At 69.7% G+C, this 50,194-nt stretch carries 80 protein-coding genes and 1 tRNA gene (1 of these 81 cut by a window edge); 13 read left to right on the top strand and 68 right to left on the bottom strand.

Annotated features, from left to right (window positions below):
* The 3 genes from J7E97_RS08125 to J7E97_RS08115 form a co-directional block, all read right to left on the bottom strand.
* Nucleotides 1-1,639: the 5' portion of an SGNH/GDSL hydrolase family protein gene (locus J7E97_RS08125; RefSeq protein WP_215023894.1), read on the bottom strand. Its footprint begins 1,010 nt before the window's first position; 1,639 of the gene's 2,649 nt are visible here — the first part of the coding sequence; the start codon lies at nt 1,637-1,639; its stop codon lies off the left edge, out of view.
* A gap of 17 nt (nt 1,640-1,656) precedes the next feature.
* Nucleotides 1,657-2,040: a hypothetical protein gene (locus J7E97_RS08120; RefSeq protein ID WP_215023892.1), complete on the bottom strand. Its 384-nt coding sequence runs from the start codon at nt 2,038-2,040 to the stop codon at nt 1,657-1,659.
* A gap of 414 nt (nt 2,041-2,454) precedes the next feature.
* Nucleotides 2,455-2,901 carry a hypothetical protein gene (locus J7E97_RS08115; RefSeq protein WP_215023890.1) on the bottom strand — a complete coding sequence of 149 codons (447 nt, stop codon included), beginning with the start codon at nt 2,899-2,901 and terminating at the stop codon, nt 2,455-2,457.
* Between the two features lie 199 nt (nt 2,902-3,100).
* Here J7E97_RS08115 and J7E97_RS08110 point away from each other — a divergent pair, with 199 nt between their 5' ends.
* Nucleotides 3,101-3,298: a hypothetical protein gene (locus tag J7E97_RS08110; protein ID WP_215023888.1), complete on the top strand. Its 198-nt coding sequence runs from the start codon at nt 3,101-3,103 to the stop codon at nt 3,296-3,298.
* A 1-nt stretch (nt 3,299) separates the two neighbouring features.
* Here the strand turns inward: J7E97_RS08110 and J7E97_RS08105 are convergent, their stop codons facing one another.
* The 18 genes from J7E97_RS08105 to J7E97_RS08020 form a co-directional block, all read right to left on the bottom strand.
* Nucleotides 3,300-3,488 (bottom strand): hypothetical protein, encoded by a 189-nt coding sequence (locus J7E97_RS08105; RefSeq protein ID WP_215023886.1) that lies wholly within the window; start codon nt 3,486-3,488, stop codon nt 3,300-3,302.
* 10 nt (nt 3,489-3,498) lie between these two features.
* Nucleotides 3,499-3,993, bottom strand: a complete 495-nt coding sequence (locus J7E97_RS08100; RefSeq protein ID WP_215023884.1) for a hypothetical protein — start codon at nt 3,991-3,993, stop codon at nt 3,499-3,501.
* Nucleotides 3,993-4,385, bottom strand: coding sequence for a hypothetical protein (locus J7E97_RS08095; RefSeq protein WP_215023882.1), 393 nt, complete (start codon nt 4,383-4,385; stop codon nt 3,993-3,995). The genes J7E97_RS08100 and J7E97_RS08095 overlap by 1 nt, the downstream gene beginning before the upstream one ends.
* Nucleotides 4,386-4,586: 201 nt before the next feature.
* Complete coding sequence (locus J7E97_RS08090) at nt 4,587-6,620, bottom strand: hypothetical protein (protein ID WP_215023880.1); 2,034 nt, start codon at nt 6,618-6,620, stop codon at nt 4,587-4,589.
* A 5-nt stretch (nt 6,621-6,625) separates the two neighbouring features.
* On the bottom strand, nt 6,626-7,909 hold the full coding sequence (locus J7E97_RS08085; protein ID WP_215023878.1) for a hypothetical protein: 1,284 nt from the start codon (nt 7,907-7,909) through the stop codon (nt 6,626-6,628).
* A gap of 19 nt (nt 7,910-7,928) precedes the next feature.
* Nucleotides 7,929-8,126, bottom strand: coding sequence for a hypothetical protein (locus J7E97_RS08080; protein ID WP_215023876.1), 198 nt, complete (start codon nt 8,124-8,126; stop codon nt 7,929-7,931).
* Entirely contained in the window at nt 8,123-8,428 is a 306-nt protein-coding gene (locus J7E97_RS08075) for a hypothetical protein (protein ID WP_215023874.1), read from the bottom strand. The genes J7E97_RS08080 and J7E97_RS08075 overlap by 4 nt, the downstream gene beginning before the upstream one ends.
* Before the next feature lie 61 nt (nt 8,429-8,489).
* Nucleotides 8,490-9,044, bottom strand: a complete 555-nt coding sequence (locus tag J7E97_RS08070; protein WP_215023872.1) for an NUMOD4 motif-containing HNH endonuclease — start codon at nt 9,042-9,044, stop codon at nt 8,490-8,492.
* A gap of 75 nt (nt 9,045-9,119) precedes the next feature.
* Nucleotides 9,120-9,638: a hypothetical protein gene (locus J7E97_RS08065; RefSeq protein ID WP_215023870.1), complete on the bottom strand. Its 519-nt coding sequence runs from the start codon at nt 9,636-9,638 to the stop codon at nt 9,120-9,122.
* On the bottom strand, nt 9,638-9,871 hold the full coding sequence (locus J7E97_RS08060) for a hypothetical protein (protein ID WP_215023868.1): 234 nt from the start codon (nt 9,869-9,871) through the stop codon (nt 9,638-9,640). The genes J7E97_RS08065 and J7E97_RS08060 overlap by 1 nt, the downstream gene beginning before the upstream one ends.
* A gap of 41 nt (nt 9,872-9,912) precedes the next feature.
* Nucleotides 9,913-10,125, bottom strand: a complete 213-nt coding sequence (locus J7E97_RS08055; RefSeq protein ID WP_215023866.1) for a hypothetical protein — start codon at nt 10,123-10,125, stop codon at nt 9,913-9,915.
* 18 nt (nt 10,126-10,143) lie between these two features.
* Nucleotides 10,144-10,329 carry a hypothetical protein gene (locus J7E97_RS08050; protein ID WP_215023864.1) on the bottom strand — a complete coding sequence of 62 codons (186 nt, stop codon included), beginning with the start codon at nt 10,327-10,329 and terminating at the stop codon, nt 10,144-10,146.
* 178 nt (nt 10,330-10,507) lie between these two features.
* The gene (locus tag J7E97_RS08045; RefSeq protein WP_215023862.1) at nt 10,508-10,807 is read right to left on the bottom strand and encodes a hypothetical protein; all 300 of its coding nucleotides are present in this window, start codon (nt 10,805-10,807) and stop codon (nt 10,508-10,510) included.
* An 18-nt stretch (nt 10,808-10,825) separates the two neighbouring features.
* Complete coding sequence (locus tag J7E97_RS08040; RefSeq protein ID WP_215023860.1) at nt 10,826-11,227, bottom strand: RNase adapter RapZ; 402 nt, start codon at nt 11,225-11,227, stop codon at nt 10,826-10,828.
* Nucleotides 11,227-11,436: a hypothetical protein gene (locus J7E97_RS08035; protein ID WP_215023858.1), complete on the bottom strand. Its 210-nt coding sequence runs from the start codon at nt 11,434-11,436 to the stop codon at nt 11,227-11,229. The genes J7E97_RS08040 and J7E97_RS08035 overlap by 1 nt, the downstream gene beginning before the upstream one ends.
* A gap of 31 nt (nt 11,437-11,467) precedes the next feature.
* A complete protein-coding gene (locus J7E97_RS08030; protein WP_215023856.1) occupies nt 11,468-11,635 on the bottom strand; it encodes a hypothetical protein in 168 nt (55 codons plus the stop codon).
* Nucleotides 11,635-12,138, bottom strand: a complete 504-nt coding sequence (locus J7E97_RS08025; protein ID WP_215023855.1) for a hypothetical protein — start codon at nt 12,136-12,138, stop codon at nt 11,635-11,637. Before J7E97_RS08025 ends, J7E97_RS08030 begins: the two co-directional genes overlap by 1 nt.
* Nucleotides 12,135-12,614 carry a hypothetical protein gene (locus J7E97_RS08020; protein WP_215023853.1) on the bottom strand — a complete coding sequence of 160 codons (480 nt, stop codon included), beginning with the start codon at nt 12,612-12,614 and terminating at the stop codon, nt 12,135-12,137. The genes J7E97_RS08025 and J7E97_RS08020 overlap by 4 nt, the downstream gene beginning before the upstream one ends.
* A 219-nt stretch (nt 12,615-12,833) precedes the next feature.
* Between J7E97_RS08020 and J7E97_RS08015 the strand changes: the two genes are divergently transcribed.
* From J7E97_RS08015 to J7E97_RS08005, 3 genes are all read left to right on the top strand, one after another.
* A complete protein-coding gene (locus J7E97_RS08015; RefSeq protein WP_215023851.1) occupies nt 12,834-13,067 on the top strand; it encodes a hypothetical protein in 234 nt (77 codons plus the stop codon).
* A gap of 131 nt (nt 13,068-13,198) precedes the next feature.
* Nucleotides 13,199-13,834 carry an NUDIX hydrolase gene (locus J7E97_RS08010; RefSeq protein WP_215023849.1) on the top strand — a complete coding sequence of 212 codons (636 nt, stop codon included), beginning with the start codon at nt 13,199-13,201 and terminating at the stop codon, nt 13,832-13,834.
* Complete coding sequence (locus J7E97_RS08005; protein WP_215023847.1) at nt 13,831-14,241, top strand: NUDIX hydrolase; 411 nt, start codon at nt 13,831-13,833, stop codon at nt 14,239-14,241. Before J7E97_RS08010 ends, J7E97_RS08005 begins: the two co-directional genes overlap by 4 nt.
* 49 nt (nt 14,242-14,290) lie before the next feature.
* Here the strand turns inward: J7E97_RS08005 and J7E97_RS08000 are convergent, their stop codons facing one another.
* The 36 genes from J7E97_RS08000 to J7E97_RS07825 form a co-directional block, all read right to left on the bottom strand.
* The gene (locus J7E97_RS08000; protein ID WP_215023846.1) at nt 14,291-14,896 is read right to left on the bottom strand and encodes a hypothetical protein; all 606 of its coding nucleotides are present in this window, start codon (nt 14,894-14,896) and stop codon (nt 14,291-14,293) included.
* Nucleotides 14,897-14,926: 30 nt separating this feature from the next.
* Nucleotides 14,927-15,250, bottom strand: coding sequence for a hypothetical protein (locus J7E97_RS07995; RefSeq protein WP_215023845.1), 324 nt, complete (start codon nt 15,248-15,250; stop codon nt 14,927-14,929).
* A gap of 71 nt (nt 15,251-15,321) precedes the next feature.
* On the bottom strand, nt 15,322-15,552 hold the full coding sequence (locus J7E97_RS07990; RefSeq protein ID WP_215023843.1) for a hypothetical protein: 231 nt from the start codon (nt 15,550-15,552) through the stop codon (nt 15,322-15,324).
* On the bottom strand, nt 15,549-15,740 hold the full coding sequence (locus tag J7E97_RS07985; RefSeq protein ID WP_215023840.1) for a hypothetical protein: 192 nt from the start codon (nt 15,738-15,740) through the stop codon (nt 15,549-15,551). Before J7E97_RS07985 ends, J7E97_RS07990 begins: the two co-directional genes overlap by 4 nt.
* Nucleotides 15,737-16,165, bottom strand: a complete 429-nt coding sequence (locus tag J7E97_RS35625; RefSeq protein WP_251054063.1) for a hypothetical protein — start codon at nt 16,163-16,165, stop codon at nt 15,737-15,739. Before J7E97_RS35625 ends, J7E97_RS07985 begins: the two co-directional genes overlap by 4 nt.
* A 94-nt stretch (nt 16,166-16,259) precedes the next feature.
* The gene (locus J7E97_RS07975) at nt 16,260-16,550 is read right to left on the bottom strand and encodes a hypothetical protein (RefSeq protein WP_215023838.1); all 291 of its coding nucleotides are present in this window, start codon (nt 16,548-16,550) and stop codon (nt 16,260-16,262) included.
* Complete coding sequence (locus J7E97_RS07970; protein WP_215023837.1) at nt 16,547-16,864, bottom strand: hypothetical protein; 318 nt, start codon at nt 16,862-16,864, stop codon at nt 16,547-16,549. The genes J7E97_RS07975 and J7E97_RS07970 overlap by 4 nt, the downstream gene beginning before the upstream one ends.
* 72 nt (nt 16,865-16,936) lie before the next feature.
* The gene (locus J7E97_RS07965) at nt 16,937-17,083 is read right to left on the bottom strand and encodes a hypothetical protein (RefSeq protein WP_215023835.1); all 147 of its coding nucleotides are present in this window, start codon (nt 17,081-17,083) and stop codon (nt 16,937-16,939) included.
* The gene (locus J7E97_RS07960; RefSeq protein WP_215023833.1) at nt 17,076-17,561 is read right to left on the bottom strand and encodes a hypothetical protein; all 486 of its coding nucleotides are present in this window, start codon (nt 17,559-17,561) and stop codon (nt 17,076-17,078) included. Before J7E97_RS07960 ends, J7E97_RS07965 begins: the two co-directional genes overlap by 8 nt.
* Nucleotides 17,562-17,611: 50 nt before the next feature.
* A complete protein-coding gene (locus J7E97_RS07955) occupies nt 17,612-17,788 on the bottom strand; it encodes a hypothetical protein (RefSeq protein WP_215023831.1) in 177 nt (58 codons plus the stop codon).
* Between the two features lie 93 nt (nt 17,789-17,881).
* Entirely contained in the window at nt 17,882-18,169 is a 288-nt protein-coding gene (locus tag J7E97_RS07950; RefSeq protein WP_215023829.1) for a hypothetical protein, read from the bottom strand.
* The gene (locus J7E97_RS07945; protein ID WP_215023827.1) at nt 18,166-18,540 is read right to left on the bottom strand and encodes a hypothetical protein; all 375 of its coding nucleotides are present in this window, start codon (nt 18,538-18,540) and stop codon (nt 18,166-18,168) included. Before J7E97_RS07945 ends, J7E97_RS07950 begins: the two co-directional genes overlap by 4 nt.
* Before the next feature lie 70 nt (nt 18,541-18,610).
* Nucleotides 18,611-18,901: a hypothetical protein gene (locus tag J7E97_RS07940; protein WP_215023825.1), complete on the bottom strand. Its 291-nt coding sequence runs from the start codon at nt 18,899-18,901 to the stop codon at nt 18,611-18,613.
* 295 nt (nt 18,902-19,196) lie between these two features.
* Nucleotides 19,197-19,532: a hypothetical protein gene (locus J7E97_RS07935; RefSeq protein ID WP_215023823.1), complete on the bottom strand. Its 336-nt coding sequence runs from the start codon at nt 19,530-19,532 to the stop codon at nt 19,197-19,199.
* A complete protein-coding gene (locus tag J7E97_RS07930; protein ID WP_251054062.1) occupies nt 19,529-19,804 on the bottom strand; it encodes a hypothetical protein in 276 nt (91 codons plus the stop codon). The genes J7E97_RS07935 and J7E97_RS07930 overlap by 4 nt, the downstream gene beginning before the upstream one ends.
* 20 nt (nt 19,805-19,824) lie before the next feature.
* Entirely contained in the window at nt 19,825-20,289 is a 465-nt protein-coding gene (locus J7E97_RS07925; protein WP_215023819.1) for a hypothetical protein, read from the bottom strand.
* Between the two features lie 49 nt (nt 20,290-20,338).
* Nucleotides 20,339-20,614 carry a hypothetical protein gene (locus tag J7E97_RS07920; protein WP_215023817.1) on the bottom strand — a complete coding sequence of 92 codons (276 nt, stop codon included), beginning with the start codon at nt 20,612-20,614 and terminating at the stop codon, nt 20,339-20,341.
* Nucleotides 20,611-21,351 carry an ATP-binding protein gene (locus tag J7E97_RS07915; protein ID WP_215023815.1) on the bottom strand — a complete coding sequence of 247 codons (741 nt, stop codon included), beginning with the start codon at nt 21,349-21,351 and terminating at the stop codon, nt 20,611-20,613. The genes J7E97_RS07920 and J7E97_RS07915 overlap by 4 nt, the downstream gene beginning before the upstream one ends.
* Nucleotides 21,348-22,220: a hypothetical protein gene (locus tag J7E97_RS07910; RefSeq protein ID WP_215023813.1), complete on the bottom strand. Its 873-nt coding sequence runs from the start codon at nt 22,218-22,220 to the stop codon at nt 21,348-21,350. The genes J7E97_RS07915 and J7E97_RS07910 overlap by 4 nt, the downstream gene beginning before the upstream one ends.
* 59 nt (nt 22,221-22,279) lie before the next feature.
* Nucleotides 22,280-22,597, bottom strand: coding sequence for a hypothetical protein (locus J7E97_RS07905; protein ID WP_215023811.1), 318 nt, complete (start codon nt 22,595-22,597; stop codon nt 22,280-22,282).
* Nucleotides 22,597-23,427 (bottom strand): hypothetical protein, encoded by an 831-nt coding sequence (locus J7E97_RS07900; RefSeq protein WP_215023809.1) that lies wholly within the window; start codon nt 23,425-23,427, stop codon nt 22,597-22,599. The genes J7E97_RS07905 and J7E97_RS07900 overlap by 1 nt, the downstream gene beginning before the upstream one ends.
* Nucleotides 23,424-23,711: a hypothetical protein gene (locus tag J7E97_RS07895; RefSeq protein WP_215023807.1), complete on the bottom strand. Its 288-nt coding sequence runs from the start codon at nt 23,709-23,711 to the stop codon at nt 23,424-23,426. The genes J7E97_RS07900 and J7E97_RS07895 overlap by 4 nt, the downstream gene beginning before the upstream one ends.
* Nucleotides 23,708-24,085 (bottom strand): hypothetical protein, encoded by a 378-nt coding sequence (locus J7E97_RS07890; RefSeq protein ID WP_215023805.1) that lies wholly within the window; start codon nt 24,083-24,085, stop codon nt 23,708-23,710. The genes J7E97_RS07895 and J7E97_RS07890 overlap by 4 nt, the downstream gene beginning before the upstream one ends.
* 72 nt (nt 24,086-24,157) lie before the next feature.
* Nucleotides 24,158-24,928: an AAA family ATPase gene (locus J7E97_RS07885; protein WP_308346426.1), complete on the bottom strand. Its 771-nt coding sequence runs from the start codon at nt 24,926-24,928 to the stop codon at nt 24,158-24,160.
* A gap of 8 nt (nt 24,929-24,936) precedes the next feature.
* Entirely contained in the window at nt 24,937-25,758 is an 822-nt protein-coding gene (locus J7E97_RS07880) for a PD-(D/E)XK nuclease-like domain-containing protein (RefSeq protein WP_215023803.1), read from the bottom strand.
* A complete protein-coding gene (locus J7E97_RS07875) occupies nt 25,755-26,072 on the bottom strand; it encodes a hypothetical protein (protein ID WP_215023801.1) in 318 nt (105 codons plus the stop codon). The genes J7E97_RS07880 and J7E97_RS07875 overlap by 4 nt, the downstream gene beginning before the upstream one ends.
* Before the next feature lie 151 nt (nt 26,073-26,223).
* Complete coding sequence (locus J7E97_RS07870) at nt 26,224-26,556, bottom strand: hypothetical protein (protein WP_215023799.1); 333 nt, start codon at nt 26,554-26,556, stop codon at nt 26,224-26,226.
* A complete protein-coding gene (locus tag J7E97_RS07865; RefSeq protein ID WP_215023797.1) occupies nt 26,553-26,975 on the bottom strand; it encodes a hypothetical protein in 423 nt (140 codons plus the stop codon). The genes J7E97_RS07870 and J7E97_RS07865 overlap by 4 nt, the downstream gene beginning before the upstream one ends.
* 95 nt (nt 26,976-27,070) lie before the next feature.
* On the bottom strand, nt 27,071-27,415 hold the full coding sequence (locus J7E97_RS07860; RefSeq protein ID WP_215023795.1) for a hypothetical protein: 345 nt from the start codon (nt 27,413-27,415) through the stop codon (nt 27,071-27,073).
* Nucleotides 27,416-27,505: 90 nt separating this feature from the next.
* A complete protein-coding gene (locus tag J7E97_RS07855; RefSeq protein WP_215023793.1) occupies nt 27,506-27,715 on the bottom strand; it encodes a hypothetical protein in 210 nt (69 codons plus the stop codon).
* 184 nt (nt 27,716-27,899) lie between these two features.
* Nucleotides 27,900-28,085: a hypothetical protein gene (locus J7E97_RS07850; RefSeq protein WP_215023792.1), complete on the bottom strand. Its 186-nt coding sequence runs from the start codon at nt 28,083-28,085 to the stop codon at nt 27,900-27,902.
* On the bottom strand, nt 28,082-28,312 hold the full coding sequence (locus tag J7E97_RS07845; RefSeq protein ID WP_215023790.1) for a hypothetical protein: 231 nt from the start codon (nt 28,310-28,312) through the stop codon (nt 28,082-28,084). The genes J7E97_RS07850 and J7E97_RS07845 overlap by 4 nt, the downstream gene beginning before the upstream one ends.
* On the bottom strand, nt 28,305-28,532 hold the full coding sequence (locus J7E97_RS07840; protein WP_215023788.1) for a hypothetical protein: 228 nt from the start codon (nt 28,530-28,532) through the stop codon (nt 28,305-28,307). The genes J7E97_RS07845 and J7E97_RS07840 overlap by 8 nt, the downstream gene beginning before the upstream one ends.
* A complete protein-coding gene (locus J7E97_RS07835) occupies nt 28,529-28,828 on the bottom strand; it encodes a hypothetical protein (protein ID WP_215023786.1) in 300 nt (99 codons plus the stop codon). Before J7E97_RS07835 ends, J7E97_RS07840 begins: the two co-directional genes overlap by 4 nt.
* Nucleotides 28,829-28,928: 100 nt before the next feature.
* Nucleotides 28,929-29,189, bottom strand: a complete 261-nt coding sequence (locus J7E97_RS07830; RefSeq protein WP_215023784.1) for a hypothetical protein — start codon at nt 29,187-29,189, stop codon at nt 28,929-28,931.
* Nucleotides 29,186-29,389, bottom strand: coding sequence for a helix-turn-helix domain-containing protein (locus J7E97_RS07825; protein WP_215023782.1), 204 nt, complete (start codon nt 29,387-29,389; stop codon nt 29,186-29,188). The genes J7E97_RS07830 and J7E97_RS07825 overlap by 4 nt, the downstream gene beginning before the upstream one ends.
* A gap of 211 nt (nt 29,390-29,600) precedes the next feature.
* On the opposite strand from J7E97_RS07825, the gene J7E97_RS07820 reads away from it, so the two are divergent.
* The 3 genes from J7E97_RS07820 to J7E97_RS07810 all read left to right on the top strand — a co-directional run bounded on the left by J7E97_RS07820 (nt 29,601) and on the right by J7E97_RS07810 (nt 31,820).
* Nucleotides 29,601-30,089 carry a helix-turn-helix transcriptional regulator gene (locus J7E97_RS07820; RefSeq protein ID WP_215023780.1) on the top strand — a complete coding sequence of 163 codons (489 nt, stop codon included), beginning with the start codon at nt 29,601-29,603 and terminating at the stop codon, nt 30,087-30,089.
* A 110-nt stretch (nt 30,090-30,199) separates the two neighbouring features.
* Entirely contained in the window at nt 30,200-30,406 is a 207-nt protein-coding gene (locus J7E97_RS07815; RefSeq protein WP_215023778.1) for a hypothetical protein, read from the top strand.
* A 64-nt stretch (nt 30,407-30,470) separates the two neighbouring features.
* A complete protein-coding gene (locus J7E97_RS07810; protein WP_215023776.1) occupies nt 30,471-31,820 on the top strand; it encodes a hypothetical protein in 1,350 nt (449 codons plus the stop codon).
* 98 nt (nt 31,821-31,918) lie between these two features.
* On the opposite strand, the gene J7E97_RS07805 is transcribed toward J7E97_RS07810, so the two are convergent.
* A tRNA-Val gene (locus J7E97_RS07805) sits at nt 31,919-31,990 on the bottom strand.
* 236 nt (nt 31,991-32,226) lie between these two features.
* Between J7E97_RS07805 and J7E97_RS07800 the strand changes: the two genes are divergently transcribed.
* The 3 genes from J7E97_RS07800 to J7E97_RS07790 all read left to right on the top strand — a co-directional run bounded on the left by J7E97_RS07800 (nt 32,227) and on the right by J7E97_RS07790 (nt 34,981).
* Nucleotides 32,227-33,474, top strand: coding sequence for a hypothetical protein (locus J7E97_RS07800; protein WP_308346425.1), 1,248 nt, complete (start codon nt 32,227-32,229; stop codon nt 33,472-33,474).
* A gap of 610 nt (nt 33,475-34,084) precedes the next feature.
* Nucleotides 34,085-34,681: a DUF4383 domain-containing protein gene (locus J7E97_RS07795; RefSeq protein WP_215023986.1), complete on the top strand. Its 597-nt coding sequence runs from the start codon at nt 34,085-34,087 to the stop codon at nt 34,679-34,681.
* A 75-nt stretch (nt 34,682-34,756) separates the two neighbouring features.
* Nucleotides 34,757-34,981 (top strand): zinc ribbon domain-containing protein, encoded by a 225-nt coding sequence (locus J7E97_RS07790; RefSeq protein ID WP_215023772.1) that lies wholly within the window; start codon nt 34,757-34,759, stop codon nt 34,979-34,981.
* A gap of 66 nt (nt 34,982-35,047) precedes the next feature.
* Here the strand turns inward: J7E97_RS07790 and J7E97_RS07785 are convergent, their stop codons facing one another.
* From J7E97_RS07785 to J7E97_RS07770, 4 genes are read right to left on the bottom strand one after another with little or no spacing between them, the layout of a single operon-like run.
* Nucleotides 35,048-35,707, bottom strand: a complete 660-nt coding sequence (locus J7E97_RS07785) for an O-methyltransferase (RefSeq protein ID WP_215023770.1) — start codon at nt 35,705-35,707, stop codon at nt 35,048-35,050.
* Nucleotides 35,704-36,534 (bottom strand): HAD family hydrolase, encoded by an 831-nt coding sequence (locus J7E97_RS07780; RefSeq protein ID WP_215023769.1) that lies wholly within the window; start codon nt 36,532-36,534, stop codon nt 35,704-35,706. Before J7E97_RS07780 ends, J7E97_RS07785 begins: the two co-directional genes overlap by 4 nt.
* Entirely contained in the window at nt 36,531-39,101 is a 2,571-nt protein-coding gene (locus J7E97_RS07775; RefSeq protein ID WP_215023984.1) for a phosphoribosyltransferase, read from the bottom strand. The genes J7E97_RS07780 and J7E97_RS07775 overlap by 4 nt, the downstream gene beginning before the upstream one ends.
* A gap of 32 nt (nt 39,102-39,133) precedes the next feature.
* Nucleotides 39,134-40,300: an HpcH/HpaI aldolase/citrate lyase family protein gene (locus J7E97_RS07770; RefSeq protein WP_215023767.1), complete on the bottom strand. Its 1,167-nt coding sequence runs from the start codon at nt 40,298-40,300 to the stop codon at nt 39,134-39,136.
* Between the two features lie 455 nt (nt 40,301-40,755).
* Here J7E97_RS07770 and J7E97_RS07765 point away from each other — a divergent pair, with 455 nt between their 5' ends.
* Entirely contained in the window at nt 40,756-41,505 is a 750-nt protein-coding gene (locus J7E97_RS07765; RefSeq protein WP_215023982.1) for a TerD family protein, read from the top strand.
* Between the two features lie 56 nt (nt 41,506-41,561).
* On the opposite strand, the gene J7E97_RS07760 is transcribed toward J7E97_RS07765, so the two are convergent.
* The 6 genes from J7E97_RS07760 to J7E97_RS07735 form a co-directional block, all read right to left on the bottom strand.
* Nucleotides 41,562-42,302 carry a Tellurium resistance gene (locus J7E97_RS07760; RefSeq protein WP_215023765.1) on the bottom strand — a complete coding sequence of 247 codons (741 nt, stop codon included), beginning with the start codon at nt 42,300-42,302 and terminating at the stop codon, nt 41,562-41,564.
* 122 nt (nt 42,303-42,424) lie between these two features.
* Nucleotides 42,425-43,540 (bottom strand): DUF475 domain-containing protein, encoded by a 1,116-nt coding sequence (locus tag J7E97_RS07755; RefSeq protein WP_215023980.1) that lies wholly within the window; start codon nt 43,538-43,540, stop codon nt 42,425-42,427.
* 25 nt (nt 43,541-43,565) lie between these two features.
* Nucleotides 43,566-44,141 carry a TerD family protein gene (locus J7E97_RS07750; RefSeq protein WP_215023763.1) on the bottom strand — a complete coding sequence of 192 codons (576 nt, stop codon included), beginning with the start codon at nt 44,139-44,141 and terminating at the stop codon, nt 43,566-43,568.
* Between the two features lie 169 nt (nt 44,142-44,310).
* Nucleotides 44,311-44,886 (bottom strand): TerD family protein, encoded by a 576-nt coding sequence (locus J7E97_RS07745; RefSeq protein WP_008739115.1) that lies wholly within the window; start codon nt 44,884-44,886, stop codon nt 44,311-44,313.
* A 136-nt stretch (nt 44,887-45,022) separates the two neighbouring features.
* Nucleotides 45,023-45,481, bottom strand: coding sequence for a peroxiredoxin (locus J7E97_RS07740; protein WP_215023761.1), 459 nt, complete (start codon nt 45,479-45,481; stop codon nt 45,023-45,025).
* A gap of 156 nt (nt 45,482-45,637) precedes the next feature.
* Nucleotides 45,638-46,063 carry a DUF3052 domain-containing protein gene (locus J7E97_RS07735; RefSeq protein WP_214957128.1) on the bottom strand — a complete coding sequence of 142 codons (426 nt, stop codon included), beginning with the start codon at nt 46,061-46,063 and terminating at the stop codon, nt 45,638-45,640.
* A gap of 432 nt (nt 46,064-46,495) precedes the next feature.
* On the opposite strand from J7E97_RS07735, the gene aceE reads away from it, so the two are divergent.
* Nucleotides 46,496-49,228, top strand: a complete 2,733-nt coding sequence (gene aceE, locus J7E97_RS07730) for a pyruvate dehydrogenase (acetyl-transferring), homodimeric type (protein WP_215023759.1) — start codon at nt 46,496-46,498, stop codon at nt 49,226-49,228.
* A 164-nt stretch (nt 49,229-49,392) separates the two neighbouring features.
* Nucleotides 49,393-50,194, top strand: an 802-nt coding sequence (locus tag J7E97_RS07725) for a potassium channel family protein (RefSeq protein ID WP_215023756.1), incomplete at its 3' end; no start/stop codon positions are given.

Genomic DNA, 50,194 nt, shown 5'->3' with positions numbered 1-50,194 from the left:
AGCCGCCGGCGCCAAGGTAGAGGAAAGGGCCCGTGACGTCGGAGCCGGACAGGGTCACGCCCGCGGGGGCGTACTTGATGTACCCCGACGCCGGCGTACTGGTCATCGCGATGGTGCTACTAGTCGGCGCCGGCGCCGGGCCGAGGTTGGTGAGCGTGATGCGGCACGGGTAACCGGAGTAGGCGTAGATCCGGCCTGCGCCTGTGCCTTGGTTGGCCAGCGCGATCGTGGCCTGCCCGCCGCTCAAGTGGCCGCTCGCGACGGTGAAGAGGATCCCGCTCGAGGCCTTCCCGAAGCTGGTCGACGGGTAGAACTCGGGGTTGCCTTCCGCCAGCGGGCTGGTGGTCTGCGTGCCCGCGTACAGGTTGATGGCGCCGACGGAGTCGAGGATGACGGCGTCGAGGTAGCGGGTCCCGGAGTACAGCATGCCGAGGTCCACTCGGATGCGGTCGCCGGCTTCGGCGGGGATGGAGCACTTGAGCTGTGTGCCGACGCTGGTGGCCGCGATCGCCCAGGAGGCTGCGGTGGCGAGGTCTTGGACGGCTCCGTCGCTGATGCGTATCTCGGCGGTGCGGAGGGCGCCGCCGTCAAGACCTGCCTGACTCTGGGGGCCTGTGCTGCCGATGGCGCTGAACCGGGAGTCGTCGCCTGCGGCCACGGTGCCTGCGGTAGTGCCGACCGAGAGGGTGGCGGCTCCGGCGAGTCCGAGGTTCGTGCGGGCGGTCGTCGCGGAGCCGAGGTCACTCAGGTTGTTGGTCTTGGCCAGGTACTTGCTGGCGGCGTCCGCGCGGTCGCCGTGCGGGTCGCTGGCCGCAGAGTGCGCTGCGACCTTCGCCGTGGCGTCGGCAGCGGCCGTGGAGACGGCCGTCGACTGGGCGGCATCCGCCTTCGACTGGGCACCGGATGATGTCTCCAGCAGGGCTGTGTCGGCGATCCCATGCACGGCGGTGGTGTCCGCCTCGTGCGTCGTCACCTTGGCCGTGGCGTCCGAGGCGGACGAAGCGATGGCAGCCGCCTGGGCCGCGTCGGCTTTGGCTTGCGCCCCGCTCTGGGTCTCCAGGGTCGCCGTGTTGCTGATGCCGTGCACGGACGTGGTGTCGGCTTCGTGCGCGGCGAGGGCGCTCGCAGCTGCGGCCCTGTCGCCGTGCGGGTCGGTAGAGACCGCGTGCGCGGCTATGGCTGCGTCGGCGGTCCCTTCGGGGTCTGCATCGACGTCCGCGGCGTTCAGAACCACCGCGCCGACTTTGTCGTTAACGGACGATACGGCGCCCCCTCCACCACCGCCAGACCCGCCGCCCGGCGCAGGCACCGGCGTGAGGGCGGCGAGGTCGACCGTGCCCGTACCTGCGATGTTGGCCCAGAAGCCGTACCGCTGGCCGCGGGTGGGCTGGACGTCAACCCACCAGCGCCAGCCGACAGGCTCGATACCGGCCGCGTCGCAGGGAAGAATCTGCACGCTGAAATGCGCGCTGCTGTCGAGGGGGACCTTGCCGCCGCCGGTGTAGACGGCGTTCCGCCCCGCATCGACCAGACGAGCCGACGGAGTCAGGACCAGCTGGCCCTTGAAGGGGACGCCGGCTACCGCGGACGGCAGGGTGCCGGTGAACGTGACGACGGGGGTGCCGACGGGGAAGGCCATCTCGCACCCCCTCCAAGTCAGCTGCTGGGCTCCGGTGCGGTGGCTTCTCCGTTGACGAGCGTTGCCAGGATCCGCGCCTGTGGCTCCTGGGATGCGGCCACCGGCTGCACGAGAACTTCGCCACCAGCGCCTTCAATGGTGATGAACAGCTTGGTCATGTCCTTCTTCAGCCACAGCGCGAAGATGCCGGTGAGGGCGACGCGGGTGACGGTGATGCGGGCTTTGGCTTCTTCGCCGCGCTCCAGCGTTATCCGGGCGCCCTCGACTGGGACGTCCATCTGGTTCGGGGACCTGAAGTTCCCACCGAACATGGTGACGCCGACGGCCGCTGCTGCGCCTCGGATCTTGCTGTTCCGGGCTGCTGCGGCCTTCTCTTCGGGCGTCTTCTTGCTGCCGAACATGTGCACCCCTTGGTCGCGGTTCTGGGTGCCCCATGCTGGCCGATTTTGCTTCGGACTGCAGGAGTTTGGGTCAGGCGACACATGTGACAGTAGGCAGTGGTGGCGGGGATCCTGGGGCAATCAGTACGCGGGTCCACTCGTCGCGCTCGGCCTTGTTGAGCTCGAACACGTTGTAGCGGACCTTTCCCCGGCCGGATCCGTACCGCTGAATACGCCCTTCGTGTGCCCAGCGGCGAATTGTGACGCCAGGCCGCCCCGCGTAGTAGGCCGCGGCGTCCTCGGTGACGAGCGCGATTGGTGGGGCCATGTTCACCTCCACCGGGAATGACTGAGGCCCGCCACGGTGGGCGGGCCTCAAAGCCAGAGATGTCCAGTGAGAGAAACCTTACGTTCGCACAGGTCCCGACGTCAACCTTAGCTGACAGGGAAGAAGTTCTGCCCGTCCGGAACTTGGGATCCCGCCCAATTCGGCGGCCCGAGCTGCTCGCGTAGTTTGAGGATGTGCTGCTGCAGGGCTGGCCCCGGGTGAAAGTACTCCCCGCTCGCAAGGAGCGCTCGGAACTCGCGGTGCCGCACCGTCTCAAGCTGCTGCCCGCCGGGTTCAAGGGCGAGGACTTCGTTGGGGCGGATGGAGGTGAAGCGAACGGACAGATTCGCCGTCGTCCCGATCTTGATGAGATGGCCGCAGCGAACGTAGTAGACCCAGCACTTGGCTCGTGACTCGCTGGGGGCCTTCTTCCAGCGCGGCACGTCACCCTCGGCGACGGGTTCTTGCGTCGAGGCTTGGGCGTGTCGCCAGTGCATCAGCTTGGTGGCGATTTCGACGGCCCTGCCGTCGATCTCTATCCCTGCAAGCTCCATGTGATGAAGAGTGATCAGAATGTCGGTGCGCGCAGGGTCCGCGCGGTCGACCTTGTCGGAGTGGGGTATCCGATCGCCGCTGTTCTCGTGTGCCCATTCGGGCAGCTGCCCTAGATGTAGAACCACGGACTCATTCTCCTCTGAGGTACTGACATCGATTCGGCCCGCAACTGGCCAGCGTCCGCGCGACACTGAGTGCGTGACTTTTCGCTTCGGGGTGCTGGCGGATTCGGCCGAGGATTGCGCCAAAGGGTTGGCGCTGCTGGCGCGCCTCGGCGAACTGGGCGTCGAGGTCGGTGTGTCCCAGCTGCCCGTCCAGGTCTGCGGCGACCGGTGGATCGCGCGGGCCGTACCAACGCCCGCGGCCCCGGCCGGTGAAGGCCAGGGCCGCGGGTAGGTCAGTTTCTCTGGAGCTCGTGCGTGCGGCAGAGGACGGGCGCGATGAACAGGCTGATCCTGTCCACCGTCCACCTTCCTTCGGTGAGGGGTCCGGGCGGGACCTCGTCGACTATGCGCCCGGTCTTCCCTGCGGCTCGGGGGTCGTCCTCGCACGAGACGATCAGGACGGTCTGGCCTGCCTGGAACATGATCTCTCCTTCACTGGTTCCTCCGGTCGGCTTCGCGGGCTGCGGCGCCGAGCATGCGGATCACGGGCGCCGGCCCGGACTGGGCCTGGTTCCAGGCGCCGATGGACAGGATGTCGGGGGCTGTGGCGGTGATCTGGTCCAGGAGAGTCGACGTGGCTGCCTCGACGAGTCCGGTGCCGCGGGCGGCGTCTCGGATGGCGCCGAGGACGCAGACGGCGCCGGAGGTCTCTCGTAGGTACTGCCGTGACCAGCCGACTTCGCCGATCCGGTGCGCGGCCCGCTCGAGCAGCTGCGCGACCGGCGTGCTGTAGGCGGGCTGCCAGGCGGGGAGGATCGGCGGGCCCGGTACGACATCGGGGATGGTGATCGGGGCCAGGTTGACGGCGATCTCGAGGCCGGCCGCCCCGAGCCGCGCCTCCATGAGCGGGCCCATCAGAGCCAGCCGGGCCTCCAGATCGAGGACCGGGGCCGGCGTGCGGCGAGCCGGTGCGGTCAGGGTGCGCATTACCGCCAGCCCTTCTTCTTGGCCTCGTTGTAGCGGTCCTGCGCGTCGTCGGCCCAGATCCCCATCTGATCGAGCTCGCCACGATCGAGGTACCTGCCGTGCTCCTTGCCCTCAGGGAGCGGGCCGGCGACCTGGGGTTCGGGGCTGGCGAGGTTGCGGAGCCCGCGCGGCGGCGTCTCGTAGACTTCGCCGTAGCACTGCAGCAGGGACTTGCCTTCGCCGCCGAAGAGGCCGCCGCCGCGGGCGATGCGGGCGCTGTAGGTCCGCGCTTCGAACTGGGCGGCGAGGTTGGTGGCGTGGTTGTTGATGACGTAGACGGTCTTGCCCTTCTTGAACCAGCGGTCGAAGTCGTTGATGTCTCCACGGCGGCGGGTGGTCCAGGTCTTGCCCATGGCATTCTCCTTCGTGGTTGGTTTGTGGTGGTTTGCAGGGCGGGCGGGGCCCTAGTTTGAGGCGGTTTGTCCCCCGGGCGGGCGGGTGGACGCGGGGTGGGTAAGCCGGGCGGCGTCCGGGGCTTGCCCACCCTCTGTCCGGGGTGTATATCGGGATGAACTGGCGCAGTGCCCGGGGTTGTCCGGGCCCTGTCCGGGCGGTTACAGGTTCTTGATGGCCGCCATGAGGCAGTCGGCGTCGTAGCCGCGGACGCGGCCCTTGCCGGGGATCTCGACCTTGTCGGGTCGGACCACGCCAGCCGCCCGCAGTGCGTCGCCGATCTCTCCGGCCGGCATGTTCAGGGCGGTGGCCAGCTCGTCGATGTGGATGGCGTGGCGGCCCATCTCGTTCATGACGTGGAGGCAGCTCGCGACGAACGCCCGCTGCTCGTCCGCGAGGGCCTGGTACTCGTAGCGGTTGAGCGCGTCACCGCTGAGGGTGCCGGCGGTGATACGGAGCTGCTTGCCGCGCTCGCAGATCTTTGCGAAGTCGGGCAGGTCGATGACATCGCCGCGCAGGGTGCGGTAGCCGTCCTCGGCTCCCTCGTCGAGGACGAAGATCCCCTTCGAGCTTTCGAGGAGCGCGTGCGGGGTCGCCCCGGCCTTGACGGCTTCCTCGCCGAGGACCATCTCTGAGCTGTTGCGGGTCTTGGTGCGGAACGAGGCCCGCTTGATGCACACGTCGCGGAGCTCGGTCGGGACGCTGCCGGCGTCAGGCCGCTGGGTGATGTAGAGACCCATGCCGAGGACGTAGCGGGTCAGCCGGTTGAAGCGGGCGAAGATGTCGACGAGGGGCGCCTTCGCGGACACCATCCGCGGGTTGTCGGACTCGTCGTCGGGCATGGCCATCTTGGTGACCGCGGCCCCGTCGAGGAGCTCTTGGAGTTCCTCAACGATGAGGAGGACCGGTCCCATGCCGGCCTCGGCAAGCTCGGGGGTGATCTTCCCTTCCGGGACCTTGTGCGGCTCTTTCTCGAACAGCTGGTCCAGCTCAACGCCGCGTGCCTGCATCTCCTCGATCGTCGACGTCATGAGGCCGAAGATCTCGCGGATGGTGTCCGGGTCGGAGCCGGCGATGTAGCGGTGCGCGATCTGCTTCAGGGGCGCCCAGTCGGGTCCGGTCTTCCCGGTGATGACGATGATGCGGACGGTCGGGTCGAGCGCTGCCGCGGCGGCGATGAGCCGGGCGAGGTACGACTTGCCATAGTCCTGCAGGCCACCGATCAGCATCGACGACCAGATCAGCCGCAAGACCTGCCGGGCCTGGCGGGCGTCCATACCGAGGGGGATCCCGTCGCGCCAGAAGTGCCACCGGGGCGCGTCGATGAGCTCGCTGTGCACCTTGGAGCCGGCGAACGGGGTGGGGCTGTCGGCGACCCACAGGCGGACCATGCCCTCGTGGGCGGCTTCGGACGAGTCGGGCTTGCACTCGAGCTGCAGGCCCTTCTTCCGCAGAGCGCTGGCCAGCTCGCCCACCTTGGAGGTGGCCTCGATGGCCTTCATGCCTTCGGGAAGTTCGATGGTGGCTGCCCATCCGGGGCCGTCGGGGCGGATGCCGCCGAGGATGCGGGTCTCAGCGCGCCGGCCTTCGGTGACGATGCCAGCCTTGATGAGGGTGGTGATGAGGTCGTCCGCGCCGCGGACGCCGGAAGGAGCCGCTACCCCGGCCACAGCGAGAGGTGCTGCCGCGACCGGCGTGGTCTGCTCGTCGGCGACGCCGTGGCGGATGCCGTACAGGTACGCGCCGAGCCCGGCGGCGAGGGTGACCCAGAACCCGCCGGAAAGGGTGCCCGCTGTCGTGGCGGTTGCGGCGGTGATCCCCCACATGCCGGTCTTGGTGGAGTAGATGAGGCGGTGCCGCTTGTAGGCCTGGCGGAGATCCGTCTTGCGCTGCTCGAGGGCCGCATGTTCGGCGACGTCCTCGCTGGCTGCGAGCGTCTGCCGCGCGGTGGAGATCATGTGCGGGTAGTCGTCGCGGTACCGGTCGAGCCAGCGGGCGGCGAGGCGTCGGTAGCCGCGGCTGGCGAGCGGCGCGTACAGGTGGTGATCCTTCGCGTGGTCGACGGCAGCCTCCAGCCAGGCGGGCAGGGCGGCCTTCTCGACGGCGGCGGGCTTCTCGACGACGACGCCCTCGAGGGGGGCCGGCGGCTGCTCGGTGACGAGGGTCAGGTGCGGGTGCTCGAAGGCGGTGGACATCTGGCTCAGCCCTCCTTCTTTTCGTTGACGGCGTTCCGGATGCGGCGGGCGTACACGTGGCTACGGCCAAGGAGCTTTGCGACTGCGGGGGCGGAGAACTGGGCTTCGCCGACGAGGGTCAAGTACTCCCGCGCCCGATCGATGTCGGCCTTAGCGAGGGCCTCCGTAGCGTCCCTGCGAGGCGCTCGCCCGGAGGGCTGCTTATCAAGCCCCCCAAGGGCTGTAGGAGTCTGAGGCGGGCGCTGAGGCCCACGCTTGGCGGGACTACCGCCGGGGTCGTCGTCGCCCTTCGGGTCGGTCGGAAACAGCTCACCCAGGAACCGCTCGACGGCGAGTGCTTCGGCGGTGTTGTCGGCGCGAGACATAACTTCGCGGATGGCGTCGCGGGCATCGGCCTGGCCGACGAGAGTGTCCGCAGTAACGGAGACTGGGAGGCCGTGTTGGTTGGTCCAGGCGCGCTCCCATGCCGCGTCCCGGTCGATCTTCCCGAGCGGGTGAGAAATCATGATTCGGCGGTACTCGTTGTACTCGTCCGGGAACGTCTTCCTGCGATCCGCGTCCTGCGCTGCCTCAGCCTTGGCGGTCGCCCGCTCCGCTCGCGCCTTGGCCTTGTCCGCCGCCCGCTCGGCCACGCTCCGGTTGTCGGCAGCGGTTCGCGCCTCGATGAGCTCGCGGACCTCCCACAACACCGGCCCAAAGATCGAAGTGGATGCCAGAGCCCATCCCGCGATGGGACCGAACATCTCGGCACCCTTGGTGCCGTTGATGAGCCCCGCGTACCCGGCAAGACCAAGGGTGAGGATCCAGAACGGCCAACGGACGAAGCCTCGTCGTGCCGCCCACTGCGTGCCCTTGACGCTGGTCCAGGCGAGCAGTTCCAGGAAGAACGGCACCGACAGCAGGTACCAGGCGGGTCCAGTGTCCGGCTGGTCTTCGGCGCGGAGGCCAAGGAAGTAGGCGATCAGCGACGGCAGGGAGGCGAGCAGGCCGAGGACGACGAGGGTGGTGACGAGCTGCTTGAAGGCGACGCCCTTGTCGAGTCGGGCTTCGGTGCGCTTCTCCTTCCGCTCGGTCGCATCGTCGGCCGCGTCGGCCTCAACTGCGGTGAGCTGCTTGAGGAGGCGGGCCTGCTTGACCTGTTCGGCGATCTGCTCGGTCTCGGTTCGGGCCGCGGCGGCCACGGCCTGCTGGGCGAAGGCGGCGGTCTCCGCCTTCAGCCGCTCCGCTTCCGCGCGGGTCTTCTCGGCATCTGCCTCGCGCTCCTCCCAGGAGCGGTATCCGCTGCTCACGGCGTGGTCCTTTCGGGTGTCAGGCGGTTGTGTGGTGGCGGGTGGGGGGGATGCGGTGGCCGTCGAGGAGTACGTCGACTGCGACGGCTGCGGCGACGAGCGTGAAGATCAGGACTCGGGTGCTGGCAGTCGGGGTGATCCCGAACAGCCAGGCGAAGCCGGCGAAGAGGCAGAAGATGCGGGCCTTCGCGATGCTGGCGAGCAGGCCGGGACTCACGACCAACTCCAGGGCTCACCGAGCTTGGCGGCCAGGAGAGCAGAGTCGCCGATCTGGCGGGCCATGGCGGCCCACTTGCGGTCCCAGATCTTCAGCCGATCGGCGGCCCGGTGCAGGGCTGCGCCCATGTGCTGGGCCGTGTTGGCGTTGACCTTGAACGGGTCACCGCCGCCGCAGTTCAGGACCGGGGAGAGCGTCGCCGACTCCTGCGGTGCCGCCTTCTCCAGCTTGGCGCGGAGCTCGGCAACACTTCCGTAGGAGTAGCCGTGCCGAGTGCCGCCGTGCGAGATGGACCAGCCCATGAGGGCCTCCTCGGGATGGATGAGGGCATGACGGTGCCCTCGAAGGTGGTGGGATTGGTTCCTACGTGTTGCCTCGGGCCGCCTTGCGGCGCTCCCGCGCCCGCTTGTCGTTCACGACCCGGCGGGCACGCTCGCAGGTCCTGCAGCCTCTAGCGCCCTTCTTATCGATGAAGAGGTTCGCGCCCTCGAAGGGGTGCCCGCGCTTGCAGTGAGTCTTGCTGGCGATGGGGTGTGTGCCATGCCGTATGGCGTCGAAGGAGTTCTCAGAGGCGGTGCCCCACGCCAGATTGTCGAGCCGGTTGTCTGTGCGAACTCCGTTGAGATGACGCGCCTGATGCCCTGGCTGCGGTTCACCGAGGAAGGCCCTGGCTACCAGTCGGTGCACTTGGTACGTGGACCGGATCCCATGAGAGTCCTTCAGGGAGATCCTCAAGTAGCCGTGCTTGCCAAGGTTCAAGCGCATGAGCCGAGGACCCCGCCTCCACCCCGTTGGGTAGATCCGCTCTTTGCTGAAGATCCGCCCTTCTGAGCTGACGAGATACAGGCCCTCGAATCCGGGGACAGGCAGCCATCTCTCATTTGCCTGCGAGTCGACGGGGGGCTGCTGCAGGGTCATCTGGTCCCCTCCTGGGCCGGGACTGTCCCGGGCTCCCCTCACCGCCCGCGCCTGTCGGGCGGATCGGGCAGCCGGTCAGCGAAGTTCGCGGGCGAGGACTTCGAGGGACTCCGCCTCGCGCTCGTCCTTGCCGATCCTGCGGTTGGTCTTCCAGGCCTGCGGCAGGCTGAGCTTCTCGATGCCGTAGTTGTTGCGCAGCCCCTTCATGGCCAGCTCACGCGACCCCGGCCGCCCGAACTGGACAGCGTGCACCAGCTCGTGCACGACGGTCTCGTCCAGCCAGTGCTGAGGGTGCGAGATCAGACCGCCGGCGTTGATGACGACGAGCGTTCCGGCCGAGTCGAGGGCGGTGATGCCGAGATAGCCGACGGCCGACTCGCTGTACCGGGGACGGCAATCGACCCCAAGGGCCCTCTGTGCGGCCTGCGTCATGACCTCGGGACAGTGCTTCTGGGCGGCCACGACGATTCGGGTCGGGGTCATCCGCTCCCGCATCCGCTGCTGCACCAGCCGGGCGGCCTGCTCGGCGATTTCCTCGACGCGGGCCAGGAGCGGGGCGTACCGGCGGTGTAACTGGTAGCCGGAGACGTCCATCAGGCAGCAGCCTGGGTGCGGAGGGCGTCGAGCTGGTCGACGAGGGACGGGCCGCCGGGGTGGGCGATGTCCAGGGCGTGGGCCCGGGAGCGGACCGCCCGCATCCCGGCCTTGCTGCCGACGAGAGCGGCGGCCAGATACTCGCTGATGGCGCCGGCGTGGATGGAGGCGAGCGCATCCTCGACGGTCATCGAGCTGCGGCGGGCAGTCAGGCTGGTGACGGTGCTGGGCATGGCGGTGGTCCTTCCGGTGGTCAGGCGGGGTGGGGGTGGGGCTAGCTCCAGTCGACAGAGCCGGGCCCGTTGCGCTGCTCGTAGTCCTGCCAGAAGTGGGCGGAGCGCTCCTTGCTCTCGCGGTGGAGCCGCTTGAAGTCGTCCTCCATCTGCTTGTCGAGCCGCTCGTGGAACTCTCGGGACTTACGGTCGGCGCGGGAGTCCTTGCGGGGCGGCTCGGCGCCCTTCGGGTACTTCGGGGTGAACAGGCCCATGACGGTGCTCCTCGGTGGTCAGCGGGCGATGAGGTCGACGCGACCGGCCTCGACGACGACGGCGAGGTGGCAGGTGCCGCACTCCCAGTCGTCCGAGTCGCCCGTGATCGTGAGTTCCATCGGGCTGCCGCAGCAGGTGATCGGGATGCCGTTCGGGACGTCCTCACCGATGCGAAGGTCGGATGCGGCGATGATCTCGGGCATGTCTTGCTCCTTATGGTCAGGTGGCGGGGCAGGGTCAGGTGCTGGTCTTCGCAGTCCTCGGCCCACGACTGGTGGCGGTAGCAGGTGACGCGGTCGTCGGCGTGCATGCCAGCTTCCTCACGCATGTCGTCGGCGTGCAGCGCTGCGGCGAGTTGGGCCTCTTCGGGTGTCTGCTTCATCAGGCACCGTCCGGGCGGGGCATGGCACGGCACTTCTCGGCGTGGGACTGGGCCCAGTCGCGGGCCCTCTCCTCCGCCTGGCTGACGTCGAGCACTTCCTTGTAGGTGCCGTCCCATTCGGATCCGGTGCCGACCCAGTGGCTGAACTCCTCGGAATCCGGGCAGCCGCTGCATGCTGCAGCCGTAGCGAACGGTTCCGGCGGGTTGAGAAAGTTGAGTCGGTGGGTGAGGTCGACGGTGGCGCCACCGACGGTCAGGTAGCGGGCGATGACGCCCTCGGGCCAGGTGGTTTCGGGCATGACGGTGCTCCTCGTTGTTCAGGCAGGGTGTGCTAGCGGGGTGATGACGGGCTTGGCCAGGTCGCGGTGCTGGAGCTCGACCTGCATGCCGCGGCGGGTGAGGCGTCGGGCGAGGTAGTGAGCGACGGTCGCACTCCGGTGCCTACCTCCGACACAACCGACCGCAATGACGATTTGGCTGGCGGACGGGCCTTTTCGGTACGCCTGCACCTGAGCCACCGTCGCCTTCATCAGCGGCCGGATCCCGGGGGTACGCAGGACAGCCAGGCGAACAGGACGGTCAGCCGCAGTCATGTGGCGCAAGCGGGGGTCGACGTGCGGATCCCGAAACGCGTGCCGCAAGTCGAGAGTGATCGTCGCCTCGGGCGGGGTGCCATGACCGTAACCGAAGGACACGACCACGACGTCGACGGCGGGCATCACGCGTACCGGTAGTAGGTCTCGCCGAATGTCCGCTGGAACTCGTGGGCCATCTGGTCGGCCATCTCCTCGGCCACCAGGGCCTCGGGGGACGACAGACCTCCGCCATCATCCGTCAGACGAAGAGCCTGCTTCCGAGCCCGGGCAATCTGCCGGGCCATGGACTTGCGGTCGCCGGGCTTCTCCCACGAGATACGGATCTTGGACATGGGCGTACTCCTCAATGGCTGGGTGGATGATTCAGCGGTTGGTGTGCGGGCCGGCGCCGGTCGCGGAGCCGAGCTGGTCACGCTGGGCGCCAGCGGACTCGGCACGCTGGGCCTGCGCGGCCTGGTAGTCCTGGCTGCAGGTCTGCGCGGTCGCGGGCCGGTCGATGATGCTGTGGCCCGACTGGGCGGAGGCGGCCATCAGGCGGCGCTCAGCTGGCGGACGTGAGAGGCGGCGGCGGAGACGATCCAGGCGACGGCGAGACCGGCCGGGTCACCCGAGGCCTTCGCAGCCGAGACGAGCTCTTCGACCGTCGCGTCCGCCGCAGCCAGCACGGTGCGGGCGATCTCGGGGAGTGCTGCGTCACCGGGCCGGATGGACAGGCCGAGCATCTTGGTGAAGACGTGGCCCTGCCGCATCTCGTAGGCGTCGATGCGGTTCGCGTAGTCGTCGAGGATGGCTCGGCCGTAGCCGACGGGGAGGCGACGCCGGTCGATCTGGGACAGGTACTCCTCGGCGGCGGCCCGGATGAGGCGCTGCTTACCGGAGGAGGTGCGGGCGAACGCGGCGATGGCGTGTCGGGCCCGCCCCGTCTGCGTCATGGTCGGCTGCTCGACGAGCCACGGCTGGCCGGCGCGCTTGATCCCCGCGGCGATCAGGCGCCGGACCGGGGAGGGCTGGGACTGGGCGGCCGGGGCGCTCATCGGACGTCCTCGGCGGCGAGGCGGAGCAGGGCGGACAGGTCGCCGAGGGTGACGCCAGCCAGCAGCGGCAGCAGGGTGTCGAGCGTGTCCTCGACGAGCTGGTCGACCTGCTGACGGGCGACGTACACGCGGCTCTGGGTGTCGACGAGGCGGCGCTCGGCAGCGGTGCGGGCGTCGTGCGTCTCCTGGCTCGGCTCCAGGTACAGGATCCGGTCCCGGTCGCGTTCGGCTTGGGAGGCGGCCGTCTGGAGCGGGGCGATCAGCTTGCTGCTGGCACGGCTGAGGAACAGGCGGGTCAGGCGCTCGCTGGCCGGGGCCTCGACGGGGAAGCCGGTGGTGTCCGCGATGGTGGCAGCGACCTGCAGCAGGTTCTGCGCGGTCGGGGCAAGCTGGCCGAAGCCGTACTTGACCTCGAGGAGCGCGAGACGTTGCGTCTGGGACGGAGCGATCACGAAGGTAGAGTTCACGGAAGCCATCAGGGGTCCCTTCAAAGATCCTGGTGGTCAGGCCCTGGCGTGGGAGTGGAGTCCCTGCCGGGGCCGTTCTGTTTTGTTCTGGACGCGCCGGTGGAGAGGCGCTGTGAAGCCTTCCGGCGGTGGAGCGCCGTCGTCTTCAATAACCTCATTGAAGACCCATCGAGGCGCCATGTCAACGCCCCCATTGAAGATGCCCGAAATCGGCTCTACCCTGAGGCCATGACCGACACCCCTACAGAGGACGCCTCCACGCAGCCACTTGTCGAAAACCTGGCCGAGCGCTTCCGAACCACCCGCGCACGCCGTGCCGAGATTGCCCTGGAAGACCGCAGCCTCAAGGCCATCGAGAAGGAGATCGTGTGGATCCTCTACGAGGGACGCACCTGGAAGCAGGTCGGCGAACTGCTCGGGTTCAGCGGCTCTCGCGCAGAGGCCATTGCCCGCAGTCGGTGAAGTCGTTGTCTGCATGCTTCGAGTCAACGCCGATCGAGCCTGGCTGACGATGCACTGCCGTCGCAGCGAGACTGCCGCGATCATGCAGTGACTGTGCAGGTCGAGAGACACGAGACCGCGAGGGCGACATTGTGGAAGTCATCGACACCTGGACCGGGCGCACCGCCTCCCAGCTGCAGGCCGCGCACCGAATGTCTGGTGAGGCCTTCGCCAGACGCCTCGGTGTTGCACCCCGGACCGTGGCGAGCTGGCACGCGAACCCGGACGTGGTGCCGGTGAACGAAATCCAATCCGCCCTGGACACTCTCCTGGAGAAGGCCCTGCCTCCTGTGCGCTTACGGTTCGCCCGCCTAGCCCAGCCGCCCGGCGACACCACGGCCCAGGCCCTCCGTGTCGCTATTGCCGTGGTCCTCCGCGGTGCCGAGGTACTTCTCGTTCAGCGGCGGGACGGCGGCGATCTTTACTGGCAGTTTCCCGCCGGCGTCGTAAAGCCAGGCGCCGAAGTCGCGGCTGTCGCAGTGAGGGAGACGCGCGCCGAGACGGGCGTGCACTGCACCGTCCGCGAGTCGCTCGGCTCCCGACTGCACCCGGCCACCGGCGTGCAAGCGAACTACGTCCTCTGCGAGTACCTGATGGGCGAGGCCTCGAACCTGGATCCCGCCGAGAACGCGGAGGCAGCGTTCGTGCCCGTCGCCAGCCTGACCCGCTTCATTCCCGCCGACCGGATCTACCGGCCGGTCCTCGATGCCCTAGGGGTAGCTGCATGAGTGAGACGACCGAACAGCCGCCGCGCGTGTCGATGGCGGTCATCGCCGACGGCGACCGGTTCCTGATGATCAGGAGGCGGCAGCGGGAGGGCAAGCTGTCGTGGGCGCTACCCGGCGGCGGCATCGAAGCCGACGAGTCGGCGGAGCAGGCCGCAGTCCGGGAGGTCGCCGAGGAAACCGCGCTCGAGGTCAAGGCCGTGAAGGTCATCGGGGCCCGCATCCACCCGGACACCGGCGCGGATATGACCTACGTGGCGTGCAAGGTCGTCGCCGGCGAAGCGCGAGTCGAGGACGCCGAGGAGCTGGCCGAGGTCGCCTGGGTTTCACTCGACGAGATTCCGGCCTACGTGCCGTGGGGCCTGTACCCGCCCGTACAGGAACACCTGGCCGAGCAGCTGACCGCCTGACCCCGAACGCAAGTGAAGGCCCCCCGCCGTGATCGGCGAGGGGCCTTCGTCATGCCGCGATGCCGCCGGTCTGCCGGGCGAGTTCGATGAGCCGGCAGTGTTCGTACCGGTCGCCGCAGTCTCGGCAGCCAGCCTCGGCGGCGTCGAAGCTGAAGCGGAGGGTGCCACCGCAGGGGCAGATGGCGGTGAGCTGGGCGGAAGGCTGCAGTCCGGCGTGGGCAGTGCAGACGCGCCTCACGTGGCCTATCTCCTTGGCGAACTCTTCGATCGCCGGATGCTGGCGGGTGGCCGCGTCGAGGTTGAAGCGGAGGGTGCCGACAGCGTGGTCGAGACGGTGGGCGAGCCGGCCGCCGCTGCTGGGGGTGGCGTATCCGCGGTCGGCCCAATCGACTACCCACGCTTCGACGGTGGAGACGACTCCGCCGTCGGCGATCAGGGAGAGGGCTTCGAGGCGGACGGGAACGGGGGCGGAGCGGCTGCCGCTGACCCGGGGGCCGTTGCCGCCAGCGCCGGGGGCAAGTCCCGCGGTGAGTTCGGCGTACAGACCAGGCAGGGCGGCGAGGTTGTCGTCGATGCGGCGCTGGCAGGGGTGGCAGCAGTAACGATCGGCCTCGTCGGCGCGGAGGGGGCAATGGCAGACACAGCAGGTGCTCAAGGCGTGCTCCTTGTGCGGCGGTGCGGTCGGTCAGGTGGTGGGGCGGTTCAGCGGCTGGTCGAGGGCGGCGTGCCGGGCGATGACGGCGAGTACGGCGTCTGCTGCGGCGCCGGCGTCGGAGCTGGTGTGGTCGGCCCAGGTGCAGATCGATTCGATGATCTGGCCGCGCAGGCTGGAGTCTGGGGCGGGCAGCAGGCGGAGGACGGTGCGGACGCGGTGCAGGTCGGCTTCGGCATTCGCCGCCCGTTGCCGCTGCTGCTCGTACTCGTCGGCGGTGGGCGCAACGTCGCCGCGTCCGCAGTGCGGGCAGTAGCCGGCGGCCGAGTCGGTCGAGCCGAGGCAATGCCAGACCATCCGGCCAAGCATGAATCGATGCGCAGGGTGCGTTCGCGTTCGGCCGCAAGCGCAAGTCTCGGGTGTGTCGGTCACAGCATCTCTCCTTGGATGGTCACGTCGATGACGGGCTTAAGCAGCCGCCACGCGTCTCCGCGGCCGGGTGGCCTGGCGTGGTCGGAGGTGAGCGGCCGGCCGCGCTCGTCGTTGTCGGCGGCGTTGGCGTAGGGGTTGCCGCGGCGGGCGGCCGGGACAGGGGCTGCTGCGGTGTCGCAGGGTTCGATGTCCCAGCCGGGCTGCCACAGCTCGAGCTGGCCGGTCACGTCTCAGCCTTCACGGCGGCCTGCTCCCGGTTGCTGTACGGCGGTTCGCCGCTCTGCTGCCACCAGCGGCCAGCGTCCTGGTCCCAGTGCTTGGACTCGGGGTGGCGGCCGGCGAGGAGCGTGCACGTCCAGCCGCTCCGCTGGTCGGCGCAGGCGAGAGGTTCGGGCTCGGGCGGCTGTTCGGTCATCGGCTGCTCCCGTCGGGCTGGGCTTCGTCCTCGTCGTCGCCCGGGTCCCAGGTGGCGAGGACGTCGCGGTTGGTGGTGGCCCACGCATAGGTCGGGCAGGGCCAGCGCTGCTCGCACTCGTCGCAGAGGCCGGACGTCATGCCGCCTGTGCTCTGGTCCTTGCTGTGGCCCTGGGCGATCCGGGCGAGCCTGCTGGCGTCGCTGCCGTTGTCGTCCCAGACGATCTCGGTGAAGCCGCCGTGTCCATGAACGTGATCGACGCTGAGCTGTCCCCGGTCCCAGAAGACGACCGAGGGGTGTTCGCCCCGCCAGCGGACGGACGCGGCGCCGTCGGGCCACAGGACACCGTCGGCGACGATGCCATCGCCGGAGACCCCGGTGACGTCGTGGTGGCGGAGGAGATGGAAGCGGCGGGACTCGGTCATCGGTGGCTCCTGCGGTAGAGGGTGCGGGTGAGGCTGTACAGGGCGCAGACGGCGATCGAGGCGAGGCACCAGCCGGCGGCCACGGCGAGGACGATCACGGCTCCTCCTTGAGGCTGCGGATGCGGGGCGCGGGCGAGCGTGGCGGCGGCGGGTCGTTGCGGGTCCGCCAGGCCTGCACGGTGGTGACCGGCTGGGTGACGAGCAGCAGCAGGATCTGCACTGCGTACACCGGCTGCGCAGCCCACCAGCGCCAGCTTCGGCGGCCTACGGGCGGCTGCTGCCAGACGAGGCGGTCGGCCCACTCGGTGAGACGGCGGGCGGGCTGCCAGAGACCGAGGATGTAGCCGATGACCAGGGCCGCGACGACGAGTTGCGTGGTGCTCATGCTCCGGCCTCCTCGGCGGTCCACCGCGCGTTGGCAATGGCGTCATCCGTGCTGGTCCACCGGTGGTGGTGGCTGCCGTGCGCGGCCCCGCAGAGACCGCAGAGCGCTTCGCCAGTCGGCGCCTGTCCGGCGGTCTGTCGGGCCACGTCGCGGAGCCCGGCAATGACCTCCTCCACGCGGTCGAGCGGTACGTACACGGTGGCCGTCCAGCAGCCGGTTGCGGTGAACTCCAGTACGCGGGTGCCGTCGCGGAGGGTGGCCGACGTGATCGCGAGGGTGCTGCGGTCATGGTCGGTGTACTCGAAGCTGCTCACGGTCTGCTCCTTGATCGGTGGGATGCTCGGTGGAGGCCGGCCCGCAGGTCGAGTGCGGGCCGGCGCTCGGGGTCAGTAGGCAGCGGTTCCCCAACGGCAGCCGATGCACAGCCAGGCCAGGAACGGGCGCTCGACGGTCGGGTGGCCGAGGTCGAAGGCGGTGGTGCCGCACTCGGGGCACTCGTCGGGCGCGTCCTCGGTGGGCTGCTCGTCAGGCATTCGGTGCCTCCGGAGCGGCCGGCGGGTCGATGTCCAGGGCGGCAAGCACCGCGTTGAGGACGGTGTCCGGATCGGCGCCCTCCTCGCCTGCCGCGCCCTCGATGGCGTGCCAGGCGGCATGGTGCTCCAGCTCGGTCAGGCGACGGTGCGGGGTGGCGGTGGCGTAGGTGCTGTGCCGGTAAAGCTGGATGCCGGTGCCCTTGCCGTCGGCCAGGAGGTGCCAGCGGCTATGCGCGAAGGCCCACGTCAGCACCACGTCGGGCGCTTCGTCGGCCGGGTCGTCGTCCGCGTGCCAGCTGTGCTCGTCGCTGATGTAGGCGACGGCCGCGTGGTGCTTCGCGGTGTCGAGATCCGCGTACAGGGTGAAGCCGTCCCAGGTGTCTACGTCCTCCCACCAGGCCTGCCAGCCGGTCGCGACGGCAGTGAGCTTGGGCGGGGCGGTGCGGTAGTCGATCGGGGTGGGCGCGGGCGTGGTCATGGTGGGTCTCCTTCGGTGTGCGCGAGGCCGGACGAACCGGGGCGGGGTGGTCAGCGTTCGCCGGGGAGACGGCGGTCGGCCTTGAAGCTGAGGCGGCCACCGATGGCCAGGGGTGCGGAGTGGCGCTGGTCGGTGTGGCCTTCGGGGAGGTCGCATCGGGCGGTGCCGTGGATGGGGCGGGCGCCGCACGGAGGTTCGGGCTGCTGCTGTTCGGGCAGGTCGGTCACGTCGGGCCTTTCGGTCGGTTGCGGCGGCGGACTGTCCTGCGCGGCCCCTGAGGGCCGTTCTGAGGGTCTAGTGAACCCCGGACGCCTTCTCGGCTAGTTCGGCCGCGAGACGGGCTTCTGTGGCTCCCTGGGGCCTGTTGTGTCGGCTACCGGGGGTATCAGTCCACGTTTGCGGGCTACGCGGACTGCTGCGGCCCGGCGTTCGTCGCGATCCATCCAGGCGACGTCCAACCGCTTGTAGGCCTCGGAGAGGCGGGCTGCGGCCTGTTCGCGACGGATGCCGAGGCGGGCGGCGACGACGGTGAGGGTGGCTCCGTCGGCGGCGGCTTCGAGGACGGCGGCCTGGGGGCGGGTCAGCGGCATCCGCGGCGGGCCGCTCATTGCCGGCCTGCCGCTTCGGCGTTGGTGCGGTACTCGACGGGCCACATGGGCGTCTTGCCGACGCCGGGGCAGTCCTCGGCGGTGGGGAATGCCGGGCGGTGCTTGCCCATCACTCCCGCTGCGGTCATGGCCCGGTCCTGCGTGCACCAGGAGCACCAGCCGCGAGGGCGGGCGGGCCGGGGGACCTCGGGGTAGACGATGCGGTACGTCGGGTGGTCTGTGACTGTCCGGCGTTCGCCTTCGACGCGGAGGCGGAGGTGCGGGCCACGGGTGCCGAGGATGACGGCGGGCTTGCCGCCGTAGGTCACGTGCATGCCATGTCGGGCGGGGACGCCGTAGTTACGGCGGATCCATTCCATGCTGCTGGTCATCGAGATCTCCGTTCGTGAGAGTCTTTCGGTGCGGACGCCCTCGCTTTCCTCGAGGGCGTCCGCACTGCTGTCAGGCGGGTTGACCGGTGGAGTCGAGTCGGTGGTAGTGGCTGATCCCGTCCCGGCCGGGCCGACGAAGTCCGCGCCGGCATACGTTCGGGTGGTCGGCCAGCAGTTCGGGTGTGCAGGGCACCCACGGGCCGGGGGCTGGCGGGCCGTCGAGGATCGCAAGGATGGCCATGCCGAGGTCCCAGGCGTCGGGCTCGTCCACGAGGTCGACCTGGGCGAGCAGGTTGCGGATGGCGGTGTGTCGTTCGGTGGTGGCTTCGGCGTGGAGGCGGAGGCGTTCGAGCTCGGTCATCAGGCGGCCTTTCGGGTGCGGAGGGCGGCGACGAGTGCGGCGCGGTGTCGGGCGGCGGTGGCGGGGCGGGTTCGGGGTCGGAGGATGGTTGCGGGTTGACGTCGGCTGCCGATGCAGGGCGTGCGGTTGGGGTCGCCGGGGATTCGGTGGACTCGGAGGGTGCCGTCGGCGTTGATGGCCCAGGGCTGGTTGCACCAGACGCAGTGGCCGCGGGGTGTCAGGTCGGGTGTGGAGGGTCGGGGGCCGCCGAAGGTTCCGTCGGGCCACTCCTCGGCAAGGAGCGCGTCGAGGGCGGTCACCGGTCGGCTTCGGTCGTCTCGTGGCCCTCCACGGAGCCCCCGCACCGGCCGCACTGGATGTGCTCGCCGACGTACTTGGTGCACCGGGCCGCCGCTGCTACGGCTTCCCCGACAGCGAAGGCGGATTCGAAGCAGCGGGCGCAGTGCCGGTCGCCGCAGGGCTGGCCCTTGTGGTGGGCGTCGGCAAGTCGGTCGAGTTCGGCGCGGATCTCCGGGTTCTTTACGATGCCGTCGGCGATCCAGAAGGCGAGCTTCCAGGTGTCAACGCTCAGGTTGATCTCTTGGGCGAGGAGGTGCTTGAGGCGGTCGTCGGCAGGCGGGTAGTCGGTCATGCGGCTGTCTCCTCAGCTTCGGTGTAGCGGGCGGGGTGGACGTCGTCGCGGCGGCGGCCGTTGTCGTGGCAGGGGTAGGTCTGGGGCACCTGGCAGGTGGTGCAGCAGGCGGTGGCGGTGGCCCAGGCGGCGAGGCGGGCGGGGCAGGGGGCGGTTTTGGTGTGGCGGCCGGAGATCGTCGTGCAACGCGCCTTCTCGGGGGCGCTGCAGTGGGGGCAGCGGTGGTCGTAGGCGGGGTGCCGGGGGCGGCCGGGGCGGAGGCTGGCGGGCATCGGGGCCGAGCGGGGCTGGGTCATCGCATGGCCTCGCTGGTGCGGTTGGGCCCGTATCCGAGCCACGTCGAGCGGCTGGGGTCGAGGGGCCGGCCCAGGTCCTCCGCCGCCGTCTTCACAAGGTGGTCCATCGCGGCTCGCCGGTCTGCGGGGGCGCGTTCGCCGTTGTGGATGTCGGCGAGGATCGGCCGAAGGGGGTAGGCCTCGATACGGATAGCGCCGCGGGTGCTGAGGACTGCGTGGCGGTCGCCGTAGTGGAGCCAGTCGGCTCCGTCGAGACTCTTCATGCGGGCGATGACGTCGATGCTGTTGCCGAGGGTCGTGCCGCCTGTGGTCCAGGCGTACCAGAAGCGGACGCTGCCGTTGGGGCGGTGGAAGAACATCCACAGGAAGGTCTGGGGCTCGAAGCCGTCGGCGATGCCGGAAGCGACGGCCTTCTCGACGGGGGTGGCGTTCGTGCTCGGGGTGAGCAGGGTGCTGGTCATGCGGTCTCCTGTTCGGGTTCGACGATCTCGGCGTCGGGGATGTCGGTGGTCACGGAGCCACTTCGAGGCATTCGGTGTCGGGCGGGCGCCAGCCGGCGTCCAGGAGTCGGGCGACGATCCGGCGGGCCGTCTCCTCGGGGGTGCCATCGCCGAACCCCGGGAAAGCCAGCGGGTTCTGGGCTCGGCCCTTCTGGACGGCGAGGACTGCGCTGACGTGAGCAGTGATCCACTGCTCTGCGACCTCGAGGCCGTTGCCGCCGCCCTCGTAGCTGAGGCGGGCCAGCTCGCAGGCGACTACGGCCATCCGCGGGTCGTCGGCCTTCATGCGGCACCTCGTCGGCTGGGGCCGTCCATGCCGATGACGGTGGTCATCTGCCGGAGCCGGTCGGTGATCCGGGCGCCGAGGGTGGTGGTGAGGTCGGGACCCTGCCGAGCACCCTTCTCGTCGCGGGAGTCCGCTTCGAGGTTGCTGGTGATGATCGTCGGCAGCGATTCGTTGTAGCGCTCGTTCAGCAGCCGGTACGTGGCTTCCTCGGTGAACTCGGTGATCTTCTCGGTGCCGAGGTCGTCGATGAGGAGCAGCGGGATTCGCTTCAGCCGCTTCACTTCGTACTCGGTGCCGCGTTCGCTGCCGCCCGGCCGGAGCAGGGCGTACATGTCCGGCGCGGTGACGGCGATGAACTCGTACTTCTCCGGCCCGGCGTCCGCGATCAGCCGGAGTGCACCGTAGGCCTCGTGGGTCTTGCCGGTACCGAAGGAGCCGGTGAGGAGCAGGAAGCCGGCGGACCGGGGTTCCGTCGCGGCCCGGTGGGCCCAGTCGCGGACACCGGGGTTGCTGCTGGTGGCGCCCTGGTAGCGGTAGGGGGTCGCCGCTTCCCAGCGCTTCAGCGCCCACTCGGCTCGCCGCTGGCGGTGAAACTCGGGATCACCGGGTTCGTTGGTCGGCCTGTCCACGATGGGACCTCCTTCGACGGGCGGGATGCCGCGGGCCTCGAGGGCGGCGGCGATACGGCGGGCGATGCGCTCGGCACCGGCCTCGCCGAGGCTCATTGGCTCGGTCATGCTCCGAATCCCTTGTGGTAGTTGGCTTTCGGGTTGGGCTGGAACGGGCGGTGCTTCTGACTGCCGACGACATGGAGGTCGGGCTGGCCGGCCGGGGCCTCGGGGTACTCGTCGTGGTAGCGCTCGTTGGCGAGCCAGTTCGCGGGGTAGCTCGTGTACTGGGGGTCCTTGCCAGCGACGGATCGGGCGTAGTTCCGGGCTGCCGTGACGATGAGCGTGGGGTTGACGCCCTTTCGCATGGCTTCGATCCAGCGCTCCTGGGCCTTGCCCCTGTTGATCCTCTTCGGGTAGGTCAGCCAGAACGCGCCGAAGGCTTCGAGTTGCTCGGCCGGTCGCGAGGAGGTTTCCTCCTCTTCCCCCTCCTTCAGAGGGGAAAGAGGAGTAGGGGTCCCGGAATCCCTGACACTGACGTCCCGGATTTCCTGACACTGAGATCCGTCAGTGTCAGCGAATCCCTGACACTGACCTTCGTTCTCAGTGTCAGGAGTTTCGGGACACTGGACAGCGTCAGCGTCAGGGATTCCGGGACTCTGAGAATGGTCAGTGTCCCGATTTTCGGGACCCTGAGAAGGGGGCTCAGTGTCCGCGATTTCCTGACACTGACTGTCGGGGAATTTGGGGATCTCGTACTTCGCGGTGCCGTTCTTTTGTCCGGCCGACAACTTCGTCAGCGCACCCTTGGTGATGAGGGACTTGATCACGGCGTACAGCTGGGATCGGCTGACCTTGGCGCCGCGGAGTACCTCGGGCCGTTCGACGCTGTTCCAGGTGATCCGGGTGTCGTCGTTGGCGTCCTCCGCCAGCGTGACGAGGAGCAGCTTCTCCCGGTGAGTCAGTGCCTCGGGCGCGCTCAGGAGCACGTCGACCATCAGGCGGATTCCCACGGGCGTCTTCTCTCTGGCTGGCTGGTGCGGGTGGGATGCCGCGGTCAGGCGGCGGCGGCGCGGTTGCGGATCCGGTGGACGGTCCGCGGGGTGCACCTGACGTGTTCGGCGATCAGGCGGGCGGAGAGGCCGCGGTCGGTGAGGGATCGGACGACGATCGCGCGTTCCCTTGGGGTCAGCCGAGCGGGCGGGTCGCCGGTGACGGCTCGCACAACAGCGCTCTCGTCCGGCGTGGCAGGCACGTACTTGAGCCGGTCACACTCCCGGCAGTAGGCCCAGCCGTTGGGCAGGCGGCGCAGGTGCTCGGGGAACGGGTGGCTGTGCTTGCAGGTCGGGCGGGTGGCCCGCCACGGGACGCCCATCAGGCGGCCTTTCGCACGTCGGGAGCGGTCTGCTTCTGCCGGTAGATGGAGAGGGCTCGCTGGAGGCCGTCGCGGGTGACGCCGAGACGTTCGGCGATCTGCTCTCGGGAGTAGCCCAGCCGCTCGAGTTCGAAGCAGTCCTCGGAGCGGGAGATATAGCCGGGGATCCGATCCGTGGCGGGTTCGAAGGCAGGGTCGTCGAAGTCCTCGACGTCCCAGTAATCCGGCCCGGCCCACTGCTCGCGTCGTGCCCTGCGCAGGTTGCGCACCGAGGTTCCACGCCGGTGCGCCAGTGCGGTGTAGCCGGCCTCGATACGTAGAGCCAGTTCACGGCGGATGGTCACGGCATGCCCGTTGACGAGATAGCTGGCCGTGGACTCTTCGATTTCGGCTGCGGCAGCAATCGCCTTCAGGGTGTGCCCGGCGGCGAAGAGGGCTCGGATGCGCCGGATAGAGCCGAGGGCGGCCACGGACCGAGTGGTATCGATTGCCTGGCCGGGGCGGATGGCGAGGATTGCGGTGGCGGTGCTGCTGCGCAGGCGGCCGTTTCGGCCGCTGGTGATGTTGGAGAGTGTGCTGCGCGGTACGCCGAGGGTGTCGGCGATCGCGGTGTAGGCGGCACCTGCCTGACGAAGTTTCTTGAGGTGTGCGCGGACAGGGGCGGCATCGATCAGAAGCGGGCGGCCTGTGGCCTTGAGGAGAAGGCGACGCTTGGTGTAGGCGTGCTCAGCTGCGCGGCATGGCTGGCAGTAGCAGCGGCCTGCTCCGCTGCGGTGGTTGCCGCGGGCTCGGGCGTAGGTGCCGTGAGGCGGGAGCGTCTTGCTGGTCATCGGTCTTCCTCCGTCCGCTGGTGCGGAAGCTGGGCCTGGAATTCGGCGGTGATGATCTGGGCGAACTTGCGGGCGATGTCGGCCCGCTCGGCCTGTTCGGCTTCGCGCCGGGCTTTGACGGCCTCGAGGTCGGCGGCGACCTGCTTGGCGCGGGCGGCCTCACTGGCGGTGCGGTCCCACAGGTCCTGCTCGCTGGTCCCGAGGGACCGCCAGGCGGCCCACCAGGTGGCGGCGGCTATGTCGAAGGCGAGCCAGGCGGCGGCGCCCCACCACAGCCAGCTCATGCGGCGGCGCTCCGTCGTGCGAGCCGGTCGGCTTCTCGCTTGGCGGCTATCTCGTGACCGCGGTCGGTGAGCCGCCAGACGCGGATCTCGTGCGCCTTGGTGCTGGGCAGATCGGACGGGACGCGTTCGCCGGTCTTCTCGATGATCCCGCCGTGGCTCAGACCGTTGATCGCCGCGCCGACGAACCCGCGGCCCATCTCGGGGAGGAACTGCCGAACGTCGTTGCAAGAGAAGGTGGAGTAGATGGTGCCGAAGTGCAGGACAGCCTGCTGGACGATGAACGTGTCCCAGGAGGACTGCTGACGGATCGTGGCGAGGAGAACGTCCTTCTCGGCGGAGGCGAGGCGTTCGGCGACTGTGAGGCGACGGACCATGGCGATGTCCTTCCGAATCTGCTGTCCTGGGTGGTGGCCGGCCTCGATTCCCGCGAGGCCGGCCGAGTTCTGCTACGGCTGGGCGGCGGGTTCCGGTGCGGCGCTCAGCCAGGCGAGGAGCGGGCTGGCGATGTCACGGGCACCGTTGGGGCGGTCGATGACCTTGCGGTTGAGGGCGGGGCAGCGGGACTTGAGGACTTCGAGGCGGTTGTCGATGTCCATGGCCACGGCAACGTCGAACTCGTACTCGATGCCCTTGCGCTGCTCGGGCCGCATGCCGACTTGCTGAGGCTTGCCGCCCTCCAGCACCCACTCGGTGTAGGAGCGCATCGAGCAGACGACGTGGCCGGGGTAGGCGAGGATCGCGGCGACCATGTCGTTCTGGATCGGCGTGCCGTCCTTCCAGCCAGCGAACTTGTTGCCGCCGTACTTGCTGCTGGCCCGCTCGACCTGGGCAAGGGTGCCGTCGGTGCCCTTCCAGAAGTGGGAGAGGCTGTCGACGAACACGGTGGGATAGCCCGCCTGGGCGGCGGAGTCGAGGACTCGGGCCAAGTCGCGTGGGTCGTAGCGGTCCATGGAGACCGTGTCGAAGCGGATCCCCTGGTGGCCGGCGTAGAGGTTGGAGGCTCCCGCTTCGGTGTCGACCACCGCGAAGGTGGCGCCTTCAGACAGGCCGTGGCAGATACTGAGGCCAGTCCAGGTCTTGCCGGCGCCGGACAGACCCTGGATGGACAGGCGAGCCTTGCGGCCTACCTTGCTCGCGGGCCGAAACGGGGACTGCTCGGGGGTGGCGTCCTGCTGCACGGGACGGGCTGTGCGGACGGGCGGGGGAAGCTGGGACACGATGGCTCCTAGGCGTACTGGCGCTCGATGTACGGCGGCAGCGAGATGACGGTGGAGGTCTCGGAGTAGGCGGGCCAGTGGCCGGTCTCTCGGCCGTAGAGGTAGCGGCCCGCGGCGAGGTGGGTGTCGCGCTGTCCGGCGTACCGGGCGACGGGGTCGAGTTCGGCGACCTGGACCAGGTACGGCGGCTGCTTCTCCTGGAAGATGAACTTGAAGGACGCGCCTTCGGGAAGCAGGCCCAGCTCGTAGGCTCCGCGCCGGTAGACGTGCTCCTGGATGTGGTACTTGAGCTCGTAGACGGTCTTGCTGAGCTTGTCCGGGTGGACGGACGTCGTCGTCTTGTAGTCGGCGATCAAGTCGGAGCGGAGCCAGTCGAAGCGGCTGCGCCACCAGATCTGCCCGTCGGTCCAGAAGATCGACTGCTCGGCGGCTCCGGAATCCGGCGTGAGGATCTCGGATGCTTCCGGGTCCGCGGCGAGCGCTTCGGCCATGTCGCAGATCTGCTGGTGGGCAGCCCGCTTGAGAGGGATCCCGCCGGCTTCCCGTATGGCGGCGACCTTGGCCTTGATCTCCTTCGTGTTCCAGAGGTCGGCGTCCACGACGACCAGCTCAGGCCCGTCGCCGAGGATGACGGTGTGAGCCGCGGTCCCGAACTCGAACGCCGACTTGAACGGCTGCGGGTGGTCGAGGAGGTGGGCGTAGCGGGCGGGACAGTCGGCGAGGAGCTTGGCGCCGGAAGCGGAGAGGCTGCCGCCGGGGACCGGGTCGGAGTGGTACAGCTCGGCAGAGATGTCGTACAGGCCTGGTTCGATCTCGGCGGTCGCGGTCACTTCTTGCTGGCCTTCTCGACGCAGCCCTCGCAGAGCAGCGGGCCGAACTCCCGGGAGAAGGGGCCGTTCTCGTCGCGGCAGTCGTGGCAGGCGACCAGGCTGCCGGTCATCGGCTCGAGGTCGAGACCGATGATGCGGGTGCTGCCCTGTCCGAGCAGGTTGTCGATGCGGTAGAGCGCGGCGACTTCGAAGGGCCGGCTGGCGTCGGTGCCGAGGAGGTACTGGAGGCGGCCTTCGAAGCTGTCGCCGCTGGCTACGCGGTCGCGGATGTCGTCGAGGAGCGCGACGAGCTGGTCGCGGGTCATCTGCTGCATGTCGTGTCCTAGGGATGGGTCGGCCGCCGCCCCGCGGGGGGAGGTGAGGCGGCGGCCGTGGCCGGAGCGGTTGGGGTGCGCTCGACGGCCGGCTGGGTGGTGGTGGGGTCCGCGCCCTCGACCTCGTGGCATTCGAGGTGCGCGGACCAGATCAGAGGCCCGGGACGTGAGCTGGGCCGGCCGCGGCGAGCGGCGACTGGTGGAGCGGAAGGACCGGGATCGGCTGCGCTGCGGTCACCGCGGGGTGAGCGGTCAGGGAGGACACGGCGGTGGTGTTCTGTCGCGTGGCCTCGACCGCGACGAGGAGCTGGTCCTCGAGCCGACTGGCCTTCGCGTTCGCTGCGTCCCGGGCTTCCGTGGCCTCGGCGAGCCGCTGCCGCAGGAGCCGGATCCCGGCCTCCGCCTTGGCGAGCTGGTGCTCGAGGACCGGGATACGGTCTATGGCCCGGTGCTGACCCCGCGGGCGGGCTATGAGGATGCTCATGCCGCCTCGTTCAGGCCGAGGGCCTTCTCGAGGGCCGCGTTCTCCTCGCGGAGCAGGGCGACCTCGGCCAGCAGCTCGGCAACGAAGGAGGGCGAGTCCTTCAGCCAGCGGGCGACGGCGTTGTCGACATCGACGATGCAGTCCGGGTCGTACTCGGTGCGGCCGACGGCGAGCTCGGTGCCGGTCTTCATCGACGACCACTTCTCCTTGGGCCGCGAGTCCCGGAACTTCAGGTCGCCGTAGACCGGGGTGTCGTGGCAGGGGTCGAGAAGTTCGTCGCCCTGACAGTCAGACGGGTGGGCGGCGGTGAGGATGTATTGGCGGCCGGAGTGGTCGGTGACCAGCTGGGGGCCGCCGCCGTTGCGGGTGCCGATCCAGCGCCACGGCGGTGCGGGCACCGCTTCGAGTGCGGCCTGCATCTCGGCTAGCCGACTCTGCGCCATCGGGATGGGCTGGGTTTGGCAGGTGCACGGTGCGGTGTCGCAGCAGGCGCCAGGGGCGAGAGGTACGTCGATCACTTCGCCACCGCCTTCGCGGCGTCCTGGCGGGCGAACTCGCGATCGATCCAGGCCTGCGGGTTGAATCCGAGCGCCTCGGCCACACCGAACGGGTCCGTCAGCTCCGGCATCTCGCCCTCCTCGGCGAGCTCCTCGACGAACGCGACGACACCCTCCGGGTCGACTTCGACGAGGCGAGCCAGCAGCCGGTGCACGCACCAGGCGGCGGCAGTGCCCGAAGCCCGCTCCCACATCGTCGACGGCGTGACGTCCTTCGCGACGCGCATGCCGATCGTGATGTGGGCGTTGAGGGCGAACTCGTGCAGGTCGCGGATCGGGTCGGTGGTCGTGGTCTCAGACACGGTTCCCCCTGAGGTAGTGGCGCCCGGCGAGGGCGATGGCGGCGAAGAACAGGCCCGCGAGGGCATCCAGGGCGAGAATCCGGCCGGTGCTCACGACGCCTCCCCGTAGAACTCGTCGGGGATCTCGATGAACCCGTCGAGGGCCGAGGCCCGCGTCGCCGGGTCCGTCACCCACGCGGGGGCTTCGCGGCGCGTCAGCCCCAGCGAGCGGAGCAGCGGGCCAGCTATCGGAACCGGTACGACCGGCAGGTTCGACAGCAGCGCCGACATGACCACCGTCTCCGTGCGCATCGCGGTCATGACGCCACCGCCGTAAGCAGCCGCAGGAACAACTGGCGCCGACTACGGCAGGCGACACACACGCAGCCACCGTCATGCCGCAGCGCGTCCATCGCACGTTCCGCAGCCAGCCGGCGAAGCATTGCCGCCTCGGCCTCCGGCAACATCAGCCGCGTCCGCATGCCCTCATGGGGCCAGCCGAGGCTCATGCTGCTTCCCCCCAGTTCGTGGCCCGCTGGCGGGCGATGTGCTGGTCCAGTCGGTACTCGCGGAGGACGGCTTCCGACCACTCCGCGGGCGGGCCGAACAGCTTCCGGAACTCGACGTCAGCCGCGGCAAGCGCGTCCTGCACGAGGTCCGCTGCGGGACGGGGCTCCATCGGGGCGCTCACGACGCCACTCCTGTGCCCGGCAGGCAGTTGCGGTAGGCGCAGCCCGGGACGGTGTACCGGCTGTCGGCGTCGAGGTCGAGGAGCTGGTGTCGCTGCTCCAGCAAGGCGCCGGCGCGCAGCCGCTCGGCCGCGGCCCGCTTCAGGGCGACCATCTGCAGGTCGGCTGCCAGCTCGGCGAGAGGCACGTCCAGGCGGGCGATCTCGGGCGTCGGGAGGAGGTCAGCCACGGGACTCACCGCGCAGCGACATCAGGAGGCCGATCGCGAAGTTGATGCCGTCAGCACGCTCGGCCAGCGGTGCGAAGCGGTAGACCTCAACCAGTCGGGCCTCAGCCTCGGCCAGCACCTCGGCGCGGTAGGCGTCGAGCTGCTCTTCCGGCGTCTCGTCGCTGACCGAACCGTTCTCGGCGGCACGCAGGCCGTGCAGGATGTCGTTGCGGGCGCTCATGACAGCACCGCCGTCGACTGCCGCAGCGCCGTCGCGGACAGGACCTTGTCGGCCGCCGCGTACTGGCCGAGCAGCGTCTCGCGGTCACCCTGATCCTCGACCGAGAGCAGCGGGCCGCGGAGCAGCTTCAGACCACGCTCGGCATCGAACATTGCGACCGCAGCCTCGATGTGGGCGGAAGGCCGCCGGGTCGCCGAGAACAGGGCTACGGAGAGGGGCGCAGCCGCAGGGGCCGCGGGCTTCGGGCGCTGGGAGGGGATCAGGTCAGCGACCCGATCGGGCATCATGTGGGTCATGGGGTCCTCTTCTCCTTGCATGTACGTGCAGGTGAGGGGCGGAACTTCGTAGGCCCTGGCCGGCGGTGTAAGGCCCGGCGGTCAGGGCCGCATAGCCGCTCTAGGCGGCGGACTTGGCCCGGCTCTTGTGGGCCGACTTGTGCGGAACCCCGGCGACGATGTCGCGGATGTTCTGCGCACTCCATCGCTTGAACTTGCCGAGCCGGGTGTGCTGGATCCGGTCGGCGCCCGCAGCGCGATTCAGCCAGCGAGCGCTCATCCGGGTGTACTGGCTGGCTTCGTGGACCTCGTACAGCCGGTGATCCTGCAGGGGCGGAAGCTCTTCGATGGAGAGCAGTAGCCCGGTGTGGGGCGTGGTCACGTGTCCTCCTTGAGGATTGCCTTGAGTGGGACGGCGAGTGCCGTTGCGATGAGCTGCAACGTCGAGGGAGACGCGCCGCGATCTCCGGTTTCGATCCGAGAAAGGAAAGGCCTGGTCAGGCCTGTTCTTCGTTCGAGTTCCCGCAGGCCGCAGCCGCTCCTCTCCCGTATTACCCGGATCGCAACTCCGTTGGGCTTCATCGATACTTACGTTAGACATTGGATCGACTTCACGCAAGCGGTTCGCCGCATAGAAACGACTTGAATCGACATTGGATAGACTTTGGGGGCGTGAAGCGGCGCGTAAGGGCGCGAAAGGCAACCGCCATTGGCACATGCGCACTCTTAAGCGCAGGTCAAAAGGCCTGAACCAACCACGCGCGGTTGCCGACTCGTGAGGCATCATGAGCGCATGGATCGTGACTGGAAACGACTCGGCCGAGCCATCAAGGCGCAGCGTGACCACCTAGGTCTGGCCCGTCAGGACGACCTCGCCGCAGCAGCGGGAGTGAACCGGCAAACCATCCAGTCCCTTGAGGCCGGCAAGGAACGCACGCGTATGCCCGCCTCCATCAGCAAGGTGGAGAAGGCTCTGTCGTGGGAGCCGGGAACCGCCGCCCGCATCCTCTCCGAACCGTCCAGCGAGGGACCGGCCCCACGCTTCGCCGAAGGCATGCCTCTACGAGTCGCACAGGAGCTGTCCGACGGGCAGGTCTTCGAGACGGAGGTTCTCGACCTCACGCTCCCTGGATCCAAGTCCCGGCTTGTCGTGGTCTTCAAGCACGACAGCGAAGCAGCGGACATGGCTCCCAGTGAGCTGCGAGCGGCCCTTCGCGAGTGGACTCGCATCCAGCGGGCCCTTCGTCAGATCACCGCCGGCGACGAAGCCGACGAGGCCTAGCAGATCTCTCCACCATTTCTGACGCGATGCTCCACACTTCACCTAACTGTGTGACATCGTTTGGCTACCTGCGAGGGGGGCTACCGCGTCAGGTGATGTGAGGGGGCCGCATGTTGGTCCGCGTGATCCGGGTTGCCGCCATGCCCGGTGGGCTGTCGCTCGTCATTGACGATCAGCCTGATTGCCCAGTCGTCTGGGTCCTCAAGGAGGACTACAGTGCCGCCGCTGCGAGCATGCTCGAGGCCGCGATGAACGTGTCCGTTTGGTATTGGGACCGCAAGCCTTCCGTGTCCCGAGCTAATCTTCGGGCGGTGTAGTCACCGGGCCGCCATACCTGTTGCAGTCTCGGGATGGGCCGCCCACCAACTACCGAGGGGTGCCATGGCGTATGCAGAGAAGCGCGGTACGGGGAAAACCCCGTGGCGCGCCCGCTACAAGCGGCCGGACGGGACGCTGGGCTCCGAGCCTGGGTTCCGGACCAAGAAGGCCGCGGAGGAATGGGGAGAGGACCAGGAGGCCGCCATCAGGGCAGGCCGCTGGCAGGACCCCGAGAGGGCGCGAACTCCCTTCGCCGAGTTCGTGCCGATCTGGATGGCCGCACAGAAGGCGGCGCCAGCCACCACCATCAAGCGTCAACGTCTGCTCACCCGACATCTGATCCCCGGCTTCGGCACCACGAAGCTATGCGAGATCAACATCTTCACGGCGCGCGCCTGGGGCAACAAGCAGACCTGTGCGCAATCCACCGTGGGTCACGCCCTGACTCTGCTCAGCATGATCCTCACGGGGGCCGCCGACGCCGGGTACCTACTGGCCAATCCCATGTACGGCCGCCGCCGGCAGAGCGACCGCGCCGTCCATGACGTGACACAGCAGCAAGGCGCCGTCGGTCACGTAGAAGATGACGACGAAGAGGTCTGGGCCCAGCCCGAGGACGCGTACCAGCTGTACCAACGAATGGGCGGCGTCGAAGGCTTGATGGTGCTGACGGCCTGCTACACGGGCCTGCGCTGGGGTGAACTTGCGGGGCTTCATCGCAGCAACGTCCTCCTCAAGCGCACGGACGAGCTTGATGGGAAGCCCTTTGAGCGGATCGTGTTCCGGATCGACCCCAAGGTCGGTGCCCTCCATGAGGTGGAGTTCGCCCTCGACGAGGCGGACCTGAAGCGCTGGCATGAGGCGGAAGATGCCCGCCTGGTCGCGTGCCAGGAGAAGGAGTGGAAGGCGAAGCGCCGCAAGGAACCAAAAGGCCAGGTCCGGCTGTACTTGGGGCCGCCGAAGAACAGGACGTCGAGCCGGGAGGTCGACCTGCCGCCGTTCCTCGCGCAGCTCTGGGAAGAGCACTTGAAGGAGTGGCCGCACGAGTACGTCTTCAGCACCCCCGGCACAGAGGGAGCATGGTGGCGACGCGGGAACTACAGCCGCGTTCTTCGGCCTGCAGCTGACGGACGCGAGGCCATCCCTAGGAAACGCGGGTACGCCGGCCGGGGCGGATGGGAGCCGATTCTGCCTGAGTTCACGATGCGCGGCGCCCGGCACACGCACGACACGTGGATGAAGGAGGACCGGGTGGACCGGTCCCTAAGGTTCAAGACGATGGGCTGGGCCGTTACCGGGGACATCGAGGGCGTGTACGAGCACGTGACTCCGCAGATGCGGAAGGAGCGGCTCGACGCGTTGGAGGCCCGCTGGGAGCGGAGCCAGAGGATGGCGCTCGCGCAGGTCAGCTAGCTGCTTAGGAGAAGTGGATCTCCCACTTTTCTCCCATCGGGCATGAAACGAGCCCCGGACCGATCATGGTCCGGGGCTCGTTGCCTGGTCAAGCACTGTGGGCGCGGACGGTTTCGAACCGCCGACATCTGCTTTGTAAGAGCAGCGCTCTACCCCTGAGCTACGCACCCGTGGACGCTTGGTCCCGGCCCCACATTCGAGGGGACAGCCTACGTGACCCCTCCCCGACGGCTCTCACCGTGGGGTTCGGCCCCGGTCCATGACCGACGCCCGGACGAGCCCTGTCCGCTGCCCGGAGGCAGGACGACAGCGTACATGGAGGGCGTACCCCCCACGCAAACCCGTTCGCGTGAGGGAGAATGGACCGGGGCAGGGGCATTGCGGACGGGGTACGGGAGAAGCGACTGTGACGACGGCACCCCGGCGGTGGTTCGGCGGCGGGCGGGACGAGAGTCGGCGGGCGGACGCGCAGGCGGCCAAGGACGCCGCCGCGGCGGCGTTCTACGAACTGGACACCGCGCAGCGGGATCTGCAGATCTCGATCGAGACGATCGCGGCTGCGGACGGTTCGCCGGAGGCCCGGCGGGCGAGCGAGGGATTCCGCGCGCTCGGGCAGCGCATCGACCAGGCCAGCCATGTGTACATCGAGGCCGTCGACGCCCACGACTTGGACCGGCCGGAGCTGGACGCGTCGGCGGCGACGCGGGCCCGCGAGCAGCTGACGCGGGCCAAGGACGAGCTGGTACGGGTCAAGGGCGAGCTCGACCGTTTCGAGCAGGGGCTGCAGCCGCTGTTGGACAAGGCCGAGACCCAGCTGGCCCGGGTGGCGCCCGCCCGCGAGCGGGCCAGGGCCGCGCTGCTCGCGGCGAGCGGCGCGCTGGACGAGGTACGCGGCAAGGGGATGCGGGCGGACGACCTGGCCGCTCGGCTCGCCGCGCTCGGCCCGGAGCTGACGAAGCTGAACCAGGGTGCGGCCCAGCACGGCGTGCAGGAGACCGTCCAGCGCGCCGAGCGGATCCTGCGCGACGCCGAGGGGATACGGGCCGAGGCGGTGCGGCTCCCGGAGCGGGCGGCGGAGATCGACCGGCGGCTGGTGAGCCTGCGGACCCGGGCGCAGGCGCTGCGCAATCGCGCGGACCGGGTGGATCCGGTCCTCAGCGAGCTGCGGCGGCGTTTCAGCGCGGCGTGCTGGCAGGACCTCCAGCACGTTCCCGACCAGGCGGTACGGGACGTCGCGCGCGCCGAGGAGCGGCTCGCGGAGGCCGGCCGGGCGCGCGACGAGCAGCGCTGGGCCGATGTGTCGGCGCTGGTGGAAGCGGTACGGACGGCGCTGGACTCGACCGACGAGGCGGTGTCGGCGGCGCAGGACCGGCTGACGCGGCTGGAGGCCGTGGCCCGGGATCCGCAAGGCGAGGTGCAGCGGACGCGGTTCGCGATCCGGGACGCGCAGCGCCTGGCGATGGAGGGCCGTACGGTGCCCGAGGCGCGGCACGCGCGCCCGCTGGACGAGGCCGTGGCCCGGGTGGACCGGGCGCTGGCCGCGCTGGAGGACCGCCATCCCGACTACTGGGCCTTCCTCCAGGAGATGGAGGCGGTGCGGTCGGCCGTGCACAGGGTGGTGTCGGACATCCGGACCGAACGCGGCCACGGCTGAGGCCGGGGTCGGCCGGGGGCGTCCCGGGGTTCTCCGCCGGGGGCGACGGCCCGGGGTTCTGACCCGGGGGCGACGGCCCGGAGGTTCCGTCCCGGGCCCGACAGCCCGGGGTTCCGTCCCGGGCCCGACAGCCCGGGGTTCCGGCCCGGGGGCGACGGCCCGGGGGTTCTGTCTCTCGGGCCGACCCCAGGTTCCCCCGGGCTTCTATCCCAGGGTCACTCCAGGTTCTCCCGGGGTTCCGTCCCCAGGGCCGCCCCCAGGTTCCCGCAGGGTTCTATCCCAGGGTCGCTCCAGCTTCTCCCGGGGTTCCGTCCCCGGGGCCGACCCCAGGTGGCCCCTGGGTTGTCCCCGAGTCGGCATCGGCGGATGCTGGTGGTGCCGGCAACGGACAGAGGAGGGCGGTATGGCTGCCCACGCTTTCCACAGGACTCGTGCAGGCCGAGGCCGCGCGCCCCGGGTGCCCCCTGCGCTCCACGAGCCCCATCAGGCCTACGGGCCCCACGCGCTCTACGGGTGCCACGAGCCCCATGACTCCTACGCGCCGTACGTCGCCCATGATCCGTATCCGACTCACGCGCCACCGGACTCCCCCGGCTTGCTGCGCCGCGTCATGCGGCCCGTCAATGCCCGGCTCGACGAGCACCTGCCCGCCGATCACAAGCTCAGCCAGGTCTACCGGGTCGGGGCCGGGCTGACCGGACTGCTGCTGGTCGTCTTCGGGATCCTGGGGCTCATCGACCGGGTCGGTTTCTTCGACACCGGCGGAGACACGGTGCTCGCCCTGAACACCAACGGCGCGCTGAGCGTCCTGTCGATCTGCATCGGCGGGCTGCTGTTCGCCGGGATGGTGATCGGCGGCAGCTTCGCCTCGACGCTCAACATCGTGGTGGGCCTCCTGTTCATCGCGAGCGGGTTCGTGAACCTGGCGCTGCTCGATACGGGGATGAACTTCCTGGCCTTCCACATCCCGAACGTGCTGTTCAGCTTCTTCGTGGGCGTGATGCTGATGTGGTTCGGGATGTACGGGCGGGTGGGCAGCGCCCTGCCGCACGACAATCCGTACTGGCGCGCCCGCAACCCGGAGCAGGCGGCCCGGGAACAGCGGGCACGGGCCACCGGGCGACCCATCGGCCAGGCGGACCGGGCGGGCCGGACGGACCGGATCGACCGGATCGTCCGGACCGACCGCATCGACCCGACGCGCTGACCACCCCGGTCCACTCCCCGGAGACCGCACGGCACGGGGTTCCGGATCGGGGCGGGTACTGCGTAGCCTGTCCGCATGCCTCGTTACGAATACCGCTGCCGGACCTGCGAAGACACCTTCGAGGTCAGCCGGCCCATGGCCGAGTCCTCCGCGCCCGCCGACTGCCCGGCCGGGCACGCCGACACCGTCAAGCTGCTCTCCGCCGTCGCCGTCGGCGGGAGCAGCAGCGCCCCCGCGTCCGCCCCGATGGGCGGCGCAGGCGCCGGAGGCGGTTGCTGCGGAGGCGGCGGCTGCGGCTGACCCCGGTCACAGCACCAGCACGCCAGCACCAGCACCCCAGCGCCAGCCCCAGCCGCCAGCCCAGCCCTAGCGCTTGCGCGACAAGGTCAGGCCGTCCGAGATCCCCAGCATCACGGACTCCATGCGGGCGTCCGCCGCGACGTGCTCGTTGTAGGCGCGGACGCCCGCCGCGGCCCCCGTCGCCGATTCGTCCAGCACCGTGCCGTGGTACAGCGTGTTGTCCGTGACGATCAGCCCGCCCGGCCGCAGCCTCGGCACGAGCTCCTCCCAGTAGGAGATCTGGCTCTCCTTGTCGGCGTCCACGTACGCCATGTCGATGTGCGGCTCGGCCGGCATCGAGCGGAGCGTCTGGAGCGCGGGCGCGATCCGCAGTTCGATGCGGTCCGCGACGCCCGCCTTCGCCCATGCCTCCCGCGCGTACGCCGTCCATTCCTCCGAGACGTCGCACGCGATGAGCCGCCCGTCGGCCGGCAGCGCCTGTGCCATCGACAGGGAGGAGAAGCCGGTGAAGGTGCCGATCTCCACCACGTGCCGGGCGCCGGTCAGCCGGACCAGGAAGGCCAGTAGCGGCCCCTGCTCCTGCGCCGACTGCATTCCCGCCGAGGCCGGGAACACTTCGTACGTCGTCGCCACCAGCTCCCGCTGGACCTCGTCCAGCGGCGGGTTGTGCGCGAGCACGTACTGGTAGAGCTCGTCCGTGATCTTGGTGCTGTTGCCCTTGGTCATGCGTCCAGTGTGCCCAGTCGCGCGGCCTCCCGGCCGAATGCGCGCACGATCTCCTCACCGGCCAGCACGCCCGCCAGGTCCAGCGCCGTCACGTGCGGCGCCGTCCAGCCGGCGTCGGCCAGTTCGCCGTGGCCCGGCCGCCAGCCCGCGTCCGCCGCGAGCAGCAGGTCCGCGTCCAGCAGCGAGTCTCCGGCGGCCAGCGTGGTCGTGGCCCCGGTCCGCCGGGCCACCTCGTCCATCGCCGCGCTCTTGGTCAGCGGGCGCGGGACGGCGTAGATCTTCCGGCCCTGGAGCGAGACGGTCCAGCCGCGTGCCTCGGCCCATTGCGCCAGCGCCTTGATCCACTCTGCGGGGACCAGCGCCCGCTCCACCACCAGGTAGGCGAACAGGTCCTCCGCGACCCGCGCCTTGCGCAGCCACCGCGGGTCCGCCGTCGCCAGCAGGTGCCCGTGCACCTCCTCCAGCGGGGCGCACTCGCGCTCCAGGCGCGCCGCGACCTGCCGCCGCCAGTCCCGGTCCGGGACCCCGTCGACCAGCAGCTGGCCGCCGTTGGCGCAGATCGCGTACCGCGCGGGCTTCCCGGGGAAGCGGATGCGCTGGTACTGCTTGCGGGTGCGGGTGGTGGTCGGGACGAAGACGACGCCCGGGTCCGCCGACAGCTCCGCCAGCATCCCCGCCGCCGTCTCGGTCATGAACGACAGCGGCTTGCTCTCGTGGACCTCGACGCACAGCAGCCGCGGGGCCACCGGGTCGGGCATGGTCAGGGCGAGCGCGGCAGTCGAGTAGATGAGCGTGCGGTCGAGGTCACTGGCTACGAGGACGGTCACTGGGCGGACACAGCCTTTCCGTCGGCGCCCGTGGCGCCGCGCGTGAAGCGGGGATGAATGAGTCCTACGCAGGTGTAGGGCAGGCCGTCGACCTCTTCCACCGGCACCCCGCGCTGCTCCGCGAGGAGTCGTACGTGGTCCAGGTCGGCCCCCGCGCCGCGCTGCGCGAGGATCTTCCACGGCACCCGTCGCAGCAGCACGCGCGTCGTCTCGCCGACGCCCGGCTTGACGAGGTTCACATCGTGGATGCCGTACTCCTCGCTGATCCGCTCCACGGCCGCCCAGCCCACCCAGGTCGGTGTGCGGTCGGCGGCGAGGAGCTCCTTGACCTCGGCGTCCACGGCCTCGGCCACCTCCTCGAAGTGGGCGGCGACCGTGTCGACGAACGCGACGGAGACGTCGGCTCCGGCGAGCTCCCGGTAGAACTTCGCGCCGTGGAAGTCGGCGGGCCCGACCAGGTCGGACCTCAGAACCGTACGCGAGACGAGTCCCGAGACGGTGGAATTGAGACAGGCGGAGGGGATCAGGAAGTCCTCGCGCGTTCCGTACGTCTCCACGCACGAACCGGGGTCGGCGAGGACCACGATCTCGGGGTTGAAGCCCTCGAACCCGCCCAGGGCCTCGCGCAACTCGCGCGTGATCGCGCCCTTGCCGGTCCAGCCGTCGACGAAGACGATGTCGGCCGGATCGTGGTGAGCGGCCAGCCAGCGCAGCGCGTTGGCGTCGATGCCGCGGCCCCGCACGATCGAGACGGCGTAGTGCGGCAGGTCCAGGCCGTGCCGTGCGCGCGCCCAGCGCCGCATCAGGACGCCGACGGGGGTGCCGGCGCGGGCCAGGGAGACGAGGACCGGCGACGGGGACCGCTCGGCGAGCACCGTCTCGGTGACCGTGCCGACGGCGCGGGCCATGCGGGCGGCGGAGGCGGTCAGTGCGCTCTGGTAGAGCTCCTGGTACTGCGGGGACGGCTGGTACTCGACCGGCAGGGACTCCGCGTAGTGCGCGCCGCCCGCCTGTATCGCCTCTTCGCGTTCCTCGGTGGGGGCCTCGAGCTCGACGTCGGAGAAGTCCTGGAGCAGCCAGCCGACGTCCTCGGCGGCGTACGAGGAGAAGGCGGGCCCGCGCAGTGGTTCGCGCCGGGGCTCGGTCATGATCGGCTCCTGCCGGTCGGAGGCAACGTCAGGGGTGTACGACGGTATGACCGCGAGCAGGACCCGGCCGGTGTGCGGGGCGAGGGCCGCGAGGAGGCCGGTGCGCAGCTCCGGGGTGTCGCCGGCCGAGTCGACGACGGCGACGACGGCGTCGAAGCCGGCTCCGGCCACGTTGTACGCGTACCGGTCTCCGGGACCGTCCGCGGGGTCGTCGTGGGCGGGGAAGACCAGGCGGGTGCGGATCGCGTAGCCGGGGTCGTCGACGGCGAGCACCGGCGAGCGGGTGGTCGTGGAGAAGCGGACCTCGGCCGCGGCGCCGGACTCCTCCAGGGCCTTCGCGAGGCGCAGGGGGGCGTACATCAGCTCTTCGTTGCCGAGTACGAGGACGCGCGCGGGGCCGCCGCCGGGCACGGGGCCGCCGCCGGGCACGGGGCCGTCGCCGGGCACGGGGCCGTCGCCGAGGACGGGGACGTCACCGAGGACGGGGCCGTCGCCGAGGGCCGCACCGAGCCGGCGGGCCATGGCGGGCAGTGCCGCGTCGAGCGCCTGGCGGTGCGCGGGGGTGAAGCCGTGGCGACCGCCGTCGGGTATCCCGGCGGGCCAGTCGAGTGCCACCGTGGTCGGCTGCGGGCCGTCTGCCGGGGCTCTGCCCCGAGGGCCGGCCGGGGCCGTGGCCGTGGTCTGCCCCTCGTACTGCTCCACCAGCGCCTGCCCCTTGGCCAGGACCCCTTCCGGGAGGGTGACCGTGCCGGAGGCGAGGGAGATCAGGTCCACGCGGGCGCCCAGCTCGGCGGCGAAGGCCGTGAGGCGGTCGCGGTCGGCCGGGGAGCGCATGTCGACGAGCGCGACGACCACGTAGTGGGTGCGCGGATGGCGGGCGTGCAGGTCGCGGACGGTGTTCAGGACGGTGTTGCCGGTGGAGAACTCGTCGTCGACGAGGACCAGGGGGCCCGAGCCGGCGAGCAGCTTGCGGTCCTCGGGCAGCAGGAGGTGCGAGGTGGCGTGCGAGTGGGCCTCCTCGAAGCCGCCCGCGGGCTCCACGCCGGGCACGGGGCGGCGGGTGGAGTGCAGGTAGGGGGCGCTGGCGAGGCCGTCGGCGACGCAGTGGCCGAGTCCCGTCGCGGTCTCGGCGTAGCCGAGGACCACCGCCTCGGCCGCTCCGTCCTCGCCCAGCAGCTCCCGGACCCGCTCACCGAGCCCGTACCCGGCGGCGTACACGGTCGCCGGGGACTGCGGGACGTGCTTGCCCAGCACCTGCGAGACCAGCAGGTGCGCCCGCTTGGGGTTGCGGCGCAGCGCGAGGCCGAGCAGCTGTTCTAGCCGCGGGCCGCCGCCGTCGGCCGTCGCGGGGCCGTCGGCCTCCTCCAGGCCGACGCCCAGCCGGTCCGCGACCCACGTTCCCGACCACACCGATTCGATCTTCTTGCCCTTCCTCGCGGTCAACGGCCCGCTCACACCTGGAGCCCGGCCGTGAGGAGGTCGACGAAACCGACCTCCTCCTTCGCCACACCGAAGACCTCCGCGCGCAGCATGGTGCGCTCGGCCCAGGCCCGGTGGGGCTTCACCTCGTTCATTTTGTTCGTGTAGACGGAACGCATCACTCCGCCGCCGTCGCGCTCCGGGCGCAGGATGTCCTGCGCGTCGCTGAACTCCTCGTGGGAGACCACCGACAGCGCGTGGACGGGCGTGACGTGGGCGGGGTGGATGCAGGTCTTGCCCAGCAGCCCGTTGGCCCGGTCCAGCTCGATCTCGCGCAGCAGCCCGTCCAGGTCGTGCTCTATCAGCGCGGTGCGCAGCTCCTCGACGCCCTCCTCCAGGAAGGGGCTGCGGCGCAGCTGCGGCTTGAAGAGGCGCTGCTGGCTGCGGAAGTACTCCCACACCGGCCCGGTGACCGTGAAGCCGGTGCCGTCGGCGCGGCTGAGCACGTTGACCACGTCGGCGATGACACCGGCGACGATCTGCACGTCGTAGGCGGTCATGTCGGGCGTACGGCGCAGTCCGTACGCGGAGCAGAAGTCGGTCACTCCGAGCCGCAGCGCCAGGACCCGCTCGCGGTACTTGTTCACGGTACGGGAAATTCCGGCGAGGGCCTCGACCCGGGTCTCCAGGTGCAGCAGCTCCGGGGTCTCCAGGACGGGCATCGCGTACAGCCTGGGCCGTCCGTTCTCGGCTTCCGCCTGCGCGACCGCGTCGAGGAAGGCGATGCCGCGGCTTTCGGTGAACTTGGGGAGTACGAATCCGGCCAACCGCCCGGCCGAGCCGCCGAGCCGGTGCACGATGTCGGGAATCTGCTCGGGCGTGCGGACCCGGATGAAGAGCAGCGGGAGCTCCGCCGGGTCCTCGTCGAGGGCGGCGAACTGCCGGACGAGGTTCTCCTCGCCCCCGGCGACCTCGGCGTCGCTGATCGAATCCTCCAGGCAGAGGACCATGGAGACGACTCCCCGGCCGGCCTGCTTGCGGATGTCACGCGCGAGCTGGGGACGGGTGGCGGGGCTGTAGAGCGTGGCCCCGAGAGCGGCGGCGAGCGTGCGTGCGGGGGAGGCGGCGGTGAACTCGGCCGGCTCCTGGTGGAAGAGGTCCTTGCGGACGGTGGGCGATATGTGCCCGAAATGACGCATGTGCTTCCCCCGTACTGCCTCGGCGGCCCAACTGGCGTGGCCGGTAATAGTACGTACGAATGAGATTCAAAATTTCCCCGGGCGCATGAAGTTCAGGTAACCGTCCTGGTCAGACAAATGAAGCGGGTCCTTCGCCCGCCGGGGCCATTGCCTTCGTGGAGTCGTTGCCTTCGTGGAGTCGTTGCCTTCGTCGGGTCATTGCGTTCGCGGGGCCGTTGCCTTCGTCCCGAACATTCTGTCGCCCCACGGACTCCCGTGCCCGTCCCGCGCCCCCCTTGCACCATGCCCAGGACTCCCGGCCGGGACAAGACGTGGGCCGCTCCTTTCCTCAGGGGCGCCTCCGGAGCGCCCCGGGGGCGCCCCCGGGGCGCACGGTGCGGCGGATCAGGGCCGAAAGGGACGGCTACGGGGGGCCGCATTGTCCCGGTCGTGCCCGGGAGGGCAGGATGACCGGCATGACGCACGCGATGCAGAAGGGCTCGAACATCCCGGTGGCCGCCGCGGCGGTGCGGGCGGTGCTGCGCTGGACGGGTGGGCCCGATGTTCCGGATGTGGACGCCTCGGCGCTGCTCGTGGGCGCGGACGGGCGGGTGCGCTCGGACGAGGACTTCGTCTTCTACAACCAGCCCCGGCACCCCTCGGGGGCCGTCTGGCGGCTCGGCAAGAAGCAGCTTGGCGACGGGGTCACCGACGCGGTCCAGGCCGACCTGCGGGCCGTGACGCCCGCGGTGGACCGGATCCTGGTCGTCGCCTCCGCCGAGGACGTGCCCTTCCAGCGGGTCCACGACCTGCGGATCCTGCTCTACGACGCCTCCGCGGCCGGCGGCGGCGAACCTCTGGCCTTCTTCGACGTGCGGCCCGAGACCGGCGCCGAGACGGCGCTGATCTGCGGCGAGCTGTACCGGCGCGGCGACGGCTGGAAGTTCCGCGCGCTCGGCGAGGGGTACTCCAACGGCCTCGTCGGACTGGCCACCGACCACGGGATCTCCGTGGACGAGAGCGCCCCCGAGGCCTCCGAGCCCGCCGTGTCCCCGGCCGGGGCGCCGGCCGCACCGGTGCTGCCGGCTCCGCCCACCCAGGCCCCGCCGGCCGCGCAGCCCGCGTACGGGTACCCGCAACCGGTGTCCCCGGCCGCGGTGCCGGCTCCGGGCGGCGATCCGACCTTCCGGATGCCGGTGCAGGGCCCCCAGTTCATCCGCCGCTGAGCACCCCGGGCCGGATCGGGGACCGCATCCGGGACCGGATCCGGGGCCGGGGCGGTTCACGCCTTCGTCTTGTAGCCCCGGCCCCACTGGAGTCCCCAGCCGTACAGCCGGTCGAGCTCGGCCTGGAACCCGTAGACGAATGTGACCTCGCGCCGCACGATCAGCTCGCCCTTGACGTTCTCCAGGGAGACCACCGCGCAGGAGCGCGCGTGCGGGTGGCGCTCCTCCAGCGGGATCTCTATGCGCGGCCCGGTGATCGGGTAGAGGGTCACCAGGGCGTGCGTCCGGTCGAAGGCCGGGGTCTGGTCGTAGATGTAGACGAAGACCAGCAGCCGCTTGATGTCCTCGGCGTGGTCGAGATTGACGAAGATCGTCTCGCCGGAGGGCGCACCGAACCGGTCGTCTCCGCTGAGCTTCACGTACGGCGGGCCGTTGATGTCCCCGTGGAGGTTGCCCAGCGGCTGGACGACGCCCCGGGTGCCGTCGGTCAGCTCGTAGAGGCAGCCGATGTCGAGGTCGACGTTGACCATGCCCTGGGTGTGCGCCTGCACCATGTCCGGCTTGAACAGCTTGAACGGGTGGCGGAAGAGCTGCCCGCTCTGGCCGGCGGTTCGGCCGCCGATGTCCGAGGTGCGCATGCGCCAGGAGAGGTTCACCCGCAGATTGCCGTGCACCGCCCCCTGTTTGGTCAGTGACACCGTCGGGCGGCGTTTGGTCAGCTCGATCGCGTTCGACGAGGCGCTGCCCGACTGGAACTGCGTGCCGCGGCTGCCCCTGATGCCGTCGAAGAATCCCATCCCTCAACCCCCTGATCCCATGTCCCCTGGTTGGCCGTCCGCTTACGCGGGCGGGGCGGCCCGGTGGGTCCGTGGACCCACCGGACCGCCCCGCACTTGAGCGTTCCGCATTACCGCCGCGATCATGCCTCGGCGGTGGAACCCTCCAGTTCCAGGCGCTTGTTGCGGCGCACCGAGGACCAGAAGGACCACGCGATCAGCACGACGCCGACGAGGCCGGTGATGACCTCGTTGATCTCGTGCTGGATCGTGACGAGCAGGATGACGGCGAGCGCGCCGATGGCGTAGTGCGCGCCGTGCTCCAGGTAGACGTAGTCGTCGAGGGTGCCCTGGCGGACCAGGTAGACCGTCAGCGACCGGACGTACATGGCACCGATGCCGAGGCCCAGCGCCATGAGCACGATGTCGTTGGTGATGGCGAAGGCGCCGATGACCCCGTCGAAGGAGAACGAGGCGTCGAGGACTTCGAGGTAGAGGAACATGAAGAACGCGGCCTTGCCGGCCATGGCGACGGCTGAGACGGACTTGCCGCTCTTCTTGGCCTCTTCCTCCGCCTCGTGCTCGGCCTCTTCCTCTTCTTCGAGCTTGTTCTCGAAGTAGCCGGAGAGACCGCCCACGATCATGTAGGTGATCAGGCCGAGGACGCCCGAGATCAGGACGGTCTGGGCCTTGTCCACGTGGGCGCCGCCGTGCTGGTGGGCCTGGGTGGCGAAGGTCATCGCGGTGATGACCAGGACGATCAGCGCGATGCACGCCGACAGCATGTCGATCTTGCCGAGCTTCGCGAGCGGACGCTCGAGCCAGGCGAGCCACTTGATGTCACGGTCCTCGAAGATGAAGTCGAGGAAGATCATTAGCAGGAACATGCCGCCGAAGGCCGCGATGGACGGGTGGGCGTCCGTGACCAGTTGCTTGTACATGTCCTTGTCGGTCATGGCCAGGTCGACGGCCTCGATGGGCCCGATCTTGGCGCTGATCGCGACGATGACGACGGGGAAGACCAGTCGCATGCCGAAGACCGCGATCAGAACACCGACCGTGAGGAAGATCTTCTGCCAGAAGGCATTCATCTTCTTCAGGATTCCGGCGTTGACCACCGCGTTGTCGAAGGACAGCGAGATCTCGAGGATGGAAAGGATCGCGACGATCCCGAAGGCCTCCCACCCCCCGTAGAGCACCGCTGCGACCAGTCCGAGCGCAGTGATTGCGAACGACCAGCCGAAGGTTTTCAGAACCACTGGCATCCCATCGTCTTGTACGGCTTTACGAAACGTTGACCCCGAAGTCTAGAGCGATGCCCCGGAGCCCCGACGCGTACCCCTGCCCCACAGCACGGAACTTCCACTCGCCGCCGTACCGGTAGACCTCGCCGAAGATCATCGCGGTCTCGCTGGACGCATCCTCGGTGAGGTCGTAGCGGGCCAGCTCCTGACCGTCCGCCTCGTTCACGACGCGGATGAAGGCATTGCTGACCTGGCCGAAGCTCTGCCGGCGGGCCTCCGCCTCGTGGATCGAGACCGGGAAGACGATCTTGTCCACGCCGGCCGGGACCTTGGTGAGGTCGATGATGATCGACTCGTCGTCACCGTCGCCCTCGCCGGTGAGGTTGTCCCCGGTGTGTTCGACGGAGCCCTCGGGGCTCTTCAGGTTGTTGTAGAACACGAAGTACTCGTCCCCGAGCACCCTGCCGTTGTTGCACAGCAGCGCGCTGGCGTCGAGGTCGAAGTCGGCGCCCGTGGTCGAGCGCGCGTCCCAGCCGAGGCCGATCAGAACCCGGGTGAGGTTCGGTGCGGCCTTGGACAGGGAGACATTGCCCCCCTTGGCGAGTGTGACGCCCATGTTGTGGTCCTCCCCGGACGACGGTGTGGCGGTATGACGGTACGGCGGTGCGAGGGTGTGGCGATACGGCGGGGTCGCGGCCGTAAAGCCGGTCCGGCGCCGTACACACGGGGTGCACGGCGCCGGACGGGTGAACTGGCTGCTGCGAGCGATCAGCCGCCCCGCTGACTCAGACGTTGACGCCGAAGTCCTGCGCGATGCCGCGCAGGCCCGAGGCGTAACCCTGGCCGATGGCGCGGAACTTCCACTCGGCGCCGTTGCGGTACAGCTCGCCGAAGACCATGGCGGTCTCCGTCGAGGCGTCCTCCGACAGGTCGTAGCGGGCGAGCTCGGTGTTGTCGGCCTGGTTCACGACGCGGATGTACGCGTTGCGGACCTGGCCGAAGCTCTGCTGGCGGCTCTCGGCCTCGTAGATCGAGACCGGGAAGACGATCTTGGCCACATCGGCCGGGACGCCGGCGAGGTTGACCTTGATGGCCTCGTCGTCGCCCTCGCCCTCACCGGTGGTGTTGTCACCGGTGTGCTCGACCGAGCCGTCCGGGCTCTTCAGGTTGTTGAAGAACACGAAGTTCGCGTCGCTGGCGACCTTGCCCTGGTCATTGGTCAGGATCGCGCTGGCGTCGAGGTCGAAGTCGACACCGGTGGTGGTGCGAGCGTCCCAGCCCAGACCGACGATGACCGCCGTCAGGTTCGGCGCGGCCTTGGTCAGCGAGACGTTGCCGCCCTTGCTGAGGCTGACTCCCACGGGTCCTCCATAAGGTTTTGGGTGGGGCGGTGCCCCGTCGTGCGATTTCACAGGATCAACGTTTCGATCCTAGTGACGGGTTCCCGCCCGTACGGGCTTATTCGGGGCGAGCGTGCCACGAGCCTGCGGCACGTGGTCAGAGGCTGTCGAGGGCCTTGATGTACTCGTTCAGGTCACGCGCGTCGGGCAGGCCGTTGACGACGCTCCAGCGCACGATGCCGTCCCGGTCGATGACGAAGGTGCCGCGGACCGCGCAGCCCTTGTCCTCGTCGAAGACCCCGTAGGCGCGGGAGGTCTCCCCGTGCGGCCAGAAGTCCGACAGCAGCGGGTACTCCAGGCCCTCCTGCTCGCCGAAGACGCGCAGGGTGGGTACGGAGTCGTTGGAGACGGCGAGGAGCTGCACGTCGTCGTTCTGGAACCGGGGCAGTTGGTCGCGCAGCTCGCACAGCTCCCCGGTGCAGACGCCGGTGAAGGCGAACGGGTAGAAGAGCAGCACGACGGCCTTCTCCCCCCGGAAGTCGGAGAGCCGCACGGTGGCACCGTGGTTGTCCTTGAGCTCGAAGTCCGGGGCCTTGTTGCCGACCTCGATCGCCATCTGTCGCTTCCCTTCGTTCCTTCATCCTGCGTTGGGCCGTTCGGGTGCCCAGCCTATGCCTCGGAGCCGGTCCCGCCACCGAACGCACGCACCCCGCCGACCGGGACGAATTCCGGTAGGCGGGGTGCGTGTGTCCGCTTGGCTGCGGGGCGCGGCTCAGCGCTTGGACTTGGCCGTCTTCGGGGTCGCCAGCTTGGTGGCGGTCCACTCCTTGCCGACGGGGAGTCCCTTGGCCAGAGAGAGGCCTGCGGTCTCGGCGGCCTCGCTGATGTCGCTGGCCTCGACGAAACCGTCCTTGCCGGTCTTGGGAGTCACCAGCAGGATCAGTGCGCCGTCCTCGACCAGCTCGGTCGCGTCGACCAGGGCGTCCGTCAGGTCGCCGTCGTCCTCCCGGAACCACAGCAGAACCGCGTCTGCGACATCGTCGTAGTCCTCGTCGACGAGTTCGGTGACGTGACCCTCTACGGCATCACGGAATTCCTGATCGACATCGTCGTCGTAGCCGATCTCCTGGACCACCTGTTCGGACTGGAAACCCAGCCTGGCGGCCAGGTTCTCCGCGTGGTCCGCGGTCGCGCTCACGGGGTGCCTCCTGCTCATGTTCGGTGAATGTTCTTCGGCAGCGCGCGTACGCGCAGCATTGGGCGTAGTCCACACGGGCGCGGCGGATCGCGCAAGTACCCGGCCGCCGAGACCGTCGAAACGGTGACGATTACGGCCGTCTCGCCGCAACTTTCAGCCCCTGTGTATGTACCTCTCGTGATTCATCCCACACCATTCCACCTCATTCGGCATCGCCTCGGGACTTTCCTACCTGTTTGAGGGACGAACGGCCTTGCGAAGCCACTGATCGACTTGAGCGTAGGGTTGCGGTTCGGCCGGTCTCGTCATCCCAGCCCAATCCCACCGGCTCCAGGGATTACCGAGTGGTAGAGATGACGATTTCCGCCGAGCGTAAGACCATGGGAGGCGGCGAGACCCAAGGCACGACTCCCCCGACAGCGAAGGAACAGCGTGGCTTCCGCATCCGATCGCAATCCGATCATCATTGGTGGCCTGCCGAGCCAGGTACCGGACTTCGATCCGGAAGAGACGCAGGAGTGGCTCGACTCCCTTGACGCCGCCGTCGACGAGCGTGGCCGCGAGCGCGCCCGCTACCTGATGCTGCGCCTGATCGAGCGGGCCCGCGAGAAGCGCGTGGCCGTGCCCGAGATGCGCTCCACCGACTACGTCAACACCATCGCCACCAAGGACGAGCCCTTCTTCCCCGGCAACGAGGAGATCGAGCGCAAGGTCCTGAACGCCACCCGGTGGAACGCGGCCGTCATGGTCTCCCGCGCCCAGCGCCCCGGGATCGGCGTCGGCGGCCACATCGCCACCTTCGCCTCCTCCGCCTCCCTCTACGACGTGGGCTTCAACCACTTCTTCCGGGGCAAGGACGAGGGCGACGGCGGCGACCAGATCTTCTTCCAGGGCCACGCCTCCCCCGGCATCTACGCCCGCGCCTACCTCCTGGACCGGCTCTCCGAGCAGCAGCTCGACGCGTTCCGCCAGGAGAAGTCCAAGGCCCCGTACGGACTGTCCAGCTACCCGCACCCGCGGCTGATGCCGGACTTCTGGGAGTTCCCGACCGTCTCGATGGGCCTCGGCCCGCTCGGCGCGATCTACCAGGCCCGGATGAACCGGTACATGCAGGCCCGCGGCATCGCGGACACCTCCAAGTCACACGTTTGGGCGTATCTCGGCGACGGCGAGATGGACGAGCCGGAGTCGCTCGGCCAGCTCTCCATCGCGGCCCGCGAAGGCCTGGACAACCTGACCTTCGTCGTCAACTGCAACCTCCAGCGCCTCGACGGCCCGGTGCGCGGCAACGGCAAGATCATTCAGGAGCTGGAGTCGCAGTTCCGCGGCGCCGGCTGGAACGTCATCAAGCTCATCTGGGACCGCTCCTGGGACCCGCTGCTGGCCCAGGACCGCGACGGCATCCTGGTCAACAAGATGAACACCACCCCCGACGGCCAGTTCCAGACGTACGCCACCGAGTCGGGCGCGTACATCCGCGACCACTTCTTCGGCGACGACCAGCGGCTGCGCACGATGGTCGAGAACATGACCGACCAGCAGATCCAGCACCTGGGCCGCGGCGGCCACGACCACAAGAAGGTCTACGCGGCGTACGCGGCGGCCAAGGCCCACAAGGGCCAGCCGACGGTGATCCTTGCGCAGACGGTCAAGGGCTGGACCCTGGGGCCGAACTTCGAGGGCCGCAACGCGACCCACCAGATGAAGAAGCTGACGGCCGACGACCTCAAGCGCTTCCGCGACCGGCTGCACATCCCGATCACGGACGCCCAGCTGGAGGGCGGCGCCCCGCCGTACTACCACCCGGGCCGCAACTCCCCCGAGATCCAGTACATGCACGACCGCCGCAGCGCGCTCGGCGGCTACGTGCCGACCCGCGTGGTGCGCGCGAAGCCGCTCCAGCTGCCGGGCGACGCGACGTACGCGGCCGCCAAGAAGGGCTCGGGGCAGCAGTCGATCGCCACGACGATGGCCTTCGTCCGCATCCTGAAGGACCTCATGCGGGACAAGGAGATCGGCCGGCGGTTCGTGCTGATCGCGCCCGACGAGTACCGCACCTTCGGCATGGACGCGTTCTTCCCGAGCGCCAAGATCTACAACCCGCTGGGCCAGCAGTACGAGGCGGTCGACCGCGACCTGCTGCTCGCGTACAAGGAGTCCCCGACGGGCCAGATGCTGCACGACGGCATCTCGGAGGCGGGCTGCACGGCCTCGCTGATCGCCGCGGGTTCGGCGTACGCGACGCACGGCGAGCCGCTGATCCCGGTCTACGTCTTCTACTCGATGTTCGGTTTCCAGCGCACGGGTGACCAGTTCTGGCAGATGGCCGACCAGCTGGCGCGCGGTTTCGTCCTCGGCGCGACCGCCGGCCGGACCACCCTCACGGGTGAGGGCCTGCAGCACGCCGACGGTCACTCCCAGCTGCTGGCTTCGACCAACCCGGGCTGCGTGGCGTACGACCCGGCGTACGGGTACGAGATCGCGCACATCGTCAAGGACGGTCTGCGGCGCATGTACGGCCCGGACGCCGAGGACGTCTTCTACTACCTGACGGTCTACAACGAGCCGATCCAGCACCCCGCCGAGCCGGCGGACGTGGACGTGGACGGCATCCTCAAGGGAATCCACCGGATCTCGGCCGGCACCCTCGGCAGCATCGGGGCGCAGATCATGGCCTCCGGCGTGGCGGTTCCGTGGGCGCTGGAGGCGCAGCGGATCCTGGCCGCCGAGTGGAACGTCCGGGCGGACGTCTGGTCGGCGACCTCCTGGAACGAGCTGCGGCGCGAGGCCGTCGACGTGGAGCGGCACAACCTGCTCCACCCGGAGGAGGAGCAGCGCGTCCCGTACGTGACGCGCAAGCTGTCCGGCGCCGAGGGGCCGTTCGTGGCGGTCTCGGACTGGATGCGGGCGGTCCCGGACCAGATCTCGCGCTGGGTGCCCGGCCCGTACACCTCGCTGGGCGCGGACGGCTTCGGCTTCGCGGACACGCGCGGTGCGGCCCGCCGGTTCTTCCACATCGACCCCCAGTCGGTGGTCCTCTCGGTGCTGACCGAGCTGGCCAAGGAAGGCAAGATCGACCGCTCGGTGCTGAAGCAGGCCATCGACCGGTACCAGCTGCTGGACGTCACGGCGGCGGACCCGGGCGCGGCGGGCGGCGACGCCTGACGCTCCGCGGGCCGGACGGGTGACGACGTGGGCCGGGGCCGCCGAGGCGGACCCGGCCCACCGTCATGGGGCGGGGCGCGCCCCGCCGGGGCCGGGGTCCGCCGGGGCAGGGGTCCGCCGGGCCGCGGTCCGGATCCCTTTACGCGTTCCCTACGATGCTCCGCATGAAGGAACACTCCCGCCAGACGCGGTGGGAGCGCCGGACGCAGACGCCTCTGCTGGTGCTCGCCCTCGGATTCGCCGTCGCCTACGCCGTGCCCATCGTCGTCCCCGACGCGAGCGCGGGGGTGCACCGCGCCTGCACGCACGCCGAGTGGGCGGTGTGGGGGGCCTTCGCCGTCGACTACGTGATGCGGCTGGTCCTGTCCCGGTCGAAGAGGGCGTTCGTCCGGACGCACTGGCTGGACCTGGCGGCGGTGCTGCTGCCGATGATCCAGCCGCTGCGGCTGCTGCGCGTGGTCTCCACCCTGATGCTGGTGGGCCGGCGGGCCCGGATGGCCCCGCAGATCCGGCTGACCACCTACGTGGCGGGGGCGGTGGTCGGGCTGCTGATGTTCGGCTCGCTCGCCGTGCTGAGCGTGGAGCGGGACGCGCCCGACGGCAACATCAAGAACCTCGGGGACGCCCTGTGGTGGTCGGTGACGACGATGACCACGGTCGGGTACGGGGACCATTCCCCGACCACCGGGCTCGGCCGGCTGCTGGCGGTGGGGCTGATGCTGTCCGGGATCGCGCTGCTGGGTGTGGTGACCGCCAACATCGCGGCCTGGTTCATCTCCCGCTTCGAGCGCGACGACCTGGTGGAGCGGGCCCAGACGGCCGCGATCACCGAGCTGACCGCCGAGGTACGGGCGCTGCGCGCCGAGGTGGCCCGCATCGGCGGAGCGCAGGCCCCCGCAGCGGCCGGGGAGCCGGAGGCCGCCGGGGCCGCCGCAGCCGCCCCGGACGCGGAGGCCGGGACCGCGC

The sequence above is a fragment of the Streptomyces sp. ISL-66 genome (assembly GCF_018614135.1).
GTDB lineage: Bacteria > Actinomycetota > Actinomycetes > Streptomycetales > Streptomycetaceae > Streptomyces.
The sequence above is the reverse complement of the archived record's forward strand: the minus strand, read 5'-3'. Positions and strand labels throughout refer to the sequence as shown.

Bases quoted from the DNA above. Each gene is read 5' to 3' on its own strand.
- J7E97_RS08120 (WP_215023892.1), bottom strand. From the start codon at position 2,040: ATGTTCGGCAGCAAGAAGACGCCCGAAGAGAAGGCCGCAGCAGCCCGG.
- J7E97_RS08115 (WP_215023890.1), bottom strand. From the start codon at position 2,901: ATGGAGCTTGCAGGGATAGAGATCGACGGCAGGGCCGTCGAAATCGCC.
- J7E97_RS08105 (WP_215023886.1), bottom strand. From the start codon at position 3,488: ATGTTCCAGGCAGGCCAGACCGTCCTGATCGTCTCGTGCGAGGACGAC.
- J7E97_RS08100 (WP_215023884.1), bottom strand. From the start codon at position 3,993: ATGCGCACCCTGACCGCACCGGCTCGCCGCACGCCGGCCCCGGTCCTC.
- J7E97_RS08095 (WP_215023882.1), bottom strand. From the start codon at position 4,385: ATGGGCAAGACCTGGACCACCCGCCGCCGTGGAGACATCAACGACTTC.
- J7E97_RS08090 (WP_215023880.1), bottom strand. From the start codon at position 6,620: ATGTCCACCGCCTTCGAGCACCCGCACCTGACCCTCGTCACCGAGCAG.
- J7E97_RS08075 (WP_215023874.1), bottom strand. From the start codon at position 8,428: ATGGGCTGGTCCATCTCGCACGGCGGCACTCGGCACGGCTACTCCTAC.
- J7E97_RS08070 (WP_215023872.1), bottom strand. From the start codon at position 9,044: ATGACCCTGCAGCAGCCCCCCGTCGACTCGCAGGCAAATGAGAGATGG.
- J7E97_RS08065 (WP_215023870.1), bottom strand. From the start codon at position 9,638: ATGGACGTCTCCGGCTACCAGTTACACCGCCGGTACGCCCCGCTCCTG.
- J7E97_RS08060 (WP_215023868.1), bottom strand. From the start codon at position 9,871: ATGCCCAGCACCGTCACCAGCCTGACTGCCCGCCGCAGCTCGATGACC.
- J7E97_RS08055 (WP_215023866.1), bottom strand. From the start codon at position 10,125: ATGGGCCTGTTCACCCCGAAGTACCCGAAGGGCGCCGAGCCGCCCCGC.
- J7E97_RS08050 (WP_215023864.1), bottom strand. From the start codon at position 10,329: ATGCCCGAGATCATCGCCGCATCCGACCTTCGCATCGGTGAGGACGTC.
- J7E97_RS08045 (WP_215023862.1), bottom strand. From the start codon at position 10,807: ATGCCCGAAACCACCTGGCCCGAGGGCGTCATCGCCCGCTACCTGACC.
- J7E97_RS08040 (WP_215023860.1), bottom strand. From the start codon at position 11,227: ATGCCCGCCGTCGACGTCGTGGTCGTGTCCTTCGGTTACGGTCATGGC.
- J7E97_RS08035 (WP_215023858.1), bottom strand. From the start codon at position 11,436: ATGTCCAAGATCCGTATCTCGTGGGAGAAGCCCGGCGACCGCAAGTCC.
- J7E97_RS08030 (WP_215023856.1), bottom strand. From the start codon at position 11,635: ATGGCCGCCTCCGCCCAGTCGGGCCACAGCATCATCGACCGGCCCGCG.
- J7E97_RS08025 (WP_215023855.1), bottom strand. From the start codon at position 12,138: ATGAGCGCCCCGGCCGCCCAGTCCCAGCCCTCCCCGGTCCGGCGCCTG.
- J7E97_RS08020 (WP_215023853.1), bottom strand. From the start codon at position 12,614: ATGGCTTCCGTGAACTCTACCTTCGTGATCGCTCCGTCCCAGACGCAA.
- J7E97_RS08015 (WP_215023851.1), top strand. From the start codon at position 12,834: ATGACCGACACCCCTACAGAGGACGCCTCCACGCAGCCACTTGTCGAA.
- J7E97_RS08005 (WP_215023847.1), top strand. From the start codon at position 13,831: ATGAGTGAGACGACCGAACAGCCGCCGCGCGTGTCGATGGCGGTCATC.
- J7E97_RS07995 (WP_215023845.1), bottom strand. From the start codon at position 15,250: ATGGTCTGGCATTGCCTCGGCTCGACCGACTCGGCCGCCGGCTACTGC.
- J7E97_RS07985 (WP_215023840.1), bottom strand. From the start codon at position 15,740: ATGACCGAACAGCCGCCCGAGCCCGAACCTCTCGCCTGCGCCGACCAG.
- J7E97_RS35625 (WP_251054063.1), bottom strand. From the start codon at position 16,165: ATGACCGAGTCCCGCCGCTTCCATCTCCTCCGCCACCACGACGTCACC.
- J7E97_RS07975 (WP_215023838.1), bottom strand. From the start codon at position 16,550: ATGAGCACCACGCAACTCGTCGTCGCGGCCCTGGTCATCGGCTACATC.
- J7E97_RS07965 (WP_215023835.1), bottom strand. From the start codon at position 17,083: ATGCCTGACGAGCAGCCCACCGAGGACGCGCCCGACGAGTGCCCCGAG.
- J7E97_RS07960 (WP_215023833.1), bottom strand. From the start codon at position 17,561: ATGACCACGCCCGCGCCCACCCCGATCGACTACCGCACCGCCCCGCCC.
- J7E97_RS07950 (WP_215023829.1), bottom strand. From the start codon at position 18,169: ATGAGCGGCCCGCCGCGGATGCCGCTGACCCGCCCCCAGGCCGCCGTC.
- J7E97_RS07945 (WP_215023827.1), bottom strand. From the start codon at position 18,540: ATGACCAGCAGCATGGAATGGATCCGCCGTAACTACGGCGTCCCCGCC.
- J7E97_RS07940 (WP_215023825.1), bottom strand. From the start codon at position 18,901: ATGACCGAGCTCGAACGCCTCCGCCTCCACGCCGAAGCCACCACCGAA.
- J7E97_RS07935 (WP_215023823.1), bottom strand. From the start codon at position 19,532: ATGACCGACTACCCGCCTGCCGACGACCGCCTCAAGCACCTCCTCGCC.
- J7E97_RS07930 (WP_251054062.1), bottom strand. From the start codon at position 19,804: ATGCCCGCCAGCCTCCGCCCCGGCCGCCCCCGGCACCCCGCCTACGAC.
- J7E97_RS07925 (WP_215023819.1), bottom strand. From the start codon at position 20,289: ATGACCAGCACCCTGCTCACCCCGAGCACGAACGCCACCCCCGTCGAG.
- J7E97_RS07920 (WP_215023817.1), bottom strand. From the start codon at position 20,614: ATGAAGGCCGACGACCCGCGGATGGCCGTAGTCGCCTGCGAGCTGGCC.
- J7E97_RS07915 (WP_215023815.1), bottom strand. From the start codon at position 21,351: ATGACCGAGCCAATGAGCCTCGGCGAGGCCGGTGCCGAGCGCATCGCC.
- J7E97_RS07910 (WP_215023813.1), bottom strand. From the start codon at position 22,220: ATGGTCGACGTGCTCCTGAGCGCGCCCGAGGCACTGACTCACCGGGAG.
- J7E97_RS07905 (WP_215023811.1), bottom strand. From the start codon at position 22,597: ATGGGCGTCCCGTGGCGGGCCACCCGCCCGACCTGCAAGCACAGCCAC.
- J7E97_RS07900 (WP_215023809.1), bottom strand. From the start codon at position 23,427: ATGACCAGCAAGACGCTCCCGCCTCACGGCACCTACGCCCGAGCCCGC.
- J7E97_RS07895 (WP_215023807.1), bottom strand. From the start codon at position 23,711: ATGAGCTGGCTGTGGTGGGGCGCCGCCGCCTGGCTCGCCTTCGACATA.
- J7E97_RS07890 (WP_215023805.1), bottom strand. From the start codon at position 24,085: ATGGTCCGTCGCCTCACAGTCGCCGAACGCCTCGCCTCCGCCGAGAAG.
- J7E97_RS07875 (WP_215023801.1), bottom strand. From the start codon at position 26,072: ATGCAGCAGATGACCCGCGACCAGCTCGTCGCGCTCCTCGACGACATC.
- J7E97_RS07870 (WP_215023799.1), bottom strand. From the start codon at position 26,556: ATGAGCATCCTCATAGCCCGCCCGCGGGGTCAGCACCGGGCCATAGAC.
- J7E97_RS07865 (WP_215023797.1), bottom strand. From the start codon at position 26,975: ATGCAGGCCGCACTCGAAGCGGTGCCCGCACCGCCGTGGCGCTGGATC.
- J7E97_RS07855 (WP_215023793.1), bottom strand. From the start codon at position 27,715: ATGACCGCGATGCGCACGGAGACGGTGGTCATGTCGGCGCTGCTGTCG.
- J7E97_RS07840 (WP_215023788.1), bottom strand. From the start codon at position 28,532: ATGAGCGCCCGCAACGACATCCTGCACGGCCTGCGTGCCGCCGAGAAC.
- J7E97_RS07835 (WP_215023786.1), bottom strand. From the start codon at position 28,828: ATGACCCACATGATGCCCGATCGGGTCGCTGACCTGATCCCCTCCCAG.
- J7E97_RS07825 (WP_215023782.1), bottom strand. From the start codon at position 29,389: ATGAAGCCCAACGGAGTTGCGATCCGGGTAATACGGGAGAGGAGCGGC.
- J7E97_RS07820 (WP_215023780.1), top strand. From the start codon at position 29,601: ATGGATCGTGACTGGAAACGACTCGGCCGAGCCATCAAGGCGCAGCGT.
- J7E97_RS07815 (WP_215023778.1), top strand. From the start codon at position 30,200: ATGTTGGTCCGCGTGATCCGGGTTGCCGCCATGCCCGGTGGGCTGTCG.
- J7E97_RS07810 (WP_215023776.1), top strand. From the start codon at position 30,471: ATGGCGTATGCAGAGAAGCGCGGTACGGGGAAAACCCCGTGGCGCGCC.
- J7E97_RS07795 (WP_215023986.1), top strand. From the start codon at position 34,085: ATGCGGCCCGTCAATGCCCGGCTCGACGAGCACCTGCCCGCCGATCAC.
- J7E97_RS07790 (WP_215023772.1), top strand. From the start codon at position 34,757: ATGCCTCGTTACGAATACCGCTGCCGGACCTGCGAAGACACCTTCGAG.
- J7E97_RS07785 (WP_215023770.1), bottom strand. From the start codon at position 35,707: ATGACCAAGGGCAACAGCACCAAGATCACGGACGAGCTCTACCAGTAC.
- J7E97_RS07770 (WP_215023767.1), bottom strand. From the start codon at position 40,300: ATGCGTCATTTCGGGCACATATCGCCCACCGTCCGCAAGGACCTCTTC.
- J7E97_RS07765 (WP_215023982.1), top strand. From the start codon at position 40,756: ATGACGCACGCGATGCAGAAGGGCTCGAACATCCCGGTGGCCGCCGCG.
- J7E97_RS07760 (WP_215023765.1), bottom strand. From the start codon at position 42,302: ATGGGATTCTTCGACGGCATCAGGGGCAGCCGCGGCACGCAGTTCCAG.
- J7E97_RS07750 (WP_215023763.1), bottom strand. From the start codon at position 44,141: ATGGGCGTCACACTCGCCAAGGGGGGCAATGTCTCCCTGTCCAAGGCC.
- J7E97_RS07740 (WP_215023761.1), bottom strand. From the start codon at position 45,481: ATGGCGATCGAGGTCGGCAACAAGGCCCCGGACTTCGAGCTCAAGGAC.